The organism is Bacterioplanoides pacificum, from assembly GCF_042648445.1.
Taxonomy (GTDB): Bacteria; Pseudomonadota; Gammaproteobacteria; order Pseudomonadales; family Oceanobacteraceae; genus Bacterioplanoides; species Bacterioplanoides pacificum.
On record NZ_JBHRYB010000001.1, the window covers coordinates 169,426 to 227,096 of the forward strand.

Annotated in this window: 50 protein-coding genes (1 of these 50 running past the window's edge); 28 read left to right on the forward strand and 22 right to left on the reverse strand. The window is 54.0% G+C overall.

The genetic code is table 11. From position 1 onward, the window contains the following. Together ACFOMG_RS00880 and ACFOMG_RS00885 are read left to right on the forward strand one after the other, a co-directional pair. On the forward strand, positions 1-593 hold the 3' end of the coding sequence (locus ACFOMG_RS00880; RefSeq protein ID WP_376864211.1) for a peptidylprolyl isomerase. Its footprint begins 736 nt before the window's first position; 593 of the gene's 1,329 nt are visible here — the last part of the coding sequence; its start codon lies off the left edge, out of view; its stop codon occupies positions 591-593. 10 nt (positions 594-603) lie between these two features. Next, complete coding sequence (locus tag ACFOMG_RS00885; protein WP_376864212.1) at positions 604-1,260, forward strand: hypothetical protein; 657 nt, start codon at positions 604-606, stop codon at positions 1,258-1,260. Between the two features lie 180 nt (positions 1,261-1,440). Here the strand turns inward: ACFOMG_RS00885 and ACFOMG_RS00890 are convergent, their stop codons facing one another. Beyond that, positions 1,441-1,878, reverse strand: coding sequence for a SufE family protein (locus ACFOMG_RS00890; protein ID WP_376864213.1), 438 nt, complete (start codon positions 1,876-1,878; stop codon positions 1,441-1,443). Positions 1,879-1,889: 11 nt separating this feature from the next. Then, positions 1,890-3,083, reverse strand: a complete 1,194-nt coding sequence (gene dapC, locus ACFOMG_RS00895; protein ID WP_376864214.1) for a succinyldiaminopimelate transaminase — start codon at positions 3,081-3,083, stop codon at positions 1,890-1,892. A 168-nt stretch (positions 3,084-3,251) separates the two neighbouring features. On the opposite strand from dapC, the gene ACFOMG_RS00900 reads away from it, so the two are divergent. Next, positions 3,252-5,087, forward strand: coding sequence for a sensor domain-containing diguanylate cyclase (locus ACFOMG_RS00900; RefSeq protein WP_376864215.1), 1,836 nt, complete (start codon positions 3,252-3,254; stop codon positions 5,085-5,087). On the opposite strand, the gene ACFOMG_RS00905 is transcribed toward ACFOMG_RS00900, so the two are convergent. Continuing rightward, positions 5,080-6,852 (reverse strand): GGDEF domain-containing protein, encoded by a 1,773-nt coding sequence (locus tag ACFOMG_RS00905; RefSeq protein ID WP_376864216.1) that lies wholly within the window; start codon positions 6,850-6,852, stop codon positions 5,080-5,082. The two genes, ACFOMG_RS00900 and ACFOMG_RS00905, sit on opposite strands and share 8 nt — an antisense overlap. 431 nt (positions 6,853-7,283) lie before the next feature. Between ACFOMG_RS00905 and ACFOMG_RS00910 the strand changes: the two genes are divergently transcribed. Both ACFOMG_RS00910 and ACFOMG_RS00915 read left to right on the forward strand, forming a co-directional pair. Continuing rightward, on the forward strand, positions 7,284-10,298 hold the full coding sequence (locus tag ACFOMG_RS00910) for a ricin-type beta-trefoil lectin domain protein (RefSeq protein WP_376864217.1): 3,015 nt from the start codon (positions 7,284-7,286) through the stop codon (positions 10,296-10,298). Between the two features lie 241 nt (positions 10,299-10,539). Beyond that, a complete protein-coding gene (locus ACFOMG_RS00915; RefSeq protein WP_376864218.1) occupies positions 10,540-11,484 on the forward strand; it encodes an alpha/beta fold hydrolase in 945 nt (314 codons plus the stop codon). On the opposite strand, the gene ACFOMG_RS00920 is transcribed toward ACFOMG_RS00915, so the two are convergent. From ACFOMG_RS00920 to gpmI, 14 genes are all read right to left on the reverse strand, one after another. Continuing rightward, positions 11,474-12,700, reverse strand: a complete 1,227-nt coding sequence (locus ACFOMG_RS00920) for a DUF1302 family protein (RefSeq protein WP_376864219.1) — start codon at positions 12,698-12,700, stop codon at positions 11,474-11,476. The genes ACFOMG_RS00915 and ACFOMG_RS00920 overlap by 11 nt on opposite strands. Beyond that, positions 12,700-13,497, reverse strand: a complete 798-nt coding sequence (locus ACFOMG_RS00925) for an outer membrane lipoprotein-sorting protein (protein ID WP_376864220.1) — start codon at positions 13,495-13,497, stop codon at positions 12,700-12,702. Before ACFOMG_RS00925 ends, ACFOMG_RS00920 begins: the two co-directional genes overlap by 1 nt. Then, a complete protein-coding gene (locus tag ACFOMG_RS00930) occupies positions 13,494-14,501 on the reverse strand; it encodes a hypothetical protein (RefSeq protein WP_376864221.1) in 1,008 nt (335 codons plus the stop codon). The genes ACFOMG_RS00925 and ACFOMG_RS00930 overlap by 4 nt, the downstream gene beginning before the upstream one ends. After that, positions 14,494-17,043 carry an efflux RND transporter permease subunit gene (locus ACFOMG_RS00935; protein WP_376864222.1) on the reverse strand — a complete coding sequence of 850 codons (2,550 nt, stop codon included), beginning with the start codon at positions 17,041-17,043 and terminating at the stop codon, positions 14,494-14,496. Before ACFOMG_RS00935 ends, ACFOMG_RS00930 begins: the two co-directional genes overlap by 8 nt. After that, positions 17,040-18,284 carry an acyl-CoA dehydrogenase family protein gene (locus ACFOMG_RS00940; RefSeq protein ID WP_376864223.1) on the reverse strand — a complete coding sequence of 415 codons (1,245 nt, stop codon included), beginning with the start codon at positions 18,282-18,284 and terminating at the stop codon, positions 17,040-17,042. The genes ACFOMG_RS00935 and ACFOMG_RS00940 overlap by 4 nt, the downstream gene beginning before the upstream one ends. Next, entirely contained in the window at positions 18,281-20,044 is a 1,764-nt protein-coding gene (locus tag ACFOMG_RS00945) for a HesA/MoeB/ThiF family protein (protein WP_376864224.1), read from the reverse strand. The genes ACFOMG_RS00940 and ACFOMG_RS00945 overlap by 4 nt, the downstream gene beginning before the upstream one ends. A 302-nt stretch (positions 20,045-20,346) precedes the next feature. Next, complete coding sequence (locus tag ACFOMG_RS00950; protein ID WP_376864225.1) at positions 20,347-21,231, reverse strand: PAS domain S-box protein; 885 nt, start codon at positions 21,229-21,231, stop codon at positions 20,347-20,349. 103 nt (positions 21,232-21,334) lie between these two features. After that, a complete protein-coding gene (locus ACFOMG_RS00955) occupies positions 21,335-22,240 on the reverse strand; it encodes an alpha/beta fold hydrolase (protein ID WP_376864226.1) in 906 nt (301 codons plus the stop codon). 184 nt (positions 22,241-22,424) lie between these two features. Beyond that, complete coding sequence (locus tag ACFOMG_RS00960) at positions 22,425-23,843, reverse strand: D-arabinono-1,4-lactone oxidase (RefSeq protein ID WP_376864227.1); 1,419 nt, start codon at positions 23,841-23,843, stop codon at positions 22,425-22,427. Between the two features lies 1 nt (position 23,844). Beyond that, the gene (locus ACFOMG_RS00965) at positions 23,845-24,138 is read right to left on the reverse strand and encodes a c-type cytochrome (RefSeq protein ID WP_376864228.1); all 294 of its coding nucleotides are present in this window, start codon (positions 24,136-24,138) and stop codon (positions 23,845-23,847) included. A gap of 118 nt (positions 24,139-24,256) precedes the next feature. Continuing rightward, positions 24,257-25,225 (reverse strand): divergent polysaccharide deacetylase family protein, encoded by a 969-nt coding sequence (locus ACFOMG_RS00970; RefSeq protein WP_376864229.1) that lies wholly within the window; start codon positions 25,223-25,225, stop codon positions 24,257-24,259. Next, complete coding sequence (locus tag ACFOMG_RS00975) at positions 25,222-26,625, reverse strand: S41 family peptidase (protein ID WP_376864230.1); 1,404 nt, start codon at positions 26,623-26,625, stop codon at positions 25,222-25,224. Before ACFOMG_RS00975 ends, ACFOMG_RS00970 begins: the two co-directional genes overlap by 4 nt. Before the next feature lie 94 nt (positions 26,626-26,719). After that, entirely contained in the window at positions 26,720-27,874 is a 1,155-nt protein-coding gene (locus ACFOMG_RS00980; protein ID WP_376864231.1) for a murein hydrolase activator EnvC family protein, read from the reverse strand. Between the two features lie 13 nt (positions 27,875-27,887). Next, positions 27,888-29,429, reverse strand: coding sequence for a 2,3-bisphosphoglycerate-independent phosphoglycerate mutase (gene gpmI, locus ACFOMG_RS00985; protein WP_376864232.1), 1,542 nt, complete (start codon positions 29,427-29,429; stop codon positions 27,888-27,890). Between the two features lie 299 nt (positions 29,430-29,728). Here gpmI and ACFOMG_RS00990 point away from each other — a divergent pair, with 299 nt between their 5' ends. After that, entirely contained in the window at positions 29,729-30,139 is a 411-nt protein-coding gene (locus tag ACFOMG_RS00990; RefSeq protein ID WP_376864233.1) for a rhodanese-like domain-containing protein, read from the forward strand. A gap of 35 nt (positions 30,140-30,174) precedes the next feature. Further along, complete coding sequence (gene secB, locus ACFOMG_RS00995; RefSeq protein ID WP_376864234.1) at positions 30,175-30,651, forward strand: protein-export chaperone SecB; 477 nt, start codon at positions 30,175-30,177, stop codon at positions 30,649-30,651. Positions 30,652-30,716: 65 nt separating this feature from the next. On the opposite strand, the gene trmL is transcribed toward secB, so the two are convergent. Beyond that, positions 30,717-31,184 carry a tRNA (uridine(34)/cytosine(34)/5-carboxymethylaminomethyluridine(34)-2'-O)-methyltransferase TrmL gene (gene trmL, locus ACFOMG_RS01000; RefSeq protein WP_376864235.1) on the reverse strand — a complete coding sequence of 156 codons (468 nt, stop codon included), beginning with the start codon at positions 31,182-31,184 and terminating at the stop codon, positions 30,717-30,719. Between the two features lie 122 nt (positions 31,185-31,306). Between trmL and ACFOMG_RS01005 the strand changes: the two genes are divergently transcribed. The 16 genes from ACFOMG_RS01005 (at position 31,307) to ACFOMG_RS01080 (ending at position 47,083) form a co-directional block, all read left to right on the forward strand. Beyond that, on the forward strand, positions 31,307-32,260 hold the full coding sequence (locus ACFOMG_RS01005; RefSeq protein WP_376864236.1) for a hypothetical protein: 954 nt from the start codon (positions 31,307-31,309) through the stop codon (positions 32,258-32,260). After that, positions 32,244-32,930: a PilN domain-containing protein gene (locus tag ACFOMG_RS01010; RefSeq protein ID WP_376864237.1), complete on the forward strand. Its 687-nt coding sequence runs from the start codon at positions 32,244-32,246 to the stop codon at positions 32,928-32,930. Before ACFOMG_RS01005 ends, ACFOMG_RS01010 begins: the two co-directional genes overlap by 17 nt. Beyond that, positions 32,927-33,589, forward strand: coding sequence for a hypothetical protein (locus tag ACFOMG_RS01015; protein WP_376864238.1), 663 nt, complete (start codon positions 32,927-32,929; stop codon positions 33,587-33,589). Before ACFOMG_RS01010 ends, ACFOMG_RS01015 begins: the two co-directional genes overlap by 4 nt. 1 nt (position 33,590) lies before the next feature. Then, complete coding sequence (locus tag ACFOMG_RS01020; RefSeq protein WP_376864239.1) at positions 33,591-33,944, forward strand: hypothetical protein; 354 nt, start codon at positions 33,591-33,593, stop codon at positions 33,942-33,944. 4 nt (positions 33,945-33,948) lie between these two features. After that, the gene (gene mshL, locus ACFOMG_RS01025) at positions 33,949-35,595 is read left to right on the forward strand and encodes a pilus (MSHA type) biogenesis protein MshL (protein WP_376864240.1); all 1,647 of its coding nucleotides are present in this window, start codon (positions 33,949-33,951) and stop codon (positions 35,593-35,595) included. Next, entirely contained in the window at positions 35,595-36,503 is a 909-nt protein-coding gene (locus tag ACFOMG_RS01030; RefSeq protein ID WP_376864241.1) for an ExeA family protein, read from the forward strand. The genes mshL and ACFOMG_RS01030 overlap by 1 nt, the downstream gene beginning before the upstream one ends. Next, complete coding sequence (locus ACFOMG_RS01035) at positions 36,500-37,381, forward strand: tetratricopeptide repeat protein (RefSeq protein WP_376864242.1); 882 nt, start codon at positions 36,500-36,502, stop codon at positions 37,379-37,381. The genes ACFOMG_RS01030 and ACFOMG_RS01035 overlap by 4 nt, the downstream gene beginning before the upstream one ends. Before the next feature lie 3 nt (positions 37,382-37,384). After that, positions 37,385-39,085 (forward strand): GspE/PulE family protein, encoded by a 1,701-nt coding sequence (locus ACFOMG_RS01040; RefSeq protein WP_376864243.1) that lies wholly within the window; start codon positions 37,385-37,387, stop codon positions 39,083-39,085. A gap of 2 nt (positions 39,086-39,087) precedes the next feature. Further along, positions 39,088-40,302 carry a type II secretion system F family protein gene (locus ACFOMG_RS01045; protein WP_376864244.1) on the forward strand — a complete coding sequence of 405 codons (1,215 nt, stop codon included), beginning with the start codon at positions 39,088-39,090 and terminating at the stop codon, positions 40,300-40,302. A 245-nt stretch (positions 40,303-40,547) separates the two neighbouring features. Further along, the gene (locus ACFOMG_RS01050; protein ID WP_376864245.1) at positions 40,548-41,042 is read left to right on the forward strand and encodes a hypothetical protein; all 495 of its coding nucleotides are present in this window, start codon (positions 40,548-40,550) and stop codon (positions 41,040-41,042) included. Between the two features lie 20 nt (positions 41,043-41,062). Next, a complete protein-coding gene (locus tag ACFOMG_RS01055; RefSeq protein WP_376864246.1) occupies positions 41,063-41,542 on the forward strand; it encodes a type II secretion system protein in 480 nt (159 codons plus the stop codon). A gap of 18 nt (positions 41,543-41,560) precedes the next feature. Then, on the forward strand, positions 41,561-42,034 hold the full coding sequence (locus ACFOMG_RS01060; RefSeq protein ID WP_376864247.1) for a GspH/FimT family pseudopilin: 474 nt from the start codon (positions 41,561-41,563) through the stop codon (positions 42,032-42,034). Next, entirely contained in the window at positions 42,012-42,542 is a 531-nt protein-coding gene (locus tag ACFOMG_RS01065) for a type IV pilus modification PilV family protein (protein ID WP_376864248.1), read from the forward strand. The genes ACFOMG_RS01060 and ACFOMG_RS01065 overlap by 23 nt, the downstream gene beginning before the upstream one ends. After that, on the forward strand, positions 42,542-43,360 hold the full coding sequence (locus ACFOMG_RS01070) for a type II secretion system protein J (protein WP_376864249.1): 819 nt from the start codon (positions 42,542-42,544) through the stop codon (positions 43,358-43,360). Before ACFOMG_RS01065 ends, ACFOMG_RS01070 begins: the two co-directional genes overlap by 1 nt. Next, positions 43,350-43,751 carry a hypothetical protein gene (locus ACFOMG_RS01075; RefSeq protein ID WP_376864250.1) on the forward strand — a complete coding sequence of 134 codons (402 nt, stop codon included), beginning with the start codon at positions 43,350-43,352 and terminating at the stop codon, positions 43,749-43,751. The genes ACFOMG_RS01070 and ACFOMG_RS01075 overlap by 11 nt, the downstream gene beginning before the upstream one ends. Next, on the forward strand, positions 43,748-47,083 hold the full coding sequence (locus tag ACFOMG_RS01080) for a DUF6701 domain-containing protein (RefSeq protein WP_376864251.1): 3,336 nt from the start codon (positions 43,748-43,750) through the stop codon (positions 47,081-47,083). Before ACFOMG_RS01075 ends, ACFOMG_RS01080 begins: the two co-directional genes overlap by 4 nt. A 14-nt stretch (positions 47,084-47,097) precedes the next feature. On the opposite strand, the gene ntrC is transcribed toward ACFOMG_RS01080, so the two are convergent. The 3 genes from ntrC to ACFOMG_RS01095 all read right to left on the reverse strand — a co-directional run bounded on the left by ntrC (position 47,098) and on the right by ACFOMG_RS01095 (position 50,404). After that, entirely contained in the window at positions 47,098-48,540 is a 1,443-nt protein-coding gene (ntrC, locus tag ACFOMG_RS01085) for a nitrogen regulation protein NR(I) (RefSeq protein WP_376864252.1), read from the reverse strand. Continuing rightward, a complete protein-coding gene (gene glnL, locus ACFOMG_RS01090) occupies positions 48,537-49,619 on the reverse strand; it encodes a nitrogen regulation protein NR(II) (RefSeq protein ID WP_376864253.1) in 1,083 nt (360 codons plus the stop codon). Before glnL ends, ntrC begins: the two co-directional genes overlap by 4 nt. A gap of 230 nt (positions 49,620-49,849) precedes the next feature. Further along, positions 49,850-50,404: a DUF4124 domain-containing protein gene (locus tag ACFOMG_RS01095; RefSeq protein ID WP_376864254.1), complete on the reverse strand. Its 555-nt coding sequence runs from the start codon at positions 50,402-50,404 to the stop codon at positions 49,850-49,852. 171 nt (positions 50,405-50,575) lie between these two features. On the opposite strand from ACFOMG_RS01095, the gene dtd reads away from it, so the two are divergent. The 5 genes from dtd (at position 50,576) to ACFOMG_RS01120 (ending at position 56,642) form a co-directional block, all read left to right on the forward strand. Continuing rightward, a complete protein-coding gene (gene dtd / locus ACFOMG_RS01100) occupies positions 50,576-51,010 on the forward strand; it encodes a D-aminoacyl-tRNA deacylase (protein ID WP_376864255.1) in 435 nt (144 codons plus the stop codon). 3 nt (positions 51,011-51,013) lie between these two features. After that, the gene (locus tag ACFOMG_RS01105) at positions 51,014-51,388 is read left to right on the forward strand and encodes a SirB2 family protein (protein ID WP_376864256.1); all 375 of its coding nucleotides are present in this window, start codon (positions 51,014-51,016) and stop codon (positions 51,386-51,388) included. A gap of 106 nt (positions 51,389-51,494) precedes the next feature. Next, positions 51,495-51,848, forward strand: a complete 354-nt coding sequence (locus tag ACFOMG_RS01110; protein ID WP_376864257.1) for a hypothetical protein — start codon at positions 51,495-51,497, stop codon at positions 51,846-51,848. Positions 51,849-51,919: 71 nt separating this feature from the next. Continuing rightward, on the forward strand, positions 51,920-53,509 hold the full coding sequence (locus tag ACFOMG_RS01115; protein WP_376864258.1) for an efflux RND transporter periplasmic adaptor subunit: 1,590 nt from the start codon (positions 51,920-51,922) through the stop codon (positions 53,507-53,509). Then, positions 53,502-56,642, forward strand: coding sequence for an efflux RND transporter permease subunit (locus ACFOMG_RS01120; protein ID WP_376864259.1), 3,141 nt, complete (start codon positions 53,502-53,504; stop codon positions 56,640-56,642). Before ACFOMG_RS01115 ends, ACFOMG_RS01120 begins: the two co-directional genes overlap by 8 nt. On the opposite strand, the gene thiL is transcribed toward ACFOMG_RS01120, so the two are convergent. Continuing rightward, positions 56,629-57,576 carry a thiamine-phosphate kinase gene (gene thiL, locus ACFOMG_RS01125; RefSeq protein WP_376864260.1) on the reverse strand — a complete coding sequence of 316 codons (948 nt, stop codon included), beginning with the start codon at positions 57,574-57,576 and terminating at the stop codon, positions 56,629-56,631. The genes ACFOMG_RS01120 and thiL overlap by 14 nt on opposite strands. Between the last annotated feature and the right edge of the window lie 95 nt (positions 57,577-57,671).

Sequence of the window (57,671 nt, forward strand, 5' to 3'; positions counted from 1 at the left end):
CGTTATTACGCAATATGGGATTGTACGCCGATGTCCACGATGACAATCCGGTGTTACGTGATGCCGCTAAAAAAGTAACCGAGGCTCAGGTAAAAGCCTTTTATCAGGCAAATAAACAGGAATTTAAAGTGGTGGAAAAAGTCCGTGCCCGGCATATCCGGGTACAGACTCAGCAGCTGGCTGATGAAGTTCATGAGGCGTTAAAAAACGGTCTGGAATTTTCTGTCGCCGTCAGTCGTTATTCGGTCGCCGATGATAAACACAATACCCCGGCCGGTGATCTTGGCTGGCTGAAACGTGCTGATAAAAACCGCAACTGGTTATATTCCGTGGCATTTACTCAGCCACAGGGCGCGTTTTCGATGCCGTTTCGCAGCCCTCAGAATCAGGGGGATATCGTCTATGAAATTGTTTATATCGACGAGCGGGTGGATGGCTTTTTGCCATTAACAGATCCAACCGTACGTTATGAAGCCAGCCGCGACGTGGCATTAAAACAATTAAAAAATGATTTTTATCAGCTGCAGCAAAGGTTGCGTCAGCAGGCTGATATTTCTCTGAATAAACGGGCGCTAACAGCGGCAACTGATTAACGGAGTCGATATGTGGAAATGGTGGCTGGCTGGGTTCACGTTACTGGCCGTGTTGGTTTACGCGTTACGGCCGCAGCCTCAAGTACGGGTAACGGCCACGGTTGCCGGCCCGCAAACCGCTGAACAGCAACCGCAGGCGAGTGCAGCGCTTATCGCAGAAACTCCGGCGGCGGTTGTATTGCCGCAGCCGGACGATCAGCCTGGCGCCACTGCTGCACTGACGGAAGCCGCTGTTATAATACCGCGCCCGGAAGTGGTGGAGTCATTACGTGAGGCCCGGCTGAACGGTGATTCACGTACACCGCCACTGAACCAGTCGCGCCAGCGTGATGAGTTGCCGAGCGCAGAGCAGTTGCAGGATCCGGAGCTGTATCAGCAATACGAACGGCGCCAGCAACAACGTATGTACCGTGCTTATGTCGAAGCCAGCAAAATTAAAGTGGCGGAACTGGAGAAAATGATCGAACGTGGCCGCCGCGAAGGCATCAGTGCCGAACAGATTGCTTTTGCCGAACAAAAAGCGCAGGGCATTCAGCAGATGGCTGAGCAGTTGCAACAGCAACACCCGGAAATTATGGCTGATGATTTTGCCCCGGCGGATGACTGGCTGACGCCACCGGCTCCGCGCCAGCAGGGGGCGGAGCAAGGACAACAAGCCGTTCAGTGAAAGAGCGTTTAGTGTTACAGGCAAAAAAAGAGGCGATAAAAATCGCCCGCAAATAAGAGTGGAATAACGCAATCTACAGGGATTTTACGCCAGTAACAATCATTGGATGGCAAAAGTCCTTTTTTTGTTATCGGACTAATGGCACCGCAGTCTAAGGTTGATGCCTTATTGTGCGACGTATTAATTTTTTGCTGTGCGGGCGGTATCCTGAATTTTCTGCACCATGGCACGCAGACCATTGCCGCGGGTCGGACTCAGGTGCTTCACCAGATCGACGCCGTCAAAATACTGCTCGATATCAAATTCGAGAATCTGCTGCGCCGTTTTATGATTATAAGCCGCCAGCACCACTCCTAATAAACCACGCACGATATGAGCGTCGGAGTCGGCTTCGAAGGTTAATACGCCGTCATTTAATTCACTGTCGATCCACACCTGGCTCTGACAACCGCGCAATAAATAATCGTCGGTTTTTTTCTCATCCGCCATCGCCGGTAGTTGTTTACCGAGGTCGATAATGTATTTGTAGCGCTCTTCCCAGTCGTCGAAAAATCCCAGGGTATCGAGAATATCGTCGCTGCTGATGTCGCTGCCAAAAGTGTTTTGAGTAATAGCCATAATAATATCTGTTACAGAGTTTCGATAAATTGACGCATCCGGCTGGCCGCTTCAATGCATTCTTTCACACTGGCCACCAGCGCCATACGGATACGGTTAGCGCCGGGATTAATGCCGTCGACGGTGCGTGATAAATAACTGCCGGGTAAGACCGTGACCTGTTGCCTGGCGTATAGCTGCTGCGCAAAGGTTTCTTCGTTAATCGGGGTTTTGGGCCATAAATAGAAGCTGGCATCGGTTTGCCGGACATCCAGTACCGGTTGCAGAATATCCAGTACGGCGGCAAATTTAAGGCTGTACTGGCGGCGGTTTTCGGCCACGTGTTGTTCGTCGCCCCAGGCCGCGATACTGGCTAACTGAGTCTGCAGCGGCATCGCACAACCGTGATAGGTCCGGTACAACAGGAACGGTTTTAACAGCTCGGCATCACCGGCAATAAACCCGGAGCGTAATCCCGGAAGATTGGAGCGTTTGGATAACGAATGGAACACCACACAACGTTTGTAGTCGTGACGACCAAGTTGTTCACAGGCCTGTAACAGGCCAATCGGTGCCTCTTTACCATCGACATAAATTTCTGAATAACATTCGTCGCTGGCGATAATAAAGTCGTGTTCATCGGCCAGTTGCAATAGCTTTTGCAGTTGTTCGAACGGAATCACGGCACCGGTCGGGTTGCCGGGGGAACACAGGAATAATAACTGGCAGTCCTGCCAGACATCGGCGCTGATGGCGTCGAAATCGGGCATAAAACCGTTTTCTTCCAGGCAGGGTAAAAAGTGTGGAGTGGCGCCGGCCAGATAAGCAGCCCCCTCATAGATCTGATAAAACGGATTCGGGCTCAGTACCAGTGGCTTGCTGGCGCTGCGGTCGATGGCCGCCTGGGTAAAGGCAAAAATGGCTTCACGGGTGCCGTTCACCGGAATCACCTGGGTTTGTGCATCCACGGTGCTCAGTTTAAAGCGTTGTTGCAGCCAGTCGGCAATCGCCTGACTCAGTTCCGGCAGACCTTTGGTGGTGGGGTAATTCTCCAGCCGGGCGATATTGTCGATCAGCGCCTGTTGCACAAAGTCCGGTGCCGGGTGTTTGGGTTCCCCGATCGATAGGGCGATATGCGCCAGACTGGTGTCTGCTGTCACAGCCGCTTTTAACGCGGTCAGTTTTTCGAACGGGTAGGGTTGTAATTTGCTAAGATCCGGGTTCATGCTGCACCAATGCCAGTTATAACGGTTTTTGCCGGTGGCGCAGTATATCAGCTTGTTATTCAGGCTGCTTACTGTCGGCCATGCTGGTTGGCTGCCAGCGATAATAGATACTCGCCCGATAACTTGAGATAAGCCAGGGCCCGGATGCCCCGGCGGTAGTTTAATCCAATGATGAATGTGTATAACCTTGCCCGTGGCACCTGGCTGCTGTTGTGTCTGCTGATGTTGCAGTGTTTCTGGCTGTCGCCGGCCCATGCATTGAGCGCGGAACAGGGTCAGCTGGACGCTTTTTCCTGGGACCCGCGCAAACAACCGTTGCCGCTGGATGGCGCCTGGGCGATCGACTGGAAACAGTTGCAGCCCGGTGATCTGTGGAAGCAGCCGGACTCGCCCTGGTTTAACATGCCTTCCACCTGGGATCGCAGTGGTTCCGCTGGCTGGAACTATCCTGGCCAGGGGTATGCCAGCTATACCTTGCAGATTGTTAACCTGCCCGGGCGTTACGAATACGCCATCTTTATTCCGGAAATTGCCACCGCTTTTCGTTTATTCGCCAATGGCCGGCTGATCGCTGAAGGCGGTCATGTGGCCGACAATGCCGCCGCCGCACAGGCCTATGCCGGTAATCGTCTGGCGGTGCTGGGCGCAGCCGATGACGGCCAGTTGCGTTTGTTGCTGCAGGTTTCCAATTTTCATCATCACACCGGGGGGCCGTGGCAGAGCCTGAGTATCGGGCCGCGTGACCAGATGGTGAGCGATTATTACGCCGCGATGGTGTATGAAGCTCTGATCGCGTCACTGATGGTGGCGATGGCGGTGTTGCTGATACTGGAATATGTGGCTGACCGGCGTGACCTGACCGGTTTATGGCTGGGGCTGTTTGCGCTGGCGCTGGGCATTCGCATCGGCATCAGCGGTTACGCGCCGTTTTATTGGCTATCCGCCGCCGAGCTGCCCTGGGAATGGCATATGCGACTGACCTACATCAGCATGATGATCAGCCCGGTGTTATTTTTGTCCTGGGTGCAGGCCTGTTTCCCGTGGGATTTATCGCGCCGCATGGTGCAGGTGGTGAGTGTGCCATTTGTCGTCAGTGTGGTGTTATGTGCGCTGTTACCGGCATTTTATTTTACTCAGCTATTAGGCCTGTTCAGTATTCTGCTGTTGCTGGTGGTACTGGCCGGTTATTGGGTGGTGATTGTGGCGCTGGTGCGCCGGCGCCAGGGTGCACCACTGGTGTTGCTGGGGATGAGTGCGCTGGGTGTGGCGGTGATTCACGATGTGTTGCTCAATAATCAGTTACTGGATTCCGGCCCCTGGCTGAACCTGGGGTTACTGGTGTTTATCCTGGCGCAAACCAGTAACTTTTTACGCCTGCGGGTATTTCAGCGGCGTCAGATTGAATTCCTCAGTCAGGAGCTGAGTGCTGCCAATCAGGAGCTGGAGCGGCGGGTGGAATTACGTACCCGCGATCTGGCCGACAAAGCCCAGGCACTGGAGCGGGCGAATAATCAGCTGCAGGTGCTGGCGAATGTCGATAGCCTGACCGGCCTGCTGAATCGCCGTGCTTTTATCGAACAGATGAAACAACTGAGTGAATTGCCGGTCAAAGTGGCCTTGTTATGGATTGATATCGACCACTTCAAACGGGTTAACGATACTTTTGGTCATGCCGCCGGGGATGAGGTACTGAGCCAGTTCGGCGCTATGATTCGACGGATCGGCCGCGACCAGGATCGCTGTGGCCGGCTGGGTGGTGAGGAGTTTGCCTTGTTATTGCTCGACTGTGACGAGCAGGGCGCCGTGCATTATGCCCGCCGTTTACAGGCCGCGATGCAGACACTGCATTTTGCTCAGTGGCCGGAGCTGAGCGACATCACTGCCAGTATCGGTATTGCCGTTGGCCGGTTGGGGGAAGACAGCTGGGAATCCCTGATTCATAACGCCGATGAAGCCATGTATCAGGTAAAACGCAACGGCCGTAACGGGTTCCGTTTCAGCTGACGGCGGCCAGCGTCTGTGGCAGATCGCCGGCCTGATCGGCGGTCAGGCAATAATAGCCGCTGCCCGCCTGTTGTTTGGCTTGTTTTTTCGCTTTGGCGGCCAGGTTCGCCATATGTTGTGCACTGCCGTTATCGATCAGCAGCGACGGCACCACACCAATCGAAATTCCCAGTAACGGGAACTGATCCTGCGCACCGGTACGATCACTGCCGCGGATATAACCGGCCTGCCAGTCCTGTTCGTTATGGTAGTCGCGCACGCCCTGGTCAAAGGCGTCGATCAGTTGCTGACACTGTTGCTGCAGATCCGCCGTTTCGCTGATAAAGACAAAATCATCACCGCCGATATGGCCGATAAAACAGGCCTGACTGCAATGTTGCTGTAACAGCTGGGCCAGCCAGCGTAATACCGAATCGCCCTGGCGATAGCCGTAATGGTCGTTATAGGGTTTAAAGAAATTCAGGTCGACGTAACACAGATGAAACTGCCGGCCGAGCTGCAGGCGGCGTTCAATTTCTTCATCAATCGGCACATTGCCGGGTAACAAGGTCAGCGGGTTAGCGTAGCGTGCTTTCTGTATCTGGTTTTCGGTGATGCGTTTCAGCAGATCTTTGGTATTGACCACGCCCTGATAACGTCCCATATGGGTGACGATAAAATGCTGGCGCAGGTAGTGATCTTCATCGTCGGTGATGATTTTACTGACGGCTTCCAGACTCATGGCTGCGTCCACAATTAAGGGGTCCTGCTGCATCATATGAGCCACGGTTTTGCGCTCATACAACGCCCGGCCATAAGGCAGGGAAAATATTTCCAGCAGTTTGCGGCGGTGTAACAGGCCAACCGGGCGGTCTTTTTCAAGCACAGGTAACGACATCAGCTGCTGATCGAGGCGGAACTGATCATCGGCTTCCGCCAGGCTGGTATCGGCATGGATACAGCTGGCGGCAGAGCACAGCTGTGACACCGGTTGATCGAGAACACCAAAATGACCGTGTTCGGCCGGCTGGCGTTCATTGCTGGGAATCAGTACTTCGGGCTGCAGCTGGGGTTTGCCCAATAAGAAACCCTGGCCCAGGTGAATCCCCAGATTGCGGATCAGTTGCAGCTCGGCTGGCTGTTCAATGCCTTCGGCGATGATTTCACACTTCAGCTGATCACACAGGTGAATAACCGAGGTCACAAACGCCTGTTTCACCGTATCCTGATCGATGCGGTCGATAAAATGGCGGTCGATTTTGACGTAGTCCGGTTTTACCTGCGACCACAACTTCAGGCCGGAATAACCGGTGCCCAGATCATCGATGGCGATGCCGTAGCCGAGCGCTTTCAGGCGGCTGAGCTGATGGATAAACTCATCCATATTGTTGATCGGAAAACGTTCCGAAATTTCCAGTACCAGCTGTTGTGGCGCCAACCCCAGTTGTTTCAGGTAAGTGGTGAGATGGTTGATCTCCAGCGCTTTATCTTCCAGACACTGGGGCGAGATATTCACAAACAACAGGCCAGTCAGGGCTGAATGGGAAAAATGATAGCTCGCCGCCCGCAGGCACAGGCGTTCCAGCTCAGTAACCCGGCCAAACTGCTGCGCCGCCTGAAACATCAGATCCGGCCGTTGCAACATATGACCGGGTTCACCCCGGGTCAGTGCTTCATGACCCAGCGGCTGATGATTGCGCAAATCAACAATCGGCTGTAACACCGAAAACAAGGCTTCCCTGCTGAGCATATCTTCCAGGCTGACTTCCAGTAACTGTGGTGCCATAACACGATCTCAGCATTTTCTCGTCCTCTAACTTAACCTGCAGGTATGACGTTACGATGACCCGCAGGTGAAAGATTGTGACTAAGTGTGTCGTAATTTGTCTGAAATCCACAGTTTTGTAATCAAATAACTTTCCGCCGCCCGCTGATTGGCGAAAGGCGTTGTTTGTTCTGTGATCAATGGCTTTCCCGGCGGTTCTGACCAATGGCAGCGTCCGGGCTGGTTACAATTTGCAAAAATTGCACAACCAGCGCGCTCTGGCGCACGGCGGGTTGTGGGAATTGCACAGTCAATGACCCGATTTTTCCTACCTCAGTGGCCGGGGCTGTTCCATGCTGCAAGCCGGTGCCGCCGCATTCCCGGGCATCTGGCAGTAATAATAAGAATCGAACCACGTCCCGGCACGTCCGGAACAACAAAAGGTATTCAGTATGAAACAGCATGAACTCAAACGCTGGTGTCACCTGACGCTGGCGGGTGGCCTGCTAGCTTTTGGCAGTGTTCATACGCCACAGGCAGCCGCTTTTTCTCAGCCGCCTCCGGCAGAAGCACCGGTTGAACAACGCATGGACGCCGATATGGCAGTGCATTCCCTGGCTCAGGGATGTTATGCGGTGCAATCGCCCACCAATGGCAAATACATCAACCGTTATCATAAAGGCGGAGCGATCGATAATGGCCTCGGCTGGCAGGTCCGTGCCACCAGTCTGGATCAGGCCGCCAGCTTTTATTTTAAGCCAACGTCATTTTTCCATTTTATGCTGACGGATAAAGACGGCCGTTATCTGGCAACCCATTTGCCGAACGAGATTTCTGCCGGCCGTTACGCCGGTGAGTTTGCCGAGTTTAAAATCACCGCCCATCCGCAAAGCAGCGGTGAATATTTCTACAGCATTTATGGCCCGAAACTGGCGAAAGTGTTGCGTCATAACTACGGCGGTACCGGTCATTACAGCGACGGTGGTCTGTATGTGATCGATATTCTGAACCCGACCAACAGTGGCAGTGAAACCCACTTCCGGCTGGTGCCGAAAAGCGACTGTACGCCGTTCCCGGAAGCCCAGCTGAATACCAGCGGCAGCCTGCCGGGCGGTGATGCCAGTGAGCCTGTGCGCGGTGCCATTGACCCGCACACTCACATCACCTCGTACGAGTTTATGGGTGGTAAGTTCCTGCACGGAGAGCCATTCCATCGCTGGGGTATTGAAACCGCCTTACGTGACAGTAAAGAGATTCATGGCCCGGATGGGGCGCTGGATATTATCGGTAACCTGATGGGTTACGACGATGTCAATCATCGCTATGACACCCGTGGCTGGCCGGACTTCCCGTCCTGGCCGAACCGCCAGCAGGTGTCGCATATGCAGTATTACTACAAATGGATTGAACGTGCTCACCTGGGTGGTCTGCAGATGATGGTGACTCATCTGGTGGAAAACGAAGTGTTGTGTAACGTGCAGAAAACGGTTAATCCGGCCAGCTGGATTAATCCGAATAACTGCAACACCATGGCCAGTATTCACCTGCAGATTCGTCGTCTGCACGAAATGCAGGACTATATCGATGCGCAGCAGGGTGGCCCGGGTAAAGGCTTCTTCCGTATCGTAACCTCACCGGAACAGGCGCGCCGGGTGATTGCCGATGGCAAGCTGGCAGTGCTGATGGGGATTGAAGCTTCAGAACTGTTTAACTGTGGCATCAAAGATAACTGTTCACGCGAAAGTGTCGAACGTCAGCTGCAGGAAGTGTATGACGCCGGTGTGCGGGTGATGTATCCGATTCATCGCTTCGATAACCAGTTTGGTGGTGCGCGTCAGGAGGATGGCTTTATTAACGTCGGCCAGTGGCTGTCGAGTGGTCGTTTCTTCGAAACTCAGGAATGTGATGCTGAAACCCGCGGCCAGCGCTTTACCAGTGGTTTCCCGCTGATCGGTCAGGTCGCGGTGATTAAAGATATCCTGGCATTGATTGGTCTTAACCCACAATACGATGAAAGCATCTGGCACTGTAACCGCCATGGCCTGACGGCGATGGGTGAATACCTGATTCAGCGTATGATCGATAAAGGCATGATCATCGAAATTGATCATACCTCCACCAAAACGGCCCGTTCGATCATGGACATCGTCGAAGCTCGGCAATATTCCGGTGTGATTTCCGGACATAGCCATCAGAATCGTAAACCGGATGGTTCACCACACGAAGTACACGAACGGATCGCCCGTGCCGGTGGCATGATGGCGCCGTATAACAGCGCTTCCAGCAACCTGGAGTGGAGTATCGGTGCGTTCCTCGACCTGCATGAGCAGACCGATTACCTCAATGGTGTGCCGTTCTCGACCGACATGGGTGGTATCGGCAGTCAGGCTTATCCACGCGGGGATACCGACGTCAAACCACTGGTCTATCCGTTTGAAACGGAATTTGGTGTGCAGATTGATAAACAGGTAACGGGTAACCGTACCTTTGATCTCAACAACGAAGGCCTGGCGCATTTTGGTATCGTGGCTGACCATATTCAGGACATCCGTGAAAACACCAGTCCGCGCATTTATGAAGCGGTCATGAACTCCGCAGAAGCCTATCTGCAGATGTGGGAACGTTCGTTGGCGAATAGCACCCCGAAATATTCTGAAGGGGAATACACCTGGTTCTCGGTAGTGAACCGTGGCAGTGGTCGCTGTATGGATATTCCCGGCAACGACGACAACCTCAGTAACGGTGTTAATGTGCAGCTGTGGGATTGTCAGCTGACGTCGCAGGATCAGAAATGGCGCTACGACGCTGAAAACCAGATGTTCCGTAATAAAGCCAACCCGGGCAAATGTCTGGATAACCGTGGTCAGGCGCACGACAACGGTGGTGTGGTGATCTGGGATTGTGTTGACTCCGATAACCTGCGCTGGACGTATTCCGGCACCAAACTGGCCAGTAAACACAACAGCAATATCGTCGCTGATGCTTACGACAGCGGTAATGGCGGTAACGTTGGTCAGTGGAGTTATCACGGTGGTGCCAACCAGCAGTGGGAACTGCGTTTAATGAATGCTGAAAACCGCTACGCCTTCTACCGCAGTGAAGAGACCGGTCAGTGTGTCAGTGCGGTAGCTGACCACATTGGCGCCCGGATTACGCTGCAGAACTGTGCCGGTCTGGCGTCGCAACAGTGGCGTTACGATCCCGGTACCGGGCTGATGATTAACGCCCAGGCCGGCGGCTTATGTATGGAAGTGCCGGAAGGCATGATTTACGACCATACCCTGCTGCAGCTGGCCAGCTGTGATCCTAACAACGCGGCGCAGCAGTTCAGCTATTCCGCCAAGCAACTGAAGTCGCGTATCGACCTGGGTCAGGTGCTGGACGTTTCCGGTGGTGATTCGGCAACGCTGATTATGTACGCCTCTCATGGTAAAGCGAATCAGCGCTGGCATGCGACGCTCTATTAAAGGGGGTTTTCCCCGTACCTGACACGGGGTTTTCTATCACTTAAACGGCAGCCCGGCTGCCGTTTTTTTATGCCGCCGGATCCGTTCGGGGTAATCGTTTCCGGCGACAATATTGGCGTTGTTGAACCTGCATCCTGAGCGGCAATATTTGCTACTTTCGCGGCACTTGCTGCACGACATCCGTTCGCAGCTGTCTCTTTTCTGGTTGATGGCAAACAATAATAAATAATAGGAGCCGGTTATGTCGGTTACACGCCATGTTGTTACCTCGGCTGATGTCCGGCTGTATGCCGAAACCCGCGGCAACCCGGACCATCCGGCGATCATTCTGGTGCATGGTTACCCGGATAATCACATCGTCTGGCAACCGCTGGCAGAACAGCTGGCCGATGAGTTTTTTGTCATCGTTTACGACGTACGCGGGGCCGGTCAGTCGGACAAACCCAGGCGTCTGGCCGATTATCGCTTGCCGCTGCTGGCGCAGGATCTGAAGGCGGTTGCCGATCAGTTGTTACCCGGCCGTAAATTTCATCTGGCAGCGCACGACTGGGGATCGATTCAGAGCTGGGAGTCGGTCACCAGTGGGTTGCTGCAGGGACGTATCCTGTCGTTCAGCAGTATTTCCGGCCCCAGCCTTGATCATATGGGCTTCTGGATGCGCAGCCATTTATTGTCACTGGCGCCACGACGGCTGTTTGCCGGTATCCGTCAGCTGTTTGCCAGCTGGTATATCGCTTTTTTCCAGGTTCCGCTGCTGCCGCCATTATTGTGGCGCTTATTGGTGGCCAGACATTGGGGTCGTTACCTGCAATGGCGCGAAGGCGTTTGTGAGCCACAGGTCAATCCGACCCAGGCTGACGACGGTGTGTTTGGCGTACGTCTGTATCGTGCCAATTTTATCCCGCGTTTGTTGCGGCCGGAACAACGTTACGCCCATTGTCCGGTGCAGCTGATCGTACCAACCCGCGACAATTATGTTGGCACCCAGCTGTTCGACGAACTGGGTGACTGGGTGACACAGCTGTATCGTCGTGATCTGGATGCCAGCCACTGGGCACCGCTGACACATGCGCCCCAGCTGGCGCAATGGCTGGCTGAGTTTGCTCACGCCATGGCCAGTGGCGAAGACACTCAGTCGCTGCGCCAGGCCAGAATTCCGGGTAACGCTGCCGGATTCAGAAACTGAAATCGCGTCGCAGACTGAGGTAAACCCGGTCCTGGTCATCAAACTGACCAAACTGAGTGTGGTTTTTGCCATCGAATGCCAGTGCTGCGACGCTGATTTTCCATTGCGGTAAAAATTCATAACTGAGCGTGGCCCGCCATAGCTGGCTGGTCTGGCCGTGGCGGTTATCGACGTGATTCACCAGCCACAATAAAGCGCTGCTGAGGCGATAACGGCTCCAGTTTTTTTCCAGCGCCAGCGAACTTTCCCAGACGTCGTCATGGCCTGGCTGACGATCGTGCCAGTGGCTGTTGGCCAGCTGCAGGTTCCAGCTCCATTCATTGGCGACCCGGTCCAGGCCGATCAGCGCCCGGCTGCGGCGGCTGTGTTCAATCGCGCTGCCGGACTGACGGCTTTCATCCGGGTAATACGCCAGGTCGCTGCGGATCACCCAGGCTCCCCAGGGGCGGGCCAGTGAGGCACCCAGCATGGAGCGCCGGGTCTGGCGGCGAAACGGCTTGCCCTGATCAAGGTGCAATAACGCATCCGGCTGATAACCGCGAAAGGCATACAGCTCAATATCATTACCCGACCAGAAGGTTTTACCACGCCAGCCGACATCGACCGGCTTGTCCGGCTGTTGCTGTGGTGGCAACTGCGCGGGCATTGCGCTCAGGGCAAAATCACTGCCGGCCGGTGCCAGCCGGGTGGTTTTCGCCTGTGGTGCAATAATCAGCTGATGTTCCCACTGACTGGCAAAATAATCGCCGATCAACATGCCACGAGGCTGGCGGCCAAGGGAATAGTTATCGAAATAAGGCAGCAGGAATTCGCGCAGGTCGAGCGGATTCCAGACATCGACAATACGAAAATAATCCGCCCGTCCCCAGGCCTGTTGTTGTTTGCCGGCCCGCAGCTCAAAGGTATCGCCCGACCAGCTGAGAAAATACTCCCGCAGCTCGGCGTCGTGGCGCATCTCATCGCGTACCTCAGGCGCGCTTGAGGCCTGATTGTACTGGCTGCGGTAACGTCCCAGCGCGATGCCTTTGGCTGTCAGCCGGCCGTTGCTGAGCTGGCCTTCAAGCAGCGCCTGATAGCGCTGTTTTAATGGCTCGCCATCGGGGTTACCGGCACGTTGCTGGTGACGCACTTCGGCGTGGCCACGGCTGCTGAAGGAGGTGGCTGCCACGCTGCTGCTGAGTAACAGCAGCAGTGTCAGAGACAATATTCTGTTCATCAGTGAATGCCGCTGCGTAATGTACGTTCGTTGAACAGGCGACTGGCGATGCCCTGGTTATAGCTGGTTTCCTTACGGATCAGACGGGTAAAGCCGCCGTCAACATGGTTGCTCATGCGGGCTTCGGTAACCGTCCAGAAGCCATCCACCTGTTCCAGGCCGGTCACTTCAAAGGTTTTGATATGGCGGCCTTCGCGGTAAAACTCGTCTTTGATGATCAGCTGACGTTCGGCGTCGACATAAATGGTGCGGCGGTTATAACCGGTGCGTGGATTTTCCAGACCGTCAGCCGTGCTGGCACTGATTTTATGCAACTGGCGGCCATCCAGCTCCACCATGCCCTGATGCTGGTACTGGTAGTCGTTTACCCGCAGCCGTTCGATATCGGCGAAGGAAAAGTCGGTGCCGAGAAACGGTCCTTCTTTGGAGTTGGTGGCAATCCGGCGTGACTGGCGCAGAGCGGGCAGGTACAGCCACTGATCGTCGTCTTTACCGCTGGCTTCTTCATAACTGAACATCAGAATGCCGGTGCCGGCGGTGTCAGCCGGGGCGGTAAAATACAACACCGCTTTGCGTTCCGGACCAAATTTTTTTTCCAGCATTAACAATTCACGCTGGCGCACAAAACCGTCACTCATAGTCTGTTCGAGAATCATGCGCGAGCGCCGGTCGTCACCTTCATCGCGGTCACGGACCTGTTGTAACAGGGTGTCCGGAGCGGTTGCCGGAGCGCCAGTGGCGAGCGCCGAAGTCAGGCTGGTCAGGGTGAATAACGCGCTGATCAGTAGTGTTTTCATAATGAAGTCTCCGCTGAAATTAATGCCGGGGAGCGGCAGTCGAGTACGCGGTAAGACTGCGTGTCGGCCTGCCAGTGGCTGGTGTGAATAAGTTGATAATGATCTAGAGAGGGCGCTGCCAGTGGCTGGCGATGACCGATAGCAACCAGTTGCAGCTGGCGGAAGTCCGGCCGCGCCAGGCTGTGCAGATCGCGGCTGCGCAGACTTTCGGCCATCATATACATCTGTGCCAGGGTATTGTTGTCGCGCGGCAGGCCCTGTTCGTCGAGCAACTGGTCGCCCAGCAGATTGCCGAGATAACGCAACAGATCGACGGCGGAATACAGCCGGCCGTCCAGCGCTGCCGGAGCCGCGTCTGACTGACTCAGTTGTTGCTGCGCCCGGGCCAGCTGCTGCAGTGCCCGGCGGCCATCGGCTTGTTGCCGGCTGGCGGCTGTTAGCTGATAGTGCCAGCGGCTCATCTGCTGACCATACAGCGGCCCTTGTTGCACTGCTTGCTGAATACACGGCTGGCCGGACAACGCCAGTTGTTGCTGTAACTGGTCGGTGAGGCGCTGCAGGCTGTCTGACGGGGCACCGGCAGACAGCCGTAACCACAGGTGGGTGGCCTGGCCATCGGCGCTGACCAGTCGGCGTTGCAGCAACGGATGTTGTTCCACCAGCCGTGCCAGCCGTTTGAGGCCGGCCTGCGACAGCTCACGCTGTTCGATCAGGCGGCGGAAGCGAATGTCCTGTTGCTGGGCAACAATCACATTCATGCTGGCCAGGCTGTCGAGCTGACGTATCAGTGGTTGCTGTTGCGGGGTTTTCAGCTGCCACAGACTCTCGCTGGCGCGTACCAGTTGCTGCAGTGTGTCAGCCTGATACACACCATTGGCGGGTAACAGGCTGATCACCTGCCACTGTTCGTCACTGCCGGCCTGTGCCGGCAGCGACACAGACAGCAGCGACCAGCTCAGCAACAGCACCAGCAGCCAGGGTTGTTGGTTCCGCAGCTCAGGCATTGGCAGGCTCCGCCCCGGGCTGATCCTGTTCGTGGCTGACCTGAGGGGCGTCCGGACGATGGAAGGCGGGTAACACCAGCAACGCAAATAACGCACTGAACAGCATGGTCAGGGAAATAAACACCCCGAGGTTCACCAGTGCCTGGTAGCCGGATAAGGTCAGCACCAGAAAACCCAGCCCCAGTGCCAGGGTATTGATCAGAATGGGTTTACCACAATATTGCAGCGCGTTGGCGACCAGCTGTTCGCGGTTCTGACCACTGCTCAGGCGCAGCGCGGCAATGGTATGAATGGCGTAATCGATCCCGATACCAAATGAAATAGCGGCGATGATCGAGGTGCCGATATCCAGGTCGGTGCCGGTCAGCGCCATCAGGGTAAATACCCCTACCAGGGTGAACAGCAGCGGCAATAACGCCAGCAGCCCGAGGCGCAGGGAACGCAGAATGGCAATCACCAGCAGCGCGATTAACACCACCGCCAGCAACAGGCTCTGGATCTGACCGGAAACCACGGCAGCGGTGGTGGATACCAGAATTTCGCCATAACCGGCAGCGCGGATCGTGACGCCGGCCGGCAGCTGCTGTTGTGCCTGGTGCAGAATATCGTCGATCACGGCGCCGACTTCTGACGAACGATCGCTGTGTAACACCGTCAGGATACGGCCATTGGCAAAACGCCGGTCGACCACATCAAACAGGTCCTGGCCATTGGCGTTTTCGTACAGCAGATAATATTGCGCCAGCATCGGTTGTGTCAGATCGTCCGGCAGGCGGTAATCGGCGGCCCGGTTGCTGTCGCTTAATACCTGATGCATACGTTTGATAAAGTCTGCTGCTGACAGGGTGAAACCCACCAGTGCATTGTTGTCGAGCCGCTGCTGCAGTTGCGCTATGGCGTTCAGCAGTGCCGGGTTTTTATAGGCGTCCGGCTGCTGGCTTTCGATCAGAAAACTGACCACGGTTGAGCCACCAAAGTTGGCATTGATCGCGGCGTCATCCTGACGAATCCGGCTGCTTTCCTCAAAATAACCAATCACCTGGTTATCCACCGTCAGGTTTTGCTGGGTATAGAGCAGGCCGCCACACATCAGTACCAGTACCAGTGCCACCACGGTTTTGCCGTGGCCCGCGAGTTGCCCCAGAGCGGCCATCAAGCGGCTGGTAAGCTGGCTGACCAGCAGGCCGAAGCGTGGTTTTGGTGCTTTCCAGAGGATCACCAGCGCCGGTAAAAACAACATAGTGACCAGCCAGGCGAATAACACCCCGAGGCCAACAAACAGGCCGAATTCACGGATAAAAATCACTTCGGTCCAGCTCAGTGCAAAAAAGCCGGCCATGGTGGTGATGGTGGTTACCAGCATCGGCCAGAACAGCTTGGTTAACGCAGCGCTGGCGGCCTGTGTACGGGCGGCGCGGTCAGCTTCGTCGGGTAACAGACGGTAATACGTGGCCAGGAAATGAATGGCATCACACACCGCAATGGCGATGATAAAGACCGGCAACATAGAGCTGACGATATTCTGTTTAACGCCAAACGCGGCCATGCTGCCGAGGGTCCAGAACAGCGCCAGAACGGCAATCAGCAGTGGTGCAACCACGCCCTGTAGCCGTCCGAAGCTGACTGCCAGTACGGCAATAATGACCAGCAACACACCGGGCAGCAGCGTCTGGTTATCCTGTTCCATGCTGGTGGCGGTCTGGGCGGCAATCATCGGCGGGCCGCTGAGGTAAACACGGTCGTGGAAATCGGCCTGATTGCTGATCTGTTCAATGATACGGCTGATCTCCCGGTGGGCCAGCAACATCGCCGGTGAGTCATCTTCTTCGATGGTAAATTCCACCTGAATTGTGGTGGCATTGCCCTGTGGTGAAATCAGGCCGTTGATAAACAGTGGGTTGTTTAACACCGCCGCTTTCAGCGCCTGACGCTGTGTTGCCGTGGCAGGCACGGTTTGCATTAACGGCGCCACACTCAGGCCACCGCTGAAGGCTTCAATATGCTCCATGCTGGCCAGGCTGCGTACCCGTTTTACTGGCCGTAAACGCACAGCCAGATTCTGCAGCCATTGTTGCTGCTGGCTATCCAGCTGCGGATGACCAGCCAGCTGGCGAATGGCGGGGATGTCCTGGCGGCTTAAACCGTCCTGCAGAATGGCCGTTGCGCTGGCGGCAAAGGTGTCCTGTTGTGCCAGCGCCGTCAGTTGTTGCTGATCCTGATCGCTGATCAGCAACATGGTTTCGAAGGCACGGCTGAGTTGTTCTACCGCCGCCAGACTGTGGCGGTTAAAAATGTCACCGTCGGGGTTATCGATGGCCACAAAAGCCTGTTCGCCGGCGTTGGAAAACAGCCGTTTAGTATCGTGATCGGCGATGCGGCTCGGGTGTGTATCGCCAATCATGTACGGTGTGCTGTTGATTTGCAGGTTACCGGCCGAAGCCAGTGCCAGCAACGTCAGCAACAACAGCCCGGCCATCATCAGCCAGGGGTGTTGCTGGACCCGGATCAGCTGCCGGGTGACGGGATTAAGTGGCGTGCTCATGCCAGAGCCTCCTCCGTGGGTTGAGTGAATGCGGTGACGTCAGCTTTCTGGTAAACCCCGAGGTTGAGGCCCTGGCGGCTGCGTTTGCCCTGATTCAGTTCGCTGATCAGGTTGTTCCAGATAACGTGGCGGTGAATTTCGATGGTGCCACCGGCAAAAAACACACCGATGGAGTCGCGTAACAGGCGTTCAAAATACTGGTCGCGGCGGTAGCCGGAATTGCCGTGAATACGGATGGCGTTAATGCAGGCCTGGTGCAGGTTTTCGGTGGCCAGCATTTTGACCAGCGATGCCAGGCTGGAGCAGTCTTCGCCCTGTTCCATGCTGTCCATCGCACGTAACAGGACGCTGCGTAACACTTCAACCTGGCAATACATCTCGACGATCTGGCCCTGGATATACTGGTTGTCGCCAATCGGACGGCCAAATGCCTGACGTTCCTGACTGTATTGCAGGCAGTCTTCCATCAAGGGTTCCATGCAGCCGGTGATCACTAAACCGGTTAACACCCGTTCGACCAGGAAGGCGAAATACAATACGTCGAGGCCCTGACCGACCTCACCTACCAGCGCCGATGGCGGTAATAACACATCGTTAAAATCAAACGCACCAATCGGGGTGCCGCGGTTACCGAGTAATTCAAACGGTTCACTGCGCTCCAGCCCGGCAACATCGGTGGCGGTGATAAAACAGCTGACGGAACGTTCGCCGACGTCCTGAACGTGGGCAAAGGTCATGACCACGTCTGCTTCCGGGGCATTGGTAATGTTCCATTTCTGGCCGTTCAGGCGGAAGCCGTCGAGCTCCTGATGAGCGGCCAGTTTCATCGCCCGCACGTCTGAGCCACAGCCCTGCTCGGTAATGGCAAATGAGCCCAATAATTCGCCGCGGATCAGCCCCGGCAGCCAGCGCTGTTTCTGCTGTTCTGAGCCGTAACTGAGCAAGCCGGCCTGTACCAGCCCGACCTGTGCCACAAACGACACCAGCACTCCCATGTCCTGACAGCCGCGGGCAAAACCTTCCAGTGCCGCGGCAAACTCGCGCAGCCCCAGGCCTTGGCCACCGAATTCTTCCGGCATATGCAGGCCAAATAAGCCACTGGCACCCAGGTCCCGCCAGATCTGACGGTCGAAGCTGAGATTCTGATCGCGTTCCGCGGCACTCGGGCGGACCCGCTGCAGCGCTACCTGTTCGTAATAATCACGGATTTCCAGCTGCTGTTCGTTCCATACCGGTTTCATAATTGTGCCTCCAGTTCCTTAGTGGCATTGCTGCGACTGCTGGCCAGCCGGCTCAGCAGGGTGTCGTCGTCGAGTTGTAACAGGGCGCTGACATCGTTGGCGCGTTGTTGATCGAGCTGCTCGAGTAATAACCAGAACGGCCGGACATCGCGGCCCTGATAACGTGGCTGATACAAATGATCGTCGGCCAGCAGTGATTGGCGGGCTGGTAATAACTGTGGGTTAAAGCCATAAAAGGTCAGGTTGCGCAGCGTCACCTGTTTTTCGCCGTCACCGACAAAAGCACGGATGCCGTATTGCGGCTGGCTGACTAACAGCCGGTAAGCGTGCAGCAGCATAATGCCGACCCGGGCATTGGTGGCCGGATCGTCCAGCTCAGCTTTGGTGACGCGGCCAATTTCACGCACGGCTGCCAGCGGCAGGTCGGCCAGGGCATCTGTCTGCTGATACAGGTCGCGGCCAAACGCCTGTTCAACGGCAAACGCCGGGCGCTGGCTATCACCGAAACGGTGACTGTCGGACAGCGGTGCTTTTAAGGTGGAATACGCCAGTAACTGGCCGTTGTTATCGTCGCTTAAGATGATATGCACATCGTCGTCATGCAGCTGTTGCAGCGGCTCGTGATGCAATAAGCCACGGGCGGCCTGATCGGCATTGATAAAACCAACCCGGGCGTAATGGACAAAGGCAAACCGCAGCAATTGACGACTGATGGTGTTATCCAGTTGTCGCTGGCTGATGGCGTAGGCGCTGATTCCGGCGGCCTGGTGTAAGCGCTGTTGCGGGTAGTCGACCGCCAGTGATGGCAAATGGGGTGGCTGGTAGTGGCGTACCGAACGATCGAGGAAAAACGGATCGCTATCACCTCCGGGACCATTCGCCCAGGCGCGCAGCTGCTGACGCTGTTGCTGACGCTGTTGCTGCTGCTCGTCGGTTTGCACATCGGCTTGTGGGCGACGCATCAGGCTCCATAAATCGACGTAGTTGTCGTTACATACCGGCCGGCCGTTAAGCATATCCAGCACCAGGGTAGAGCCCAGTACGCCAAACAGATTGGCGGCCAGACACAATTGTGAGGTGTAATCTTTGCCCTGCTGGTGGCGCTCCAGTTCGGCGAACATTTGTGGCGGGATAAATTCGTCCGGAATCAGGCGGGCACAGGCCTGTAGCGGATCGAGTGTAGCGACGTCTTCGGCGGTTAATAGATTATCCAGCAGCGCCAGCTGCTCATCGCGGTAATCAAACACCGGCACATATTGAGCGGCGGCCATGTCATAACCACAAATCACCGCCTTGTGTTGCCGCTGTGCCACCTGATGCAATAAAAACTTCATCTCCAGTCCGGAGCGGCCGGTAACATCAACGGCATCGACGATAATATCGGCCCACTGCACCAGCTCATCGACGTTATCCGGGGTAATGCCGTGAGCGTGGCAACTGATGGCCACATGAGGGTTTATCTGCAACATGCGTTCAGCGAACACGTCCACTTTGGCACGGCCAACATCGGTCAGCACCATGTTCTGCCGGTTGGCGTTATTCAGCTCGTAACTGCCGTTATCGGCCAGCGCCAGATTTTCTGCGCCGCTGCGTACCAGTACTTCGATCACACTGCCGCCGGTGGAACCACAGCCGGCAATCAGAATGTGGGCCTGGCGTAAGGTGTGTTGTTCGCTGTCGCTGATAAAACCGGCGTTGCGCAGGGTAAATTCCTGATAAAAAGATTCTTTGTCCTTCTGTACATCCGGGTGTTGCGTCATATTCCTCTCCTGAAACTCTTATCCATAAACGCAGTGAATGACTTTAGGCGGTATCACTGACGGAGCGGATGCTAGGGAGGGGATTCATGACAGCACAATCACTGTTTTACTGCGGCTGTCATGAAATGCTTTTCTGAGTTTTTTAATAATTAAGCACCAGAGCAAAAACGCCGTGTTGGCCTGTCAGGAATTGTCTGATGAGTGTTCGGCTGGAGGGGATAACGCCCCGGGCGATGGCTTGACGGCTAATAAAAACGGCTGCCTGTGGCAGCCGTCAAACGTTCCGTTAAGTGATCATACAGTCAGGCGGAAGCGGGTAATAAACGGTGCAGCTCAGGAGGAACCTGAGCCAGATCCCAGAGAAAGCTGTCGAGCCGGAAGGTGGCGCTGCGGATTTGTTCTTCGATGCGTAACAGTTCCTGGCTGAGCTGTTGGTAACGCTCCTGGCGTTTGACCGCCGCCAGTGCCTGGCGCACCTTATCCGGGTCACTGCCGACATAACGACGCTTACGTTTGCCGTTTTTCTGCGGCTCGATCAGATACAGATAACGCCCCTGATGCCAGGACGCACTGGCCTCGATCCGGGATAAGCCGGCAATCTGCTGTTGTTCGGTTAATAAATGGGTACGCAGTACTTTCAGCTGTTCCAGCTGGTCGCGGATACGTTCGATTTTATCACCCAACTGATGCTGGTCGGCCAGTTGTGGTAACAGGATCTGTTGTTGCGACAGATCGGTCAGTGTCATCATATAACCACGAAAACGGCCATCGCTGCTGGGAATACGGGTGGCCGAGATCTGTACCCAGTGTTGTTGACGGTTACGGCTGATCAGGCGGCTGGAAAAGCGCCCGTGATCGCTGCTGGCGGCCAGTCGCTGTTGCAGAAAATCGGCGTCATCGGCAGGCATCAGCTCGGCCAGGGTTTTGCCGGTCAGCTCAGCAGCACTATAACCACTGAGACGCACCAGATATGGATTCATATAAGTGATATGGCCAGCGGCATTAATGACTAACATGCCGTCTTCGGCCTGTTCCACCAGCGATTCGTAACAACGGCTGCGTTGTTCGCGGTTGCAGGTAGTGATATCCGGAATGAGGTTGTGTTGCTCGTCTGGCTGAAATGAAACCGGTACTTCCATATCCGGATCGTATTGACTGAGCAGGTTAATCAGATCGGCTGCCCGCATAATAAGTTCCTCCTTGAAGCTGTCATAACGCGACACTGGAGCGCATCATGCGGCAGTTTTGTCGTCCAGGCAAGCCTTGCCTGCCCGGAGCTGGCAGCCTGGTTCAGGGTTGCTGCAGAAAACGGCGGCAATCCTGTGCGGTTTGTTGTGGCAGTTCTTCCATCGGCAGGTGACCACAGTTGTGGTACATAATTCGCTGGCAATCCGGCAGCTGCTGTTCGAATTTTGTGGCATGAGCCGGCGGAATCCAGCCGTCCTGTTTGCCCCACATTACCAGCGTGGGCTGTGATATCTGCGGCAGATAGGAAGTGTCGAAACCGATGTTATTGCGGATAAAGGCCACCACTGCGGCTCCGGCGCGGCGGTTGCCGGGGCGGTGCATCAGGTCGTAATAGCGGTTCCGTATGCTGTCGTCGAGCCGTTGTGGCTGAGCGTAGGTGCTGTCCACCATGGAATGCACCAGCTTACGTGGCAGCGGACTCTGGCTCATCGGCCAGCCTACCAGCGGCAGGCCCATGGCGATCAGGGTAGCCGGTGGCACAAAAAAGAAGCCGGCACTGTCGATTAAGATCAGTTTGTCGACTTTGTGCGGGAAACGATGAGCGAATTCATAACTCATCCAGCCACCCAGCGAGTTGCCGGCGAGGTAGCAGTGGTCGATGCCAAGAGCATCGGTAAAACGATTGAGAAAATCACTGTACAGCTGTTTACGCATGCCATCCGGATGGGGGCCGGTAATACCGAAGTTCGGCAGATCAAGGCTGATGACCCGGTAGTCATCACTCAGTTGTGTTGTCCATTCCTGCCAGGTGTGTAACGACGAAAAAATGCCGTGCAGGCATAACAACACCGGCCCGTCACCGACGTCGCGGTAATGAACGCTGAGGCCGTCGATGTCGATAAAACGTGAGTCCGGCAGACAATGACGTTGTTTCACTTGCTGCAGCGGTAACTGCCAGCGTTCTTTGCTGAGCAGGTCGGTAAACTGATTCCAGTAGGCATAAAACATAAGCGGCTCCATCACAATGGCCGGTTATTCTGCCAGTCTGGTGGCCGGGTAACAGGGGCGATGCAGCCGAAAAAAACAAAAAAGCGGCCAGAATGACCGCAAAAAATGCAAATACCACCTGGTGACGTGGCGGCATTTGCCGGGGCTGCCAGCGGGCGCAAGTCCGCTGGCAATCTGGCGGGCGTCAGACGCCCAGAGTGTGGCGCAGGTGTTCGTTAAGGAAACGACCGTCCGGGTCCATTTCTTTACGCACCCGCAGGAAGTCGTCAAAGCGGTCGTAACGTGCGGCAAATTCTTTCGCCGCCAGGGTGTGAATTTTGCCCCAGTGTGGACGACCGTCGTACTTCCAGAAAATCGGTTCGATCGCGGCAAAGTACTTTTTGTAGTCTTTGTCGTGGAAGTTATGGCAGCTGATGGCAAAACCATCACGCTGATAAAACGGGCTTAACCAGACATCATCACCTTTGATGTAACGGGCTTCGATGGGGAAAATCACCGGGATGTTTTTCTGCTTGATGGTCTGCAGAATTTCGCGCAGACACTGAGGCCCGACTTCTGCCGGCACGGTATATTCCATCTCGTTAAAACGGATGTCGCGCAGGTTGCCGAAAATTTCCCAGGACTTGCCATAACGGGTTTCCGGCTCAACACCACCGGCACCGAAGTTCACCAGCCAGCTGCGGGCAAACGGCATATAGTCGATCAGGTTGGACATCATACGGAAAGCTTCATAAGCGTCGCCACTGGGTTCCGCCTGGTTTTCCGGAATGTCGGCCGGATCAACTTTGTCGATGGCGATGCCCAGCATGTAATCGCTGTGTGGCAGGGCGTACATTTCGTAATGACGGTGGGAATCACGCAATTCTTCCGCGCGTTCCAGGCCTTCCTGCTCCGACATCATCCAGCTGTGTTCTTTCAGGTGATAGGCTTTATCGGTTTTAATCCGCGCCTTGGTCATGATGCCCAGCGCGCCGAGGTTATTACCGGCGGCGTGGAACAAGTCGCTGTTCTGGTCGGCCGAACATTCGATGATTTCACCGGCGGCATTGGCAATACGCATCTGTGTGACGTGGGTCGACAGAGTGCCCAGATCTTTACCGGTACCGTGGGTGGAGGTCGCCAGGGCGCCACCTAATGCCTGGGTGTCAATATCGGACATGTTGATGGTCGACATGCCGTGATCCCACAGCTTCCGGCCAATCTGTGACAGCCGGGTGCCGGCCCAGACGTCGGCTTCCATGGTTTCCGGATTGATGTTTTCCAGGCCGCGTAAGCGGGCCAGCGATAATAAGGTCTGATCGGTTGGTACCAGGCCAGAGAAACTGTGGCCGGAGCCGACTGAGCGGATGTTCTGGCTGGCGTTGCGAATGGCGTCCAGCAGCTGTTCTTCACTGCGCGGGACCAGACGTTCATTGGGTTGACAACTCTGGTTGCCCGACCAGTTACTCCAGGGTAATACCCGTTTGCCGTCTTTACCAACGACTCCAATTGGCGCCTTGGCCTGGGGTTGGCTGGAACAGGCGCTGGTACCACCGGCTAATAAACCGGCCCCGGCCGCTTTTAACAGGTTGCGTCGGCTCAGGGGGATGCGGTCGAAATTCATATTATTTTTCCTCGGCCATATAACGGATCAGGTCTTCCATGTCTTCGGCGCTGCATTCAACACAGGTGCCCATGGCTGGCATGTTGCCGATGCCGGTGATGGCATTATTCACCAGGTTTTCCATGCCTTTATCCAGCCGCTCCTGCCATTCGTCGGTAAAGGCCTGGGGAGCGCCCGAAGCTTCGACCGCGTGACAGGCGGTGCAATAAAGGTCGTACAGTTCAACCGTGTAGTCGTCGGTTGCCTGGGAGAGTGGGCTGAGCGTGCACAGCAGCAGGAGCAGATAGTTACGCATGGTTCACTTTGCCGTTGGTTATGTCGGTTTTTATCAGTTGTTTTTATTGATGTTGCTAAACGGTGTCAGATTACCTAAAACGGAACCATCGTACAAATAAGTTTTTGTGATCCCGCTATCAGTTAACCGCCGCGGTTTTATGCGTGCCGGGTTGGGATTGCCGTTGTGGTCGTTGTTTTGGCTGTGGCTCTGGTGTTTGCTGTTGCTTTCGCTGTGCTTGTGACCGCGGTTGCAGCGCCGGCAGCCGGAATGGCTGCAGCTGGTATTTGGAGCGGACGCTGAGTGGTTGTTGCCACAGTTGCTGATAAAGGTACTGACGGGCGCTGACCAGCTCAATGTCCTGTGCCGCCAGAGTGGGCAATACCTGCTCCAGATGGTGCAGGGTTTGTGGATAGGGATGACCGATGGCAACTGCCATGCCGCGCTGTTTCGCCAGCTGAATGGCTTTCCGGAACTGGTGAGCGATGGCCTGAGGTTCGGTACTGTGATCCAGAAATACGTCGCGTTTCAGGCTGGGCAGATGGGCTTGTTGCGCTTGTTGCGCCGCAATACTGCGGGCAGTGGTCAGGCTGTCGACAAAAAACAATCCCTGCTGCTGTAACGTCCTCATCACCTGGCGCATAGCCCTGGGATTTTCCGTCAGTTCACTGCCCATATGGTTGTTGACGCCGCTGACGTGGGGAATGGCGCTGATGTTGTCGACTAACACCTGATGCCATTGTTGTGGCGTCATCTCGCTGGTCAGTGCGCCGGGCCCGAGTTTGGCGTTGTTTTTATTCGCCATCGGCGCGTGCAGCATAATGCCATGTCCGGCCTGGTGGGCTTTCTCGGCCAGCCGGCTGGCAAACGGTGTGTGTGGTAAAAATGCCAGGTTCAGTGGTCCGGGCAGGTCGACGGTACGCTGCCCCAGCTGACGGTTATTGCCGATGTCGTCGATGATCAGAATCAGTTTGGCCGTTGGCTGAGCAGCCGCCAGTGGGCTGAGCAATAAGCAAAAGGCAGAGCATAACAGCGTATTGAATAACGAACCGGGGCGCATTAACGGGCGCCCCGGCTGACAGTTGTTGCGGGTGTGAGCTTGACTCATGGCTGGGCTGTCTGACTCCGTGCCAGGGTATCGGCGTCTTCGTTATGCTCAGGCTGTGAACGACTGGCTGAGGTTTTGCCGGAGTTCGGTGACAGAATGGTCACGCCACGCAACAGGGTATGGGCTTCGTACAGCTGGAAGTCCTGTTTCAGCAGTTCGTTCGGACCTATGGTGCCATCCTGGTCTGGCTGACTGTCTTCGCTGGCCTGGTTGTCGTCCTGTTCCGGATTCTTCAGGTGGCCCGGCAGGTCGGATTCTTTATAAAAGCGATTTTCGTAGGTTTTCACTTCACTCTGTTCCACCCGGATGTCCGGCTCAATCCCCTGGGCCTGGATCGAGCGGCCGTTGGGGGTGAAATACCGGGCGGTGGTCAGTTTGATGGCGCTGTCTTCGGTGATTGGCAACACACTTTGTACCGAGCCTTTGCCAAATGAGCGGGTCCCGACAATCACGGCGCGTTTATGATCTTGCAGGGCGCCGGCAACAATTTCGGAGGCGGAGGCTGAACCACCATTCACCAGCACCACGACCGGGATATCGCGCGCCGCGGTTTGTTTGGTCGCGGAAAAACGCAGCTCTGAGTTGGCTGCCCGGCCTTCGGTGTAAACGATCAGGCCTTCATCGATAAAGGCATCGGTGACTTCCACAGCCGCATCTAACACCCCGCCGGGGTTGTTGCGTAAGTCCAGGATCAGACCGTTCAGCGGCTCTTCGGCATGGGTCCAGGTTTCAATTGCGGCCGTTAATTCCGGGCCGGTTTTTTCCTGAAACTGGGTAATGCGCACATAGCCGATGCCACCACTGAGGGTTTCGGTGCGCACACTGGCGACTTTGATTTCGGCGCGTTGCAGGGTGAAACTGAGCAGCTCTTTTTCATTTTTACGGCGTACTTCCAGGGTAATTTCACTGCCGGGTTCACCACGCATGCGGTCGATGGCATCACTCAGGGTCATGCCCATGACGGCCTCACCGTCGAGGGTGACAATCAGGTCGCCACTCTGGATGCCGGCTTTTTGTGCCGGAGTATCATCGATTGGGGTAACCACCCGGATCAGGCCGTCTTCCATACCGACTTCAATACCCAGACCTCCAAATTTACCGGAGGTATTTTCCTGCAGATCGGTAAAGGCTTCCGGCTGCAGGTAGGCTGAATGTGGATCGAGGGAGGTCAGCATGCCATTGATGGCGTATTCCAGCAGCGTGGTGTCGTCGACTTCTTCGACGTAGGCGCTGCGGATGCGTTCAAACACTTCAGTGAAGTTGCGCAGTTCACGCAGTGGCAGTGGTGCCGGAGCTGAGCTGATTTCTTCGCTAACGGGTTGTTCGGCCAGGGCCGCCGGAGAAATGGCCAGGCTAAGCAGCAGCGCCGGAAGTAAACGAAGGGAAATAACAGAAGACATGAAAAACGCTAACTCTGATAAATAGATGTTGGATTCTGAAGAATGGCATAAAAGCCTGCCATTGAAAAACCTTGGCTACCGCGAGCGTGCTGATTCAGCGCCGCCGCAGCCAGGCAGCCGGGTCTTTTGGCCGGCCCTGATGACGAATTTCGAAATACAGGTTGGCGCGGCCACTGTCCTGACTGATGCCGGATAAGGCCAGTACATCGCCCTGATTGACCCAGGCGCCAACGTCGTAAAATAACGTCTGGTTATGGGCGTACAGGCTTAAATACCCTTCGCCGTGGTCAATGATGGTTAATAAACCAAAGCCGCGCAGCCAGTCAGCAAAAACCACCCGGCCGTGGTGGACGGCGCGGACTTTCTGGCCTTCGTGAGTGCTGATCAGCCAGCCGTTCCAGCGCGCATGCTGATCGCGCTGATTGCCAAAGGCTTTAAGGATACGGCCGCTGGCCGGACGGGGGAGTTTACCGCGCATGGCACGAAACGGTCGTTCGTCGTTTTTACGGGGACTGTTGCTCAGCAGTGTCTGCACTTCGTTTAACAGTTGTTCCAGCCGGCGGCGGTTGGCCTGCTTGCGCTTCAGCTGTGATTCTTTGCTGTTCAGCTGCTGGCTGAGACTGGCGAGTAATTTTTTCTGTTCGGCTTTACGGGCGGTTAAACGGCGGTTTTGTTGCAGCAAACGGCTTTCGGTCTGTTGCAGTTGCTGCTCCTGAGCCACGACCTGTTCGGCGATGGTTTCCAGCCGTTGCAACTCGGCAATCAGCTGGCGGATATGGTTAATACGGGCCTGATTAAAATAATCGAAATAACGCATCATACGTTGTAACTGCTGCGGATCATCCTGATTGAGCAGCAGTTTCAGTGGCCCCTGGTCGCCCAGCTGGTGCGCGGCGCGTACCTGTTCAGCCAGATGCTGGTGGTGTTGCTTACGGATGTGACGGAGCTGGCTCTGCTCCTGGCGGAGCTTTTTTAGGCGGGCCTGCTCCTCCTTCAGCTCAGTACGGGTGGTTTCTACCTGTTTTAACAGCTCAGCGATTTCCAGATCGGATGTGCGTAACGCCTTATCCAGCTCACTGTATTCGTCCTTGGCGTTGCTGAGCCATTGCTCCAGTTTGTGAATTTCCTGCTTCAGCGCTTCCAGGCGCTGTTCATCACTGGCGCTGGCGGCTGCCGGCCATAACAGGCACAGCAGCAGAGTGGCCGTTGCCGCAAAACATGACTTGGCGTTTAACATCCTGGTCGTCATCCCGGGTGTGGTTTCAGGAGAAATCAATCAGTGGTTTGCCGGTCATTTCTGCCGGTTGCTGCAGATTCATCATCGCCAGCAGTGTGGGCGCCACGTCACACAGACGGCCTGGCTCTAATGTCAGTGGCTGCTGCCGGCCATGGACATAAATCATATCCACCGGACCGGTGGTGTGTTGAGTCATCGGCCGGCCCTGGTCGTCGACCATCATTTCGGCGTTGCCGTGATCGGCGGTGATTAAACATTCGCCGCCGACTTCCAGTAACGCGTCGGTGACTCGTTTGATGCTGGCATCAATCGCTTCGGCGGCTTTTAATGTCGCTTCGTAAGAGCCGGTATGGCCGACCATATCGCCGTTGGCGTAGTTACAGACAATCAGGTCGTAGTCACCTGATTTAATTGCCGCAACCAGTTTGTCGGTCACTTCCGGAGCACTCATTTCCGGCTGTAAATCGTAGGTGGCGACATCCGGTGACTGGATCAGTTCACGGCTTTCACCATCGTACAGCGCTTCGCGGCCGCCGGAGAAAAAGAAGGTCACGTGAGCGTATTTTTCTGTTTCAGCAATACGCAGCTGCTTCAGGCCGAGATTGGCAACGTATTCGCCCAGGCCATTGACCAGTGCCTGAGGTGGGTAAGCGCAGTTCGCCGGAATGGTGGCGGCGTATTCAGTCATCATCACAAAATCTGACAACTTCGGTGTCAGGTTACGTTCGAAGCCGCTGAAATCATCGCCTTCGACAAAGGCGCGGGTCAGTTCCCGGGCGCGGTCCGGACGGAAGTTAAAGAAGATAATGCTGTCGCCGTCTTTTACCTGAGCATCGGCCTCACCAATAATGGTGGCCTGCACAAATTCATCGTTTTCGTCGCGGGCATAAGCGGCGTTTAATGCCTCAATACCGGTGCTGGCCGTAAACGGCGCTTTGCCTTCGGTCATGGCGACATAACTTTGCTCGATACGTTCCCAGCGGTTGTCACGGTCCATCGCATAAAAGCGGCCGATCAGGCTGGCCAGTTTGCCGTTGCCGAGTTCCGCCAGTTTGTTTTCGATCAGTTGAATGGACGGTTCGGCCGAGCGTGGTGGCATATCGCGGCCATCGAGAATGCCGTGTACATTGCTGCGTTTGACACCCCGTGCTTTGGCCATCTCCAGCAAGGCAACCAGATGGTCTTCATGGCTGTGAACACCACCGGGCGATAACAGGCCAACAAAATGGACCGCGCCGTCGGCGGCGATGGCTTTATCCATGGCGGCAGCCAGTGCGTCGTTCTGTTGCAGCTGGTTATCGGCAATGGCTTTGTTGATGCGGGTGTAGTTCTGATACACGATCCGGCCGGCACCCAGATTCATATGGCCCACTTCGGAGTTGCCCATCTGGCCGTCGGGTAAACCGACCGCGGCGCCGGAAGTTTGCATCAGGGCGTTCGGGTATTGCTCCAGCAGGCGATCCCAGGTGGGCGTGGGGGCGTTGGCAATCGCATTGTGTTCGGTTTCTTCACGATGGCCCCAGCCATCCAGAATGATCAGTGCTGTTGGAGTAGGACGTGACGTCATGCAAACAAACTCAATTGAAGTGAACGAAAGTCGCGCATTGTACCTAAATTGCTCAGCTTCGGCATCTTCCGCCATCACCTTGCTGACACTAAGCCGGCCGGCGAGGAGCACAACCGGGTTGTAATTGCCGCACATCATCGCCATTAACGGATATTAACCGCTGATCGGTGGCTGACTGTGGAGCCAAACCGGGCGGAGCGCTATACTGCGCGCTCATTTTTCGCTGTGGTGCTGGTAGCGGTGTTTTTGCACGGTTGTCATATCCCGGTCATTTAACCGATTAACGATATAGGTCTCTTATGGATCAGCTTTTTGAATTCATTGGTAATCACTGGTGGTTAGTAGGTATCTGGGGTGTCTTCCTGGCTGCTTTGCTGTGGGATAACAACCGGCGTGCCGGCCAGTCTGTGTCGACGGCGCAGGCCACTCAGCTGATCAATAAAGAAGACGCTGTGGTACTGGATATCCGCGATAAAGCCGATTTTGGTGCCGGCCACCTGGCCAATGCGATCAATATCCCTTATGCCAGCCTGGCAACTCGCATGAACGAGTTATCGGCTCATAAAGACAAACCCATCATCCTGGTGTGCAAAACCGGTCAGACGGTCAGCATGGCGGGCAAAATGTTGCGTGAAAAAGGCTACAACGCAGTACGCCTGAGCGGTGGCATGATGGAGTGGAACGCACAAAACCTGCCGCTAGTGAAATAACAGGTTTTAACAATAACGATTAAGGAATCATGACAATGGCAGAGAACCAAGCTCAGTTTGCGCTGCAACGTATTTACATCAAAGACGCCTCGTTTGAAGCGCCGAACGCTCCGGCTTCATTCACTAAAGAGTGGAAACCTGAAATCAAGCTGGACCTCAACTCCGGTGCCCGTAAACTGGACGAGCAGCACTTTGAAGTCAGCGTGAAAGTAACGGTAACGGCGACTAACGCTGATGAAACGGCATTTCTGGTAGAGCTGGAGCAGGCTGGTCTGTTCACTATGGCGAATATCCCGGAAGAGCAACTGAAGCCAATGCTGGGTGCTATGTGTCCGAATATTCTGTTCCCGTACCTGCGTGAAAGCATCGACAGCCTGGTGGTTAAAGGTGGCTTCCCGGCACTGATGCTGGCACCGGTTAACTTTGATGCTCTGTACCAGCAACGGCTGCAGCAGGAGCAACAAAAAGCCGCTGAACAGGCTCAGGCCGAAGGTTCTGAAACCATTCAGTAAGATTGCTTCCAGACATAAAAAAACCGCTGAGCGACGCCATCGCTCAGCGGTTTTTTATGTCGTCTTCAGCTGCTGGCGCCGTCATAACCTATCTGGCGCCAGGCCTCGTACACCATCACAGACACGCAGTTCGACAGGTTCATACTGCGGCTGTCGGCCATCATAGGTAACCGTAACCAGTGTTCATGCGGAAACTGCAGGCGTACGTCTTCGGGTAAGCCACGGGTTTCCGGACCAAACATCAGATAATCGCCCTGTTTAAAACCGACATCCGAATGGGTGGTTTTTCCTTTGGTGGTCAGACAATACAGAGTTGATGGTGCCTCGCTTGCCATAAAGGCGGCGAAGTCCTTGTGAATGCGGACCTCAGCCCATTCGTGGTAGTCCAGCCCGGCGCGGCGCAATGCCTTTTCTTCCATATTAAAACCCAGTGGTTCAATCAGGTGTAACTGACAGCCGGTATTGGCGCATAAACGTATGATATTACCGGTGTTGGGCGGGATTTCAGGCTCGAACAAAACGATATTAAACATGGGGTCAGGTCAACAACTGAGCGGAATGAGACCGCCATTATAGTCAGGACTGGACGGTAAGACTATGTGAGCCAAAAGCTGGTCTACACTTAGGTCAGTTAACACCGGTATTGAGGATTGGCATGCGCTGGCCCTGGCAGAAACACACCACAACTCAACAGCGTTGTCTCGGCATTGAGCTTCACAACGGTCAGGCTTTCGCCGTGTTGCGCGATGTTCATGGCGTGACCGAGCGGTTTTTGCCTCAAGCTGAACACCAGGGGCTGGAACCTCTGGCGCTGTGGCTGAAGCAGCTGCGCCGGCAACAACCGGGTCTGCAACAATTGCCGGTGACGATTTCACTTGATCATAACGATTATGAGCTGCATCTGTTAGAAGCACCGCGGGTGCCGGATGACGAGCTCAGCGATGCGTTGCGCTTCCGGGTCAAAGATATGGTGTCACAGCCGATTGAAACTCTGGTGGTGCAGGCGTTCCGGTTGCCGCAAGACGCCTATCGCGGGCGGCTGGATATGGCGTTTGCGGCGGTTATCGAACGGGTGCGTATTCGCCAGCTGGTCGACTGGTGTGAACAGCAGCAGTTGTTATTACAACACATCACCATTCCTGAACTGAGCATTCTGCAGCTGGTGGCTGAGCTGGAACCGGAAACCAGCGTCGGCGTGTTACGGCTGGATCAGAGCGCCGGTGATTTCTATCTGTTTCTCGATGGCGGTCTGTATATGACCCGCAGTATTGGTGTTGGTAGCGACGATCTGGGATTACAACCACCGACAGACGGTGAATTTGAACTGGAAAGCCACAGCCGGCTGGAGACCCTGGCGCTGGAGATTCAGCGCTCAATGGATTATTTCGAAAGCCAGCTGGGGATGGGCAGTGTCGGCCAGATCTGGGTCATGGTGCCCGACGGTGCTGAACTGGATGTGCTGTTACCTGATCTGGAGCAGGCGGTGAATACCCCGATCCGGACTCTGGCGCTCGACAGCCTGTTTAACCGCATGGCAGCACCGGCGACGTTAACCGCCTCGCTGGCAACCGCACTGGGAGGGAGCTTGTGCTATGAGCTGGCAGGTTAAACAGCAGATTAATTTTTTCAGCGACGAGTTTCGTCCACCGCAGTTGCCGGCGGAGGTGGCTACCTTATTGCAGGCGCTGGCCGGCAGCGTGGCACTGGTGCTGCTGTTGACCGTGCTGGCACTGGGCTACACGCGTTGGCAAAGTGCTCGTCTGGCGGATGCCGAGGAGCAGGCCGGGCAATTACAGCAACAGCTTGATCAGCTGCTGGCAGCCCGGCCACCACTGAGTCGTGATGCCGGACTGCAGCGTCAGCAACAGCAGGCGGTGGCGGCGTTACAGGCCAGTCGCCAGGTATTGAGTTACCTGACTCAGGGCAAGCTGCAACGCAGCCAGTCGTTTTCGGATCAGGTAGAGCAGCTGGGACAGCAGAATATCCGTGGCGTGTGGTTACAGCGTTTTCGTATCAGCAGTGATGGCGTCAGGCTGCAGGGGTATCTCGATCAGCCACAGAAACTATCCGCTTATATCGCCAGCCTGGTGCAGCGCCCGGCCTATCAGGGAGTGGCGTTCCGACATGTTGATGTGCAAAAAAATGACCACCAGAACGGCCTGATATTTGAGCTCGACAGCCGCCCTTCGCCGGACGATACACAAACGGCCGAACAGCAGGCTTCCGGGCTGCGCCAGATTGATCGCCTGAAAACCCTGATGGCGGGAGAAAAATCATGACCAGCTGGTGGCAGCAGCCCAGAGCCGCGGCGCTGATTCAGCAGTATCTCAATCTGAACCCACGTGAGCGCTGGCTGACGTTAATCACGCTGAGCTTATTGTTGTTGCTGCTTGGCAGCTGGCTGCTGGCGGAGCCTTTGTGGCGTGATGGCTGGCAGCGGCAACAGCAGGCGCAACAGCGTCAGCAGGAAAACCAGCAGCTGCAGCAACGGCTAAGCCAATTACAGAACACACCTGTGGTGGATCCGAATCAGGTGTTACGTGATGAACTGGAGTTATTACGCAGTGAGCATCAGGCGATTGAACAACGTATTGCCAGCCTGACCGATGCCCTGGTGTCACCGCAGCAGATGGTCGTGGTACTGGAGCAGATGTTAACCCAGGACAGCCGGTTGAAAATTACCGGGCTGGTGACACTGCCGCAAGAAGAAATATTGCTCGGTGAAAGCGAACCCCGGGCGCGTTTATATAAGCACCGGTTAAGAATCACCCTGAGCGCCAGTTATCCCGCGTTGCTGGCCTACCTGCAACGACTGGATACGCTGAAATGGCGCTTGTATTGGCAGCTGCTGGATTATCAGGTGGAGCAATACCCGCGTGGTGAGGTCACGCTGGAGGTGTACACCCTGAGCAGCCGTGAAGATGTATTAGGAGGCTGATATGGCGAGAATGTTTAACCCCTTAATGATGGCCCTCCTGACTCTGTTTATGGCAGTCGGCGTGCAGGCAGCTGATCCGACCCGGCCACCGGCCTGGTTACAGCGAGGAACGGCAGTGGCTCCGGTGCTTGCGCCAAGGTCGTATGTATTACAACAGATCCTGATTCAGGGTGAACGCCGCCGGGCGGTGATCAATGGCCGGTTATTACAACCGGGTGACACCATTGATGACGCCCGTGTGGTGGCGGTTAATCCGACAAATGTGACGCTGAAAACCGCGCGCCAACAGCTGACTATTTCGTTGGCGGGCAGCAGTGCGGTGAAACTAACCACAACGGGCAGCAAGGCAGACTGATTTTATGACGATGGATATCAAGGTGTTCCGCCCGCAAACATTGGCTCATACAGCCGCTTACCGCCGCGGCATCGCCTGGTTGCTGAGTGCCTGGCTGCTGACTGGCTGTGCCACAAGCGGACCGCAGCCAAAGTCCGGCGAGGCGCAAAAAACGGAAAAAGCCGTGTTATTAACGGCCGACGAGGTACCGCGCACTGCTCGTTTGTTCGACCCGCAACAGTTATTACCGGCACTGGATAATGGCCGGGGGGATGAGGTACAACGCTTTGATGTGTCGGCGCGGCAGGTACCGGCGCAGGCATTTTTTGCCAGCCTGGTGGACGGCACCGATCAGAATCTGGTGATACACCCCCAGGTCAGTGGCGAAATTTCACTGAATATTAAAAATGTGACGCTGGCTGAAGCCCTGGCCGCGGTGCGGGATATTTATGGTTATGATTTTGTTGTATCCGACTACGGTATTCAGATTTTACCAAGCCAGCAACAAACCCGGATTTATCCGATTAATTACCTCAACGTAAAACGTAAAGGTAATTCCGGCATGCGGGTCAGCAGTGGTCAGGTCAGTAGCACGACCACCAATAATAACAGCAACAGTAATAATAACCGCAGCAGTCAGAGCACTACACAAACGGTGAATACCGCCCGGGTGGACACGGAATCCGGCAGTGATTTCTGGAGCAATCTGCGCGCCACTCTGGAGATGATGATCAGTGCCGAGGCGGATGCTCAGGTGGTGGTGGATGCGCATGCCGGGATGGTCATTGCCAAGGGATTACCGAAAACCCTGAACACCATTAAAACCTATCTTGACCGGGCGGAACTGAGTGTACAGAAACAGGTTCTGATCGAAGCTAAAATTGTGGAAGTCACATTAAATGATGGTTTTCAGTCGGGAATTAACTGGAATACGTTATCGGCGCGCAGTAACCGTAATTCCTGGGATGGCGCGCTGAGTTCCGAAGCACTCTTTAACGAAGACCGCATCGCCGGTATTTTTTCACTGAACTTTAATGTTGGTGATTTCGCCGGAGCGTTACAGCTGCTGGAAACTCAGGGTGACGTTAAGGTGTTATCCAGTCCGCGTATTGCCACGGTTAATAATCAGAAAGCGGTGATTAAAGTGGGCAGTGATGAGTTTTTTGTGACAGAAGTGACCAATAACACCACAACCTCAACCACGGGGACAACTGAAGCTCCGGAAATTGAACTGACGCCATTTTTCTCCGGCATCGCTCTGGATGTGACCCCTCAGGTGGGGGAAACCGACGAGGTCATTCTGCACGTTCATCCCACGGTAACGGAAGTGGAAGAACGTATTAAAACCATTGAACTAGGCAGCAGCGATTACAACTTACCGCTGGCTTTCAGCCGGGTGCGGGAAACCGACTCCATCGTTAAAGCCCGTTCCGGACAAATTGTGGTTATTGGTGGCCTGATGCAGAACCGCCAGGAAGTCATTACTGCCGGGTTACCTTTGTTAAAAGATATTCCACTACTGGGGTGGTTGTTCCGTCAGGAACGCAAGCAGGTGCTGCAAAGTGAACTGGTTATTTTATTGCAACCACGGGTTACCGGCTCCGGCATCTCGCAGCAGCAGATTGAGCAGTTAAATCAACGTTATTCCGATGTGTTATTACAGGAGGGATGATGGAAGCACTGCAACTGGCGGATGCCTGCTCACGTTATTACGGCCTGGCCCGGACGCCGTTCGGACTGACGCCGGATACGGGGTTTTATGTCGATTTACCCAGTCAGCAACAGGCGTTTTCAATGCTGCAGTTTGCACTGGCATCCGGTGAAGGTTTTATCAAAGTCAGTGGCGAAGTCGGTACCGGCAAAACCCTGCTGTGCCGGCGCCTGTTAAACAGCCTGGAGCAACAGGGAGTGCGCACTGCGTATATTCCGAACCCGGCAGTGGATACTGAAGCCTTGTGGCATTTAATCGCCGCGGAATTTGAACTGGATGCCAGCACCCTCGACCAGACCCGGTTACGTGCGGCGGTCGAACAGTTTTTATTAACTCAGGCGCAGCGGCAACAGGCGGTGGTGTTAATTATCGATGAAGCGCAATCCATGCCGGACAATACTCTGGAAGCATTGCGGCTGATTTCTAACTTGGAAACGGAACAACAGAAGCTGATTCAGATCGTGTTATTTGGCCAGCCGGAACTGGATGAAAAACTGGCTCAGCCCCATTTACGCCAGTTGTATCAGCGTATTACCTCATCTGCCCGGCTTAAGCCGCTGACCGATCACAACAGTCTTGCTTTGTATCTGCAGCAGCGCATGTGTCTGGCAGGTTACACCGGTCTGCCGGCATTCAGTCATAAAGCCATTCGCCGTTTGTGGCAGGCCACCCGCGGAGTGCCACGGCTGGTCAATATCATTGCCAATAAAGCACTGCTGGTGGGCTATGGTGCCGGGGTGCGTCAGCTGGAGGCGCAACATATTGAGCTGGCCATTGCCGATACCGAGTTTGCCTGCCCGCCTGATAAGCGCTTACCAGGCTGGCCTTATTTACTGATCGTTATTGTCATTGCGCTGGTGTGTTTATGAGTCTGGTGCATCAGGTATTAAAAGAGATCGACCAGCGTAGCGGGCAAACCCCGGATATTCCGCCAGCATTGCGTTATCCGCAACAAGAGTCTGTGTCTGTCGTTGGCTGGTCGCTGGCGCTGCTATTGCTGCTGATAATTTTGAGTGCAGCCTGGTATTTCTGGCCAGCGGCACCAGAAAAAACCGCGCCACCGGTGCCTCCCGGTCAGGTGGATGTGACCAAGCCGGGCGTGCTTAAGCAACCGTCGGTGGCGCCGCAGCAGGTGCGGCCGTTCAGCGAAACCCGGGTGGCTCCGCCACTGGTTAAAACCCTGAAAGAACCTCAGGTCAGCGCAGGCCAGACAACCGCGGCTGCTGAACAGCAAGCGGCGCTTGTGGTTGAACCTCAGCTAACCATTCATCGCCCGAATCAGCAGCTACAGCAGGATTATCTGCAGATCATCCGTGCTATGCGGGCTGCGGACTGGCCGCTGGCGGAGCAGTACAACAACGCGTTATTAACAAACGACAAGCTGACCAGTGCATTACGACAAAAAGCATTAACCAATAAAGCGCGGATTTTTCTTGAGCAGAAACGCTATGAAGAATTTAAACAGTTTTATTACAGCCAGCGCGATAATCAGAACGAACAATGGTTAGCAACCGTGGCTCCCGGGTTACACATTGTTGGTGCTTATAAAGAGGCGGTGGACAGTTATCGCCGGCTCAGTCAGCTGCAGCCAGGGGTGGCTAACTGGCCAATTGCGATGGCTGTTGCGCTGGAGCAGAACCAGCAGATTGACCCGGCACGGCAGGTTCTGGAAAACGTGTTACAGCAATATTCATTATCCGGGACTCAACAACGCTGGATAGAGCAAAAGCTTGCAAGGCCGAGGTAGCTGATGGAATCGCGAAAAAAAGTACGCGTTGGCGATTTATTAATGGAAAAAGGCCTGATCAGTGAAGAGCAGCTGATGCAGGCGTTAGCAGAACAGAAAAAAACCGGCAAAAAAATTGGTCGCGCTATTACCGATCTTGGCTATGTGCGTGAAGATCAGTTATTACAGGCGTTATCCGATTATTTTCACTACCCCTTTATTGAACTGGCGCGGTTTAAAATCCGTACTGAGCTGGTGCAGTTATTACCAGAAACCCAGGCACGACGGTTTCGTTCTGTGGTGTTAGCTGAAGAACAGGATGGGTTGTTGGTCGGTATGGCCGACCCGATGGATCTGATGACCATCGATGACCTGCAGCGAACTTTAAAAAAACCGGTACTGCCGGCCTTTGTTCGTGAGCAGGAACTATTGACGGTGCTCGACTCTGTGTATCGCCGTCAGGAGCAGATGGCCAGTATTGCCGGCGAGCTGGAAGGTGAACTACAAAGCAGCGACTTTGATATTTCCGAAATGGCGTTATCGTCCGATACCAGTGAAGCGCCGGTGGTACGGTTATTACAAAATCTGTTTGAGGATGCGGTTCAGGTTCAGGCGTCGGACATTCATATTGAACCGGAAGAAAATCAGCTGCGTATTCGTTTACGGGTAGACGGTGAATTGCAGGAGCAGGTGGTTAAAGAGCGGCGGGTAGCTTCGGCGCTGGTATCGCGGTTAAAAATTATGTCTGGCCTGGATATCTCAGAAAAACGTCTGCCACAGGATGGTCGTTTTAATATCCGTGTCAGTCAGCGCAGTATTGATGTGCGCCTGGCTACCATGCCGGTACAGTTTGGCGAGGCGGTGGTCATGCGTTTGCTGGACCAAAGCGCCGGTATTCTCAGTATGGAAGTGTTAGGAATGCCAGCGGAATTACGTCAGCGTTTTGATCATCTGATACATCGTCCACACGGACTGGTGCTGGTTACCGGGCCGACCGGTAGCGGTAAAACCACCACCCTGTACGCCGCATTAACATCGCTGAATACTGCGGAAAAGAAAATCATCACCGCAGAAGACCCGATTGAATATCGGTTGCCTCGTATTAATCAGGTGCAGGTTAATCCTAAAGTCGGGCTGGAATTTGCGACCGTATTGCGGGCGGCATTACGGCATGACCCGGACATTGTATTAGTAGGGGAAATGCGTGATCACGAAACCGCAGAAATCGGTTTGCGTGCCGCCATGACCGGCCATATGGTGTTATCGACATTACACACCAATGATTCCGCTTCCGCCGCAGCACGGTTGCTGGATATGGGGGTGGATCATTATCTGGTGGCTTCGTCCTTACGGGCGGTGGTTGCACAACGGTTAATCAAACGTTTATGCCCACACTGCCAGCAACCACATCAGCTGGAAGCACAGGAGAAGGCCTGGTTGCAGGGCATGGAGGCGGCGGCATGCAGCGACTCTTATCTCGAGGGGCGGGGTTGTCACCATTGTCATAACAGTGGTTACCACGGCCGTATTGGTATTTATGAATTGCTGGAAATCACTCCGGAATTATTAACCTGTTTGCGCCGTCAGGATGCTCAGGGCTTTGCCGAAGCTGCTGCCCGGGCGCCGGGGTTCCGGCCGCTGGCATTATCAGCGCTGGATTATGCACGTGCCGGAATTACCTCGCTGGATGAGGTGTTCCGGGTTGCCGCAACGCTGGAAGAATAGCCATGGATTTTTTGTATCGTGGCCGTGACGCCAGTGGCAATAAAGTGGACGGTACGATTTCAGCGATGAACAGTAATGCTGCTCAGATAAGCCTGGAGCAGCGTGGCATCGTGGTGGTTGGCCTGGAACAAACCCAGGTTCAGGCGACGCCGGAAAATAAACAATGGTCCTTATTCCGCCAGCGTATTAATGCCGAAGAAAGAATTCTGCTGACGCGCCAGCTGTATGCCCTGACCAAAGCCGGTATTCCGATATTACGTGCCCTGAACGGATTGATGGAATCCGGCAATAATGCCAGCTTAAAAACAGTATTACGCGGAATTTCAGACTCGTTGGTTGCAGGGTCTGATTTATCCACTGCGTTTCGCCAGTACCCGGAGGTCTTTTCACCGATTTATATCAGCATGATTCACATTGGTGAAACCACCGGTAAGCTGGATGACGCCTTGCTTAAACTAATCGCTCACCTGGAGATGGAACGCGAAACCCGCAAGCGGATAAAAGCGGCGTTGCGTTACCCGCTGATGGTCATCAGTGCCATCAGTGTGGCTATGGTGGTGATCACCTTATTTGTTATTCCCAGTTTTACCAGTGTGTTTAACAAGTTGGGTGCTGATTTACCGGTTGCCACCCAGATCTTGATTGCTGTATCTGATTTTATGCAGCACTGGTGGCATCTGTTGGCTGCCGTGCTGGCAGCAACTTTTTTGGGGTTGCGACAGTATATTAAAACCGATAACGGCGCTTTGTGGTGGGATCGGAAAAAACTGAAAATTCCGTTAATCGGCAGTATTTTTGAGCGCATTGCGTTATCCCGTTTTTCCCGTTCGTTTGCCATGATGATGGCTGCGGGGGTGCCGGTACTGCAATGTTTAGCGGTGGTCAGTGACAGTGTGGGTAATCGCTTTATTGGTCGTGCGGTTAACGGCATGTTATCCGGCGTGGAACGTGGTGACCGGTTAACCAATACCGCTTCCGCCACCGGATTGTTTACGCCACTGGTATTACAGATGCTGGCAGTCGGGGAAGAAACCGGTGCCGTGGATAAGTTGCTGGATGATGTTGCTGATTTTTATGATCAGGAAGTGGACTACGAATTAAAACAACTGGCAGACGCAATTGAACCATTATTACTGGCATTTCTTGGTGCTCTGGTGCTGGTGCTGGCACTGGGGGTATTTTTGCCGATCTGGGAATTGGGTTCTGCGATTCGTTAAGGCGATACAAAGCCCGACCTGAGTCATGAAATGTAGCTATTTGTTTGTGTCAATTCGTAATTTCAGCCCCGGAATCCGGATTTTGATCTAGGGTTAAAGCAACGGAGGTGAGCAATCTGATGTCAGTGGTAAGCGGCGAAACAATACCTTGGCGTCCCTCCGCTAAACTTTGTTGCGCTTCCGTTAATAAGCAGTGTGGTCTGGGGTTATTGCAGACCGTTGTAGCCTTGATGTTGTTGTCGCTGATGTTGGTCTTGGTTTTGTCACGTTTCCAGGCGGTGGTTGAAGATGCCAACGATGCGCGCTTAAAAGCGCTGGCCAGTGGTTTTCGTGCGGCGGTATTTCTCGCCCGTGAAACCTGGTTTGTACGTGGTCTGCAACAAGCGGGGCAACACGCGGGCGGCTCGCCTGGCTCCAGCCGCAGCGTGTGGATGTCTGACAGTGGCTGGCCGCAGCCCGGTGCAACGGCAGCGCCAGAGGTTATCAGCCATCAGGGTTGTGCGTTGTTGTGGCGTCATTTATTACAGAATAATGCGCCGGCGGTGATGGCCGTTGGTGCTGATAACGGGCAACAAATCGAGGCCGGTGCTATAGCTGAAATACAGGCAGAAGCGGTACAGGGTATGTGCCGTTATTACTTAACAGATAAGCTGCTGGGTGGCGGTTTCAGTACACCGGGCAGTCAGCGATTTATTCAATACGATCCGTCCAGTGGGCGGGTAACTTGGCAAGTCCGATAAATAATGGCAGGAGTCGGAAAATGAAAAAACAAGCAGGTTTTACTTTGATTGAACTGATCATGGTAATTGTGATTCTGGGCGTGTTATCTGCGTTTGCATTACCCCGGTTTGCGGATCTGGGTGGTGAGGCCAGAACAGCAGCCATTCAGGGGGCTTTTGGTGCCGTAAAATCATCCGCCAATATTGCCCATGCTCAATGGCTGGCTGATGGTGGTAATGCAACCTCTGTTGTTCTTGAAGGTGAAACGATTGACCTGGTTAACGGTTACCCTCAGGCAATTGATATCACTGCAGCAACCACTACGGGTGGCATTCTGGAAGCGTCTCAGATAACTGCTCAGGACTATACCATTGATGCAACCAACGCAGCCGCAACAGCTGCCGGAGTTATTCGTATTCGTGCCACCGGGGCTACGACTCCGGCTCAGTGTCAGGTTGAATACGATGCTGCAGATGCTAATGCCGCTCCGGTAATTACGATCACGGTCACAGGTTGTTAATAACTGAGCCATCTGCTGATGGATAAAGGTTTTACTCTGGTTGAGCTGGTAATGGTGCTGATTATCCTTGGAATAGTCGCTGCTGTTACCAGCGCCCGCTTTTCTTCTCCGCAAAATTATTCTTCCCGGGTTATTGCTGATCAGCTGTTAGCCAGCGCCCGATTAGCACAACAAACCGCGTTATCGCGCTCCGCCAGCGGCGATGTCACCATGCAACTGGCACGAACGGCTGATAACTGGCGGCTGACTATCCGTGGTGGTACCACGATCGTCAGTGATATTGCTGCAGGTAATGAAAATATCCGTGCCGGCGTTGATTTAGCCGTCAGCTGTAATGCGTTGGCCAGCTTACCGTTATTATTATCTTATGATGGCAATGGTAACCTGCTCTCCGGGCAGAACACCCGGATCTGTATCCAGGATAATAACCGGGTACGGGAGTTGTGTATCAGTCGTGCAGGATATGCTTATGAAGGCCCGTGTGTTTTATAACGTCTGTAACCAAAAGCCGGCCACCCTGAAGCAACAGGGCCTGACGCTGGTGGAACTGGTGATCAGTATTGTGGTCATATCAATTGCGCTGACGGCGTTGTTATCGTCCTTTTCCGGCTCGGTTGGCCGCAGTGCCAATCCGATGTTGCAGAATAAAGCATCTTTATTAGCTCAGGCCTACCTGGATGAAATATTAGCTATGCGGTTTCAGGAAAACTCGCCGTTAGCAGGTGGAGCTGTTGCCGGTTGCAGTGTGAATGGTAGCGAAGCCGGAGAAAGCGGACGTGAGTTATTTGATGATGTTGACGACTATCATGGCCTGAACCAACAAGCTGCTTTTCTTGATGGTACCGTGGCAGAAAACTATAGCGGTTATCAGGTTGCGGTGTCCGTGAGTTGCCAGGATCAGAGTGGTGCCGCCACGACTGCCAGCAAACTGATTGTATTAACTATTAGCGCTCCGGCGGGCCAGGTATTGCGCTTTTCGGCATTGCGTGGCAACTTCTGATGGCTGGCCGGCCGGGCAATACAGTCCTTCAGCAGCGGGGTTTTACCCTGGTCGAAATGGTGATGGTGATTGTCATCAGCGCCATTCTGGCGGTACTTGTCACTTCATTTATTTCGCGCTCAGCCCAGGGCCTGGTTGCTTCGTCACAGCGGCTGGAGCTGGCCAATAATGCCAACCTGATCAGTGAACGGATATCACGGGAAATTCGTTCTGCTTTACCCAATAGTGTGCGTACCTTTGACGATGGCAATAATTCCTGTATCGAATTTGTTCCCATCATTAACAGTTCTGAATATTTAACCTTACCGGTGGCGGCAGCCGCGAATCAGTTTACGGTTGTCGCTTTGCCGGCAGGCGGTAATACCGGGTTTGTGGCGGTGTATCCCAGCAGTGTGGCGCAAGTATATAACATCGGCAGTAACACTGTGACACAGGTACAGGCAAGTGCAGCGCCTGCTGTGGCTAACGTTCAGACCGTCTCCTTTGCCGGTGGCGCGAATGTGCGCTTTGATACACATTCGCCGACACACCGCTTTTATCTGACGGCGCAGCCGGTAGCGTTTTGTGAGGACACTAATGGCCGGGTGTGGCGTTATGTTGACTACGGTTTTCATGCCGACAGTCGTGCATTTTTGCCACCCGCAGTGGCTAACCGGGCTGTTGTTGGTGCTGGCCTGCAGCCTGGCAGCCTGAGTTTTAATTTATTGCCGGCGCAATTGCAGCGTAATGCCGTTGTGCGTATCAGTCTGACGGCACAATCCGCTGGCGGGGAGTCACTGGCCAGTGCGCAGGAGGTACAGTTGCGTAATGTACCTTAAACAAAATCCGGCCGGGCAAAGGAGCCGTGGTTTCAGTTTGCCGGTTGCTGTTTTTATTGTGGTGATTTTATCGCTGGTTGCGTTGGCGGTGAACCGGTTATCTGAAACCGGCGCCCGCTCCTATGTCAAAACCCTGCTATCGACCCGGGCGTTTTATGCTGCAGAAAGTGGTTTGCAGTTAACCTTGCCGGAAGTATTAAATACTGTGTCTTGCAGTTGTGCCGGTGTGGCTGATATCCAGTTTACCGTTGCCGGGTTAAGCGGTTGCCAGGCAGAGATTAATTGTGATGACAGCCTGCTGGTGGCCGGCGAACGCTATTGCCAGATTGAAAGTCGTGGTCGTTGCCAGGGAGATGAAGCGCAACGTACGCTGGAGGTCAGGGTTAAATGAAGTTTGGTCTCTGCTTGCTGATGGTGTGTTTGTTCAGTCTCCGCAGTCATGCGCTGGTACTGTTCAGTGATGATTTTGAACGTAATAATCTTGGCAATAACTGGCAGACCACCAGTAATGCTTATATCGACATTAATAATCTGACGGCTAATTCGCCCAGCCGCAGCCTGGCTTTTTTCAGCGGTGCGGTCATTGTCAGTCATCAACAAAGTTATGACTTATCGACGGTTGGCTCGGGCAGTCTGTCGTTCTGGTGGCGAAGGGGAGCGGATAGCTTCAGTGAAGATCCGGACTCAGGTGAAGATTTGCTGCTGCAATACCTGAATGACAATGGCAGCTGGCGCACTCTGATAACATTGAGCGGCAGCGGTACGCCAGGTGAATCGGATGTTGCAACACTGACATTACCAGCCGATGCCTTACACGATAATTTTCGTTTCCGTTTTTATTATCTGGGTGGATCGAGTACCTGGTGGGCAACCGATTATTGGCATATTGATGATGTCATGCTGGAGTCCTCTGAGCCGTTAAGTTGTTTTAATGACACCTTTCAGCGTGGGCAGCTGGGTGATGACTGGGTGGCCTCCAGTGTGGGCGGTACTTTTACTCCGGATATTGTCAGTAACCGGCGATTGCGCCTGACTCAGGATGTCGGTAATCAGTCGACAGCAACGACGTTGCAGCGTTTGTTTCCCGCCAGTGGCAACCTGATCACCATTGAATTTAATCATTATGCCTGGTCCCCCGATGGTGGAACCGGTGCCGACGGAATTGCCGTGGTCTTTTCTGATGCAACCATCACGCCTCAGGCCGGTAGTTTTGGTGGCTCATTGGGTTATGCACAGCGGGATAATGGTGACGAGGGCTTTGCCGGCGGCTGGCTTGGGGTTGCGATTGATGAATGGGGAAATTTTTCCAATAATAACGAAGGTCGCCAGGGAGGCATTGGTTTACGGCGCGACAGTGTTTCTATACGTGGCTCGGGCAGCGGCGGCAATGGCTATCGTTTTATCACTTCTACCGGGACGTTAAATCCGGAAGTCGATCAGCGTGGCAGTAACTCCCCGGGACCTGGCCATCGTTATCGGTTTGTGATTGATGCCACCAACCCGGGGCAGGTTTTTGTATCCGTTTATCGGAATACCGGCTCCGGTTTTACGCCATTAATTGCGCCGCGGGATGTGGCTGCAGAAACCGGTCAGGCGGTTATTCCGCAGGACTTATTATTATCATTTACCGGTTCTACCGGTGGCTCGCGTAATAATCATGAAATTGATGACCTGCAAGTCTGCGCGCAAACCATTAACCCGATCAATGAAACGATCCATCATTTTGAATGGAGCTTCAGCAGTACCGGCTTAACCTGTTCCCCTCAACAACTGACATTACGTGCCTGTGATAATGCCGACTGTTCTCAGTTATATACAGATCCGGTTTCCGTTAATTTATCCGCTTTGGGGTGGCTGGGTGGCAGTACGGTCAGCTTCAGCGGTGGCAGTACTAACCTGCAATTACGGCAAAATACTCCGGCAACGATTCGTCCTGAAGTGGTCAGTTCGGTTCCTACTAAGCGGGCATTTGAAACCGATGTTTGTATTCGTGATGGTGTTGCCGGTAATAATTGCGATATTCAGTTTTATGATTCGGGTTTTGAATTTTCGGTGCCGAATATGATCGCCAATAAAGCGGCACACAATATTATTGTCAAAGCGGTGCGTAAAGATGATACCACCCAGGCCTGCGTGCCCGGATTTGCCAATGTGACTAAAGCGGTTTCTTTCTGGTCTGATTATGCTTCGCCGCTCAATGGTAGCCGGTTAGTATCCGTCAGCAGTAATGGCAGTGGTTTTAATGACATCGGTCGTTCCCAGACAGATGCGACTGCGGTTAATCTGGCTTTTAATAATGCCGGTGAGGCGACCATTGGTGTCAATTATAACGACGCGGGACTGATACAGCTGAATGCAATTTATCGCGGTAATGCAGCGGAACAGGGATTGATCATGCGTGGCAGCGATATATTTGTCAGTGAACCGGCTGGTTTTTGTGTCACCGCTGCCAGGCTGGTCAGCGGTTCTCCCGGGGGAGGAGCCAGCGGTGCCTGTATTACTGAAAATCAGGCCTGTGATCCTTTTGTTGCTGCCGCGGAGGATTTTGAACTCAGTGTGCAGCCAGTTGCCTGGCAGCAGGATAACGATGCCGACTTTTGTCAGGGAAATATTTCAACCCCTAATTTTGTTGCCGCTGTAAGTCTGGCTTCCAGTCTGGTGCAGCCCAGTGGCGGAATTCCGGGGGAATTAACCCCACAGTCGTATAATCATACGGTTGCTGCAAACGGCATAAACCGCCTGACCGTACAACACAGTGAAGTCGGAGTATTTGATTTTTCCGCGACGGTGGATGATTTATATTTTTCTGAAGTTGTGGAAGCGCAGGGGCAGACACAGACCGCAATTGGTCGTTTTTATCCGCAAGCCTTTCATTTGCAATCGGCGTCGGTAACGCCAGCCTGTGGCGCTTTCAGTTATATGGGCGATAACCGTTTGCAAACCAGTTATCAGGTATTTGCGGTGAACCAGAATGGCAACCGGACGTTTAATTATCGCGATGCTTTTGCGTTTGCGACGCCAACACTGGTGGCGGAAAACAATAATAACGGTATTGATCTGTCAGCGCGGTTAACGGATATCGATACTATTAACTGGATTAACGGCGAACTGCGTCTGACGGATGTGGATCTGACGTTTGCCCGGCCAGCCACCGGAGTTGATGGCCCGTATCAGGATCTGGCGCTTGGTCTGCAGCTGAACGATAACGATGCCAGCCTGGCGGCGGTCGATATGCAGGCCGGCAGCAGTGGTCATTGTGCACCGAACTGTGATGCCCGCCAGCTGGGCAGTACAGATGTCCGGTTTGGCAGCCTGTATCTGGCGAATGTATTTGGCCCGGAAACCATGCCGTTGCAACAACGGCTGGAAGCGCAATATTTTGATGGCACAGAGTTTATTGTAAACGCTGACGATAATGGTTGTTTTACATTAGCAGCCAGCACGCCACCAATCACTGAGCTGAGTTACCAGGGGGAACTGGATAGCGGAGAAACCAATATCAGTGTGTTGCAAACAATCAGTGCCGGGGTTGGCTTTTTGCAGTATTCCGCGCCTGGGGTGGGCAACAGCGGTCAGTTGGATATGTCGTATCAGGTGCCGGCCTGGTTACAGACGGAAAACAGCGCAGATGATGCTTACGACGACGATCCCGCGGCCAGTATTACGTTTGGTCAGTTCCGTGGTCATGACCGAGTTATTTACTGGCGCGAGATTATTCGTTAACGATTTACTGAGAGTTAACTTTCTTCGCTTTCCTCATCGTGTTCATGCTCTGCATGGTTGCCGAAATCCATATTCAGTTCTTTGATTTTCCGTGTCAGGGTATTACGGCCCCAGCCTAACAAATTCGCAGCATCACGACGGCGACCGGCGGTATGCTTCAGCGCAGTTTCAATCATAATACGTTCAAATGCCGGTACCGCTGTATCTAATAAGCCAACCACGCCGGCACTGAGCTGCTGATCAGCCCAGTAACGTAATGCCTGCTCCCAGTTGCCACCACTGACAGAGCTGCCTTCCTGCTCCAGTAATTCCGGTGGTAAATCGCTGATTAATACTTCCCGGCCAGACGCCATGACGGTAATCCAGCGACAGATATTTTCCAGTTGCCGTACATTGCCTGGCCAGTCGAGGGAGGTCAGATATTCTTCCGTTTCCGGCTTCAGAATTTTGCCTTCAACATCCAGCTCATCGGCGGCGCGTTTGAGAAAATGTGCCAGCAATTTCGGGATGTCTTCACGCCGGTCTGCCAGGCGTGGCAGGTGGACACGAATAACGTTTAAGCGGTGAAATAAATCTTCCCGGAAGCGCCCGTCTTTAACCAGATTTTCCAGGTCCTGGTGGGTTGCGGCAATAATACGGACATCGACTTTAACCGGAGTGGTACCACCGACGCGGTAAAATTCACCGTCAGCCAGAACCCGTAATAAACGTGTCTGAGTGTCCGCAGGCATATCGCCGATTTCATCGAGGAATAAGGTGCCGCCATTAGCTTGCTCAAAGCGGCCACGGCGCTGGCCACCTGCGCCGGTAAACGAGCCTTTTTCGTGGCCAAATAATTCCGACTCCATTAAATCTTTCGGAATGGCGGCCATATTCAGCGCAATAAAAGGTTCGGCAGAGCGTGGGCTGTGTTTATGCAGAGCGTGGGCAACCAGTTCTTTACCGGTGCCGGATTCACCGTTAATTAATACCGTGATATTCGATTGGGATAAACGGCCAATAGCGCGGAACACCTCCTGCATTGCTGGTGCTTCACCAATGATTTCCGTGTTGTCCTGTTGTTCGCTGGTTTCCGGTTGCTGGGCATTCAGTTCAGCGAAGTGAGCAACGGCGCGCTGAATTAACGCCACGGCCTCATCGACATCGAAGGGTTTGGGTAAATATTCAAAGGCACCCTGCTGATAGGATGACACCGCGCTGTCGAGGTCGGAATGTGCGGTCATGATAATAACCGGTAACTGCGGATGGGCCTCTTTGGCTTCGCGCAGCAAGGTTAAACCATCCATACCCGGCATGCGGATATCCGAAATAATGGCATCCGGATGTTCACGCTTTAACTGGTTTAATGCCGGTTCGGCCTGTTCAAACACCCGGGTGGTGATATTGGCCTGGGCCAGGGCTTTCTCTAATACCCAGCGAATGGATTTGTCGTCATCAATGATCCAGACAGTGCTCATACGGATTCCAATGGTAAATAAATTGAGAAAGTAGTGTGTGCAGGCTGGCTTTCGAATTCGATAATGCCATTCACCTGATTAATAATGGATTGTGCGATCGACAGCCCGAGGCCGGTTCCTTCGGCGCGGCCACTGACCATCGGATAAAATAAATTTTCCTGAATTGCTTCAGGAATGCCCGGGCCGTTATCACAGATTTCGATCTGAGCAACCAGCCGGTGGCGCTTGTGGCCAATGGTAAACTGGCGCACGGTACGGGTTTTCAGACTCAGGGTGGGCTGCGGAATATCCACCCCGGTTTCCAGCATGGCCTGCATCGCGTTGCGGCAAATATTCAGTAACGCCTGAATCATCTGGCCTTTGTCGGCCTGTAACTCGGGAATAGAGGGGTCGTAATCGCGGTTAATGCAGATGGCATTACCCGATTCAACGCTGATCAGCTGACACACCCGTTCAAGTATTTCGTGAATATTAACGTCTTCGGTTTTCGGAATCTGACGTGGTCCGAGTAAGCGATCAACCAGGTCGCGCAGCCGGTCGGCTTCTTCAATAATGATGCCGGTGTATTCTTTCAGGCCTTCGGAGGGCAGTTCGCGCTCCAGTAATTGAGCCGCGCCACGAATACCACCGAGCGGATTTTTGATTTCATGGGCCAGGCCACGCACCAGATTTCGGGTGGTTTCCTGTTTGGCGATCAGTTGTTCTTCGCGGCTGATACGCATCAGCCGGTCACGGCCCTGCAGCTCAACCAGCAGAGTTGGCTGGCGTGTTTCCGGGTGAGCAACCGGGCTGACGCTGTAGTCCAGCGTGATCTGAGTCTGATTGTGCAACTGGATACTGGCTTCACGTTTGGTAAACGAATGGCCACTGCTGACTGCGTTTTCCAGTGCTTCGGTGGCTTCAGCAGATTCTACCGCCAGTTCCGGAAAGTGAACTCCCAGGCCGCGTTTGCCACTCATTTCCAACAGAGCTTCAGCCGCCGGATTCATATAAATCACAATCAGTTCGTCATCCAGCAATAACACTCCGGTGTTCAGGTGTTCGAGCAGACGTTGATTAATGATAGGGCTGGCCAGCATGATGTTCCTCCGTTGCCATCAGCCGTACAAAACGGCTGATCAATCCTGTTTCAGCAAAAAATAAGCCAATACTGGTGATTGCACAAAAATGGCGCTATTGCAGGCACCAGTCGTTTGAAGGTGCACCTAAATGGTAAAAATAGCCATATATATGCACTACGATAGTGCATATAGGAGGAAGAGTGAATCGTAATGGTGCCGGGTGGGGCGCTTGACTGGCCGGAGTGAGGTTAACGGCGCTTCAGCACCGAATGTCGCTGAATATAAACCGTGACCAGGTTTGAGCTGATTATAACGTCGCCTTTGGCGTTAACCACCTGCAGTTGCAGCTGATGTTCGCCGCGATCGAGGTATTCCAGAGCAAAACTGGTTTGCTGGCCTTGCTTGATACGCTGGCCGTTGTCGATCAGTTCAATGGTATCACCGGGTTGCAGCCCGGGTGATAACACGCCGTTAACGTTCAGGCTACCGGCCGCTCCGGTCGGTAGCTGGGCGCCATCCTGCGGAGACACGATACTCAGACTGGTATAGCTGGTTTTTTTATCGGCGCTGGGGGCGGCGGGCGGGCTGGTTTTGGCCGGCGCAACAAATGCCGGCACAACCGGCAATTGTTTTACTTTGTGGGTTTCTGAGCCACGTGATGGTTTATCACTGAACACCACACTGCCGTCTTTATCACGACTGACGTAGACATCGGTTGCGCTGGCTGTCAGTGATATCGCCACCATAAGCAGCAGGCTGCAGCCGTGGCGTAAAGATAACTGAAATAACCTGTGTGTGTTCATCGGGGATGTCCGCAACCAGTCTGGCAACAAAGAAACTATCAACAACCTTTAGCATGCCAGAAAGCGGCCCGGGTCGGGAAGTACCAGTGCTCAGTTTGAGCAATTATTGATTATTTAATAACGATCAGTATCCTGCCTCACAGTTTTATGCAGTTTAACAGGCGGTAATTCATGATTGGCTTAATTCAGCGTGTCAGCAATGCCAGTGTGAGCGTGGACGGCGAAATAACCGGCCAGATAGATCAGGGCATTTTGTTATTGCTGGGAGTGCAGCAGCACGACGATGAACAAAGTGCCGATAAGCTCCTGCATAAAGTGCTTAATTACCGCATTTTCAGCGACGATAACGGCAAGATGAATCTCAGTTTGCTGGATATTCAGGCTGAACTGCTGGTGGTTTCTCAGTTTACACTGGCGGCCGATACCCGTAAGGGCTTACGCCCGGGGTTTTCTTCCGCCGGATCGCCGCAACAGGCACAACAATTGTACGATTATGTAGTGGCCCGCGCCGGACAGCAGGTAACAACCGCGAGCGGCCGTTTTGCTGCTGATATGCAGGTGTCGTTGTGTAATGATGGCCCGGTTACTTTTTGGTTAGAGGTATAACTCTTGGAATACACAGCTCTGAAACATTCACACGCCGGTCTGGCGTATCTCAGCGGTTTATTATTTTTTATCCGCTTTTTTCTGTTTAAGGTCTCTCCGGGATTGCGCAGCAACAAGCTGCTGAAAATCCTGCCTCATGTGATCGATACTATTCTGTTAGTGTTTGCCGTGATGTTGTGCCTGCAGATTGCTCAGTATCCGCTAACCCATCTGTGGCTCAGTGCCAAGGTTGTCGGCTTGCTGGCTTATATTGGTTTTGGTGTGGTTGCCATTAAACGTGGTAGCTGGCCGGCGTTTATTGCCGCCATGTTGAGCTTTGGTTATATCCTTGGCGCCGCCAAAGCGCATAACGCTTTGTCCTGGCTGGTATTTTTCTGAACCGGCTGAGTTATCTGGCGGCGCTCTGACGATGGCTGGAAGGGTAAAGGAACTTTTATTCCACAGCCGGATCGAACTATAATCGCTGTAAATGGTTCCGGGTGTTATGTTTTCAACTGCGTTGCGCTGCTTACTGATTTTTGCCGTGCTCCTGACGTCTAACAGTCAGGCGCTGATGGCGATGCAGTCGTATCTGGAAAACAGCCATGCCAACGTCACAACTGACATGCCGGCCTGTCATCAGATGGCAGAGCACGATATGAGTGCTGCTGATGCGCCGCTGACGCTCGAATGTGAACGCGACTGTCATTGTTGTGGTGGCAGTTGTTCCGCTTATGCCATGATGCTGGATTTACCACAAGCCAGTGTTGCTCGTCAGTCATGGCTGGTTTTTCCACTCACCTCAGCTCAACCTGACCCCGATAGTTACCCCCTGCAGCGCCCTCCCATATTCGCTTAACACACCGTTAATCCGTCTGCAGTTCGCCCCGCTGGCTGCTGCGTTCCCGATGTATTTGTGTTGAGTTATTTATGAAAAATCTGATGTTAGTCATCCTGGCAGCTGCAATTGGTGCTGCTGCCAGCTGGTGGTGGAATCAGTCCACCACTGTTGCCACCGCCCCGGCGGAAAAAAAACCGCTGTATTGGGTTGCCCCCATGGACCCGAACTTTCGTCGCGATCAGCCCGGTTTATCGCCCATGGGGATGGAACTGGTACCGGTTTACGACGAACCGGATAACAGCACACCGGGCACGGTGAGCATTACGGCAGCGGTCGAGAGCCAGATCGGAGTGACCAGCGCTGCTGCCGAGTTATTACCCTGGCTCGATCAGCAACGGGCGTTTGCAGAGATCAGGATCGATAATGCTCAGCTGCAGCAGTTTCAGATTCGGGCAGCCGGTTGGATCGAAAAAGTCCACGTTTATGCGGTGGGGGAAACGGTGCAGCGTGGTCAGCCATTATTTGATTATTACAGCCCGGCTCTGGTGGTGGCTCAGGAGGAGTTTCTGGTAGCGCTGGCGGATGGTGAAGCAGCCTTTATTCAGTCTGCCCGCGATCGTCTGGCGGCATTCAATCTGCCCCGCTGGTGGATTAAACGGCTGGAAAAAAATAAAAAAATTGAAGAACGTATTCGCTTTGTTGCCGAGCAACCCGGAGTGATAACCCAGTGGCAGCTGACCACCGGACGAGCGGTAAAAGCCGGAGAAAACTTGTTAACCATCGCTGATCTTTCCAGACTGTGGCTGGACGTGCATTTAAATCAGCCGCTTCCACCGGCTGTCAGCCGGCAGTTAACGCTGGAGCCACTGGATGTTGCTGGCAAGTCATTACAGTTGCTGGATAAGCAAGGGTTGTTATTACCGTTACTGGATCAGCGTCGTTCTCAGGTATGGCGTTTTGCACTGGATAACCGCCAGGGTCAGTGGCAGCCCGGGGAGTACCTTAGCGTTAATCTGACGCGTCAGGATCAGCCGGTGTTACAGATTCCTTCTCAGGCGGTTATTAACGACGGAATTCAGAGCCGGGTGGTGCTGGCACTGGGGGATGGGCGTTATAAATCGGTGGCGGTGCAGACGGGGCGAGAAAGTTCGGTCACGCAGAGTGGTTACCGGCAAAAAACCGAAATACTGGCCGGCCTGGCGGTCAATGATCAGGTGGTCACCAGTGCTCAGTTCCTGCTGGATTCTGAATCTTCAGTGAATTCCGATTTATTACGTTTTTATCCATTGCAACAAAACCGCGACGATATTATCTGGCTGCAGGGGCAGCTGAAAAACTCCCCTGAGTCTGATCGTATCGAGCTGAAACACCAGGGGATTGCAACCTGGGGCTGGCCGGCAATGCAGCAAAACGTACACCTGGCGGTTGCCGGACAAGTGTTAACACCGCTGGCTTTAAGCGCTGCAGACTGGAGCCCGGTATATGCCATCAAACTCGCGGCACTGGATGACGGTGATTTTTGTATTGTCGATATCCGTTCGGCCATGCCGGACAATTCTGTGCTGCATCAGGGTATGAATCACGAAGCTATGAATCACGAAGCTATGAATCACGAAGCTATGAATCACGAAGCTATGAATCATGACGCTATGAATCATGAGGGTATGAATCATGATTAATATGCTGATTCATTGGTCGGTGAATAACCGCGTACTGGTATTATTGCTGAGCCTGATGTTGTTGTTAGGCGGTTTATTTGCAGTCAGGCAAACCCCGGTGGATGCCATTCCGGATTTATCGGATGTCCAGGTGATTGTAAAAACCAGTTATCCGGGGCAGGCGCCGGAGGTTGTACAGGAGCAGGTGACTTATCCGCTGACCAGTACACTGATGTCGGTTCCCGGTGCAAAAACCGTACGTGGTTTTTCGTTTTTTGGCGATTCATATGTGTACGTCATTTTTAATGATGATACCGATTTATACTGGGCCCGCAGCCGGGTACTGGAATACCTCAGCCAGATGAGTGGCCAGTTACCGGCCACGGCAAAACCTCAGCTGGGGCCCGATGCAACCGGCGTTGGCTGGGTATACCTGTACGCTCTGGTGGATAAAACCGGGCAACACGACCTGGCCGAATTACGTCGTTTACAGGACTGGTTTTTAAAATTTGAGCTGCAATCGGTTGCCGGGGTTTCCGAAGTGGCTGCTCTGGGAGGCATGGTGCGCCAGTATCAGGTACAGCTGCGTCCGGAAGTCTTGCTGGCACATAACATTCCAATCAATATGGTGGTACAGGCGATTCAGGCGGCTAATCAGCAGCGCGGGGCGGCGGTAATCGAAATGGCCGAAGCCGAATATATGCTGAATGCCACCGGCTTTATCCGCAGTGTTGCTGAACTGGAAAATATTCCGTTATTACAGCCGGGCAAGGCGCCGTTGTTATTACGCGATATCGCCCGGGTGCGCGAAGTGCCGGAAATGCGCCGTGGTATTGCCGAGCTGGATGGTGAAGGTGAAGTCGTCGGCGGCATTATTGTGATGCGTTCCGGTGAAAATGCACAGCAGGTGATTGCAGCGGTAAAACAAAAACTGGCGGACATTACCCCATCGTTACCGGCGGGTGTTGAGCTGGTGCCGGTGTATGACCGCACCGAGCTGATTGATGCTGCAGTCGAAAATCTGTGGCAGAAGCTGGGGGAAGAATTTTTAATTGTCGCTCTGGTATGTGCTGCATTTTTATTTCATTTACGTTCGGCATTAGTGATTGTACTGAGTTTACCGCTGGGCATTCTCGCCGCTTTTATCGTCATGAAATGGCAGGGACTGAATGCCAATATTATGTCGCTGGGGGGAATCGCAATTGCCATTGGTGCCATGGTGGATGGTGCCATTGTGATGATTGAAAATCTGCATAAACACCTCGAAGGTAAGCCGGAGCTGGAACAGGAAAAACGCTGGCAGCTGGTTATTCAGTCGTGTCAGGAAGTCGGACCGGCATTATTTTTCAGTTTGCTGATCATTACCCTGAGTTTTTTACCGGTATTTGTACTGGAAGCTCAGGAGGGGCGGTTATTTGCACCGCTGGCCTTTACCAAAACCTATGCCATGGCGGCCGCTGCGATATTAGCCGTGACTCTGGTGCCGGTGTTATTAGGCTACCTGGTGCGTGGTCATATTCGCCCGGAAGCAGATAATCCGGTTAATCGGCTGCTGGTACGTGGTTATATGCCGTTGTTAAAACAGCTGCTGAAATACCCGAAAACAACCTTGTTGTTTGCGTTTGTGCTGGCACTCAGCGCCGCTTATCCGCTGCAGAAAATCGGCTCTGAATTTATGCCGACACTGGATGAAGGCAGCCTGATGTATATGCCCACCACTTATCCCGCCATCAGCATTGGTGAGGCCCGCCAGATTCTGCAACAAACCGATAAATTAATTAAACAACAACCGGAAGTGGCCCGGGTGTTCGGCAAAATAGGCCGTGCCGAAAGCGCGACAGATCCGGCGCCGCTGACCATGATTGAAACCTTTATTCAGCTGAAGCCTAAAGCTGACTGGCGGCCGGGTATGACGTCGGAAAAAATCCGCGCCGAACTCGATCAGCTGGTGCAGTTTCCCGGCCTCAGTAATGCCTGGGTGATGCCGATTAAAACCCGTATCGATATGTTAGCGACCGGCATTAAAACCCCGGTGGGGATTAAGGTTGCAGGTTCGGATCTGCAACAGATAGAAACCCTGGCCGCGGCGCTTAAAAGCGTGGTTGAGCAGGTGCCGGGAACCACCTCAGTGTATGCCGAACGGGTTGCCAGCGGTCGTTACCTGAATATCGATATCGATCGCTTTAAGGCGGCACAATACGGATTATCGTTGCAGCAGGTACAGCAGCTGCTGGCTTCTGCGGTGGGTGGTGCAGCCATCAGTGAGTCGGTGCAGGGGCTGGAACGTTATGCGATCAGTTTGCGTTTCCCTCAGGGCTATCGGGATTCACCGGAGTCGTTGCGGCAGTTACCGTTATTAGGGGCGAATGGTGAAATTCTGCGGCTGGCGGATATCGCCGACTTATCGATTCAGCCCGGTCCGGCGGCGATAAAAAGTGAAAATGCGCGGATTAATGGCTGGTTATTTATCGATATTAATAACACAGATCTGGGGCTGTACGTGCAGCAGGCTCAGGCAGCGGTGGCGGAAGCGATGGCTGACGGCCGCATTCAGGTGCCGCCCGGTTATTCAGTTAACTGGTCGGGTCAGTATGAATATTTATTACGGGCACAACAAAAACTCAGTTATGTGGTGCCTCTGACCATTGCCATTATCGCCGTGTTGCTGTTTTTAAGTTTTGGCCGGCTGACGGAAGTACTGATGATTTTATTAACCCTGCCACTGGCGCTGGTCGGCGGTTTATGGCTGATGTGGTGGCTGGAATTTAATTTTTCTGTTGCTGTGGGGGTGGGTTTTATTGCGCTGGCCGGTGTCGCGGTAGAAATTGGCGTGATTCTGCTGGTGTACCTTAACCAGTCGTATCAACGTTTGTACGACCGCCGTCAACAGCAACAACAAGCACTCAGCCGGGCGGATATTGCAGAAGCGGTATTGCAGGGAGCGGGCTTACGGCTGCGGCCGATTGCTATGACGGTGGCCACCATTGCCATTGGTTTATTGCCGGTATTATCCGGTAGTGGCACCGGTTCGGAAGTGATGAGCCGTATTGCCGCGCCTATGGTAGGTGGTACGGCAACGGCGTTGCTGCTGACGCTGATTGTGATTCCGGTACTGTATTATTTATGGCGTTGTCGCAGTATTAAAAATGATTAAAGCCGCTTTGCTCGCTCAGCTGCTGCAACAAGGCATCGGTTGCTGACAGCACAACCCCGGGCTCACCGCGACGGCATTCGCCAATGTGGTGCAGCTGCGGGAACACGGCGGTTAACGGCTGCAGCAGTGTGGCTGGGCCACATAATAACAGCTGATAATCGTCGCCACCGGTCAGGCACAGTGCCCGTTGCTGGTCGTCAGCCACGCTCACCCGTTGTGTGTCGATGTGTAGCTGAAGGGCGGAGGAGCGGGCAATATGGCCAGCGTCCTGTAGCAATCCGTCGGACACATCGATACAGGCGCTGGCACGGCCTAATAATGCCTGACCCAGACTTAAGTGCACGGCAGGAAAATAATATTGTTGCGCCAAGCCGCTGTAATCGGCCGGGTTATTCAGTACCTGGGGCAGTGCCAGTGCTGCAGCACCAACCGGACCGGATAAATAAATACCGTCTCCGTCCTCAGCCGCTGCACGTGTTAATGGCGTATTGTCGTGTTTAATCCAGCCCTGTACGGCGACCGAAATAACCCGTTGTTTGCCCCGGGTGGTATCACCGCCGATTAACGCAATATTCAGTTCATGGGCCGCTTTTTTTAAGCCTGAGGAGAACCCGGTTAACCAGGCGCTGTCGGAGTCGGGCAGTGTTAACGCCAGATGAAAACCCTGCGGAGTTGCGCCCATCGCTGCCAGGTCACTGACGGCACAGCGTAATGCCCGCTGAGCGATCAAAGCGGCTGGCGCTGAAGCCGGGAAATGGACATCGGCCACCTGGGTGTCAATACTCTGAACCAGCTGGCTGGCGGCCGGCGGCTGAACCACGGAAGCATCATCACCAATCGCCAGCAGAGTGTCAGCAGAGTGGGGAAAACCGTGACAAAAATAATTGCGGATTAATTCAAATTCGCCGGGGGATGAGGGGGGCGTGTTGCTCATAATGACTCCGGAGATTAATGAACCGGAAAAATCCGGCGCTTGAACACCGCTTTATGATGGCAATGGATCATAAAGCGGGTCCGGACCGGGGCTGC

What these genes read in the sequence shown, in the direction of transcription:
- dtd (WP_376864255.1), top strand. Translation starts at nt 50,576, where the DNA reads ATGATTGGCTTAATTCAGCGTGTCAGCAATGCCAGTGTGAGCGTGGAC.
- ACFOMG_RS01050 (WP_376864245.1), top strand. Translation starts at nt 40,548, where the DNA reads ATGTTGGTCTTGGTTTTGTCACGTTTCCAGGCGGTGGTTGAAGATGCC.
- ACFOMG_RS01010 (WP_376864237.1), top strand. Translation starts at nt 32,244, where the DNA reads ATGAGCTGGCAGGTTAAACAGCAGATTAATTTTTTCAGCGACGAGTTT.
- ACFOMG_RS00890 (WP_376864213.1), bottom strand. Translation starts at nt 1,878, where the DNA reads ATGGCTATTACTCAAAACACTTTTGGCAGCGACATCAGCAGCGACGAT.
- ACFOMG_RS00980 (WP_376864231.1), bottom strand. Translation starts at nt 27,874, where the DNA reads ATGACGACCAGGATGTTAAACGCCAAGTCATGTTTTGCGGCAACGGCC.
- ACFOMG_RS00960 (WP_376864227.1), bottom strand. Translation starts at nt 23,843, where the DNA reads ATGAATTTCGACCGCATCCCCCTGAGCCGACGCAACCTGTTAAAAGCG.
- ACFOMG_RS01015 (WP_376864238.1), top strand. Translation starts at nt 32,927, where the DNA reads ATGACCAGCTGGTGGCAGCAGCCCAGAGCCGCGGCGCTGATTCAGCAG.
- ACFOMG_RS01120 (WP_376864259.1), top strand. Translation starts at nt 53,502, where the DNA reads ATGATTAATATGCTGATTCATTGGTCGGTGAATAACCGCGTACTGGTA.
- ACFOMG_RS00975 (WP_376864230.1), bottom strand. Translation starts at nt 26,625, where the DNA reads ATGTCTTCTGTTATTTCCCTTCGTTTACTTCCGGCGCTGCTGCTTAGC.
- ACFOMG_RS00900 (WP_376864215.1), top strand. Translation starts at nt 3,252, where the DNA reads ATGATGAATGTGTATAACCTTGCCCGTGGCACCTGGCTGCTGTTGTGT.
- ACFOMG_RS01045 (WP_376864244.1), top strand. Translation starts at nt 39,088, where the DNA reads ATGGATTTTTTGTATCGTGGCCGTGACGCCAGTGGCAATAAAGTGGAC.
- ACFOMG_RS01020 (WP_376864239.1), top strand. Translation starts at nt 33,591, where the DNA reads ATGGCGAGAATGTTTAACCCCTTAATGATGGCCCTCCTGACTCTGTTT.
- ACFOMG_RS00910 (WP_376864217.1), top strand. Translation starts at nt 7,284, where the DNA reads ATGAAACAGCATGAACTCAAACGCTGGTGTCACCTGACGCTGGCGGGT.
- ntrC (WP_376864252.1), bottom strand. Translation starts at nt 48,540, where the DNA reads ATGAGCACTGTCTGGATCATTGATGACGACAAATCCATTCGCTGGGTA.
- ACFOMG_RS00920 (WP_376864219.1), bottom strand. Translation starts at nt 12,700, where the DNA reads ATGAACAGAATATTGTCTCTGACACTGCTGCTGTTACTCAGCAGCAGC.
- ACFOMG_RS00885 (WP_376864212.1), top strand. Translation starts at nt 604, where the DNA reads ATGTGGAAATGGTGGCTGGCTGGGTTCACGTTACTGGCCGTGTTGGTT.
- ACFOMG_RS01070 (WP_376864249.1), top strand. Translation starts at nt 42,542, where the DNA reads ATGGCTGGCCGGCCGGGCAATACAGTCCTTCAGCAGCGGGGTTTTACC.
- gpmI (WP_376864232.1), bottom strand. Translation starts at nt 29,429, where the DNA reads ATGACGTCACGTCCTACTCCAACAGCACTGATCATTCTGGATGGCTGG.
- ACFOMG_RS00925 (WP_376864220.1), bottom strand. Translation starts at nt 13,497, where the DNA reads ATGAAAACACTACTGATCAGCGCGTTATTCACCCTGACCAGCCTGACT.
- ACFOMG_RS00990 (WP_376864233.1), top strand. Translation starts at nt 29,729, where the DNA reads ATGGATCAGCTTTTTGAATTCATTGGTAATCACTGGTGGTTAGTAGGT.
- ACFOMG_RS01055 (WP_376864246.1), top strand. Translation starts at nt 41,063, where the DNA reads ATGAAAAAACAAGCAGGTTTTACTTTGATTGAACTGATCATGGTAATT.
- ACFOMG_RS01075 (WP_376864250.1), top strand. Translation starts at nt 43,350, where the DNA reads ATGTACCTTAAACAAAATCCGGCCGGGCAAAGGAGCCGTGGTTTCAGT.
- trmL (WP_376864235.1), bottom strand. Translation starts at nt 31,184, where the DNA reads ATGTTTAATATCGTTTTGTTCGAGCCTGAAATCCCGCCCAACACCGGT.
- ACFOMG_RS01030 (WP_376864241.1), top strand. Translation starts at nt 35,595, where the DNA reads ATGGAAGCACTGCAACTGGCGGATGCCTGCTCACGTTATTACGGCCTG.
- secB (WP_376864234.1), top strand. Translation starts at nt 30,175, where the DNA reads ATGGCAGAGAACCAAGCTCAGTTTGCGCTGCAACGTATTTACATCAAA.
- ACFOMG_RS01035 (WP_376864242.1), top strand. Translation starts at nt 36,500, where the DNA reads ATGAGTCTGGTGCATCAGGTATTAAAAGAGATCGACCAGCGTAGCGGG.
- thiL (WP_376864260.1), bottom strand. Translation starts at nt 57,576, where the DNA reads ATGAGCAACACGCCCCCCTCATCCCCCGGCGAATTTGAATTAATCCGC.
- ACFOMG_RS00945 (WP_376864224.1), bottom strand. Translation starts at nt 20,044, where the DNA reads ATGACGCAACACCCGGATGTACAGAAGGACAAAGAATCTTTTTATCAG.
- ACFOMG_RS01060 (WP_376864247.1), top strand. Translation starts at nt 41,561, where the DNA reads ATGGATAAAGGTTTTACTCTGGTTGAGCTGGTAATGGTGCTGATTATC.
- ACFOMG_RS00935 (WP_376864222.1), bottom strand. Translation starts at nt 17,043, where the DNA reads ATGAGCACGCCACTTAATCCCGTCACCCGGCAGCTGATCCGGGTCCAG.
- mshL (WP_376864240.1), top strand. Translation starts at nt 33,949, where the DNA reads ATGACGATGGATATCAAGGTGTTCCGCCCGCAAACATTGGCTCATACA.
- ACFOMG_RS01040 (WP_376864243.1), top strand. Translation starts at nt 37,385, where the DNA reads ATGGAATCGCGAAAAAAAGTACGCGTTGGCGATTTATTAATGGAAAAA.
- ACFOMG_RS01110 (WP_376864257.1), top strand. Translation starts at nt 51,495, where the DNA reads ATGTTTTCAACTGCGTTGCGCTGCTTACTGATTTTTGCCGTGCTCCTG.
- ACFOMG_RS01115 (WP_376864258.1), top strand. Translation starts at nt 51,920, where the DNA reads ATGAAAAATCTGATGTTAGTCATCCTGGCAGCTGCAATTGGTGCTGCT.
- ACFOMG_RS00930 (WP_376864221.1), bottom strand. Translation starts at nt 14,501, where the DNA reads ATGCCTGAGCTGCGGAACCAACAACCCTGGCTGCTGGTGCTGTTGCTG.
- ACFOMG_RS01080 (WP_376864251.1), top strand. Translation starts at nt 43,748, where the DNA reads ATGAAGTTTGGTCTCTGCTTGCTGATGGTGTGTTTGTTCAGTCTCCGC.
- ACFOMG_RS00915 (WP_376864218.1), top strand. Translation starts at nt 10,540, where the DNA reads ATGTCGGTTACACGCCATGTTGTTACCTCGGCTGATGTCCGGCTGTAT.
- ACFOMG_RS00970 (WP_376864229.1), bottom strand. Translation starts at nt 25,225, where the DNA reads ATGAGTCAAGCTCACACCCGCAACAACTGTCAGCCGGGGCGCCCGTTA.
- ACFOMG_RS01005 (WP_376864236.1), top strand. Translation starts at nt 31,307, where the DNA reads ATGCGCTGGCCCTGGCAGAAACACACCACAACTCAACAGCGTTGTCTC.
- ACFOMG_RS00955 (WP_376864226.1), bottom strand. Translation starts at nt 22,240, where the DNA reads ATGTTTTATGCCTACTGGAATCAGTTTACCGACCTGCTCAGCAAAGAA.
- glnL (WP_376864253.1), bottom strand. Translation starts at nt 49,619, where the DNA reads ATGCTGGCCAGCCCTATCATTAATCAACGTCTGCTCGAACACCTGAAC.
- dapC (WP_376864214.1), bottom strand. Translation starts at nt 3,083, where the DNA reads ATGAACCCGGATCTTAGCAAATTACAACCCTACCCGTTCGAAAAACTG.
- ACFOMG_RS00965 (WP_376864228.1), bottom strand. Translation starts at nt 24,138, where the DNA reads ATGCGTAACTATCTGCTCCTGCTGCTGTGCACGCTCAGCCCACTCTCC.
- ACFOMG_RS01065 (WP_376864248.1), top strand. Translation starts at nt 42,012, where the DNA reads ATGAAGGCCCGTGTGTTTTATAACGTCTGTAACCAAAAGCCGGCCACC.
- ACFOMG_RS00940 (WP_376864223.1), bottom strand. Translation starts at nt 18,284, where the DNA reads ATGAAACCGGTATGGAACGAACAGCAGCTGGAAATCCGTGATTATTAC.
- ACFOMG_RS00950 (WP_376864225.1), bottom strand. Translation starts at nt 21,231, where the DNA reads ATGCGGGCAGCCGATCTGATTAACCTGCTCAGTCAATACGATCCGGAT.
- ACFOMG_RS00905 (WP_376864216.1), bottom strand. Translation starts at nt 6,852, where the DNA reads ATGGCACCACAGTTACTGGAAGTCAGCCTGGAAGATATGCTCAGCAGG.
- ACFOMG_RS01095 (WP_376864254.1), bottom strand. Translation starts at nt 50,404, where the DNA reads ATGAACACACACAGGTTATTTCAGTTATCTTTACGCCACGGCTGCAGC.